57 protein-coding genes and 1 pseudogene (2 of these 58 cut by a window edge) are annotated in these 57671 nt (G+C 40.2%); 33 read left to right on the top strand and 25 right to left on the bottom strand.

The features are described 5' to 3' along the window. Positions 1-94, top strand: the 3' end of a protein-coding gene (locus IAE19_RS02350) for a DUF2059 domain-containing protein (RefSeq protein ID WP_200459321.1). The gene continues 473 nt to the left of window position 1, outside the view; only the last 94 of its 567 coding nucleotides appear in the window; the start codon falls outside the window, past its left edge; its stop codon occupies positions 92-94. Positions 95-168: 74 nt separating this feature from the next. Here IAE19_RS02350 and IAE19_RS02345 read toward each other — a convergent pair whose 3' ends face one another. From IAE19_RS02345 to tig, 4 genes are all read right to left on the bottom strand, one after another. Further along, positions 169-882, bottom strand: coding sequence for a DUF2846 domain-containing protein (locus IAE19_RS02345; RefSeq protein ID WP_200459320.1), 714 nt, complete (start codon positions 880-882; stop codon positions 169-171). A gap of 157 nt (positions 883-1039) precedes the next feature. Continuing rightward, positions 1040-2350 (bottom strand): ATP-dependent Clp protease ATP-binding subunit ClpX, encoded by a 1311-nt coding sequence (clpX, locus tag IAE19_RS02340; RefSeq protein ID WP_200459319.1) that lies wholly within the window; start codon positions 2348-2350, stop codon positions 1040-1042. Between the two features lie 27 nt (positions 2351-2377). Next, positions 2378-2983: an ATP-dependent Clp endopeptidase proteolytic subunit ClpP gene (gene clpP / locus IAE19_RS02335; RefSeq protein ID WP_004991313.1), complete on the bottom strand. Its 606-nt coding sequence runs from the start codon at positions 2981-2983 to the stop codon at positions 2378-2380. 196 nt (positions 2984-3179) lie between these two features. Next, positions 3180-4514, bottom strand: coding sequence for a trigger factor (gene tig / locus IAE19_RS02330; RefSeq protein ID WP_200459318.1), 1335 nt, complete (start codon positions 4512-4514; stop codon positions 3180-3182). Positions 4515-4871: 357 nt separating this feature from the next. On the opposite strand from tig, the gene IAE19_RS02325 reads away from it, so the two are divergent. The 7 genes from IAE19_RS02325 (at position 4872) to rdgB (ending at position 13139) form a co-directional block, all read left to right on the top strand. After that, positions 4872-7082 carry a TonB-dependent receptor gene (locus IAE19_RS02325; RefSeq protein WP_200459317.1) on the top strand — a complete coding sequence of 737 codons (2211 nt, stop codon included), beginning with the start codon at positions 4872-4874 and terminating at the stop codon, positions 7080-7082. Positions 7083-7182: 100 nt separating this feature from the next. Next, positions 7183-7866 (top strand): Fe2+-dependent dioxygenase, encoded by a 684-nt coding sequence (locus IAE19_RS02320; protein ID WP_200459316.1) that lies wholly within the window; start codon positions 7183-7185, stop codon positions 7864-7866. Between the two features lie 448 nt (positions 7867-8314). Further along, on the top strand, positions 8315-10012 hold the full coding sequence (leuA, locus tag IAE19_RS02315; protein ID WP_200459315.1) for a 2-isopropylmalate synthase: 1698 nt from the start codon (positions 8315-8317) through the stop codon (positions 10010-10012). A gap of 84 nt (positions 10013-10096) precedes the next feature. Continuing rightward, the gene (gene metX / locus IAE19_RS02310; RefSeq protein ID WP_200459314.1) at positions 10097-11260 is read left to right on the top strand and encodes a homoserine O-succinyltransferase MetX; all 1164 of its coding nucleotides are present in this window, start codon (positions 10097-10099) and stop codon (positions 11258-11260) included. After that, positions 11260-11853 (top strand): methionine biosynthesis protein MetW, encoded by a 594-nt coding sequence (gene metW, locus IAE19_RS02305; protein WP_200459313.1) that lies wholly within the window; start codon positions 11260-11262, stop codon positions 11851-11853. Before metX ends, metW begins: the two co-directional genes overlap by 1 nt. Next, on the top strand, positions 11850-12437 hold the full coding sequence (locus tag IAE19_RS02300) for a tetratricopeptide repeat protein (protein WP_200459312.1): 588 nt from the start codon (positions 11850-11852) through the stop codon (positions 12435-12437). The genes metW and IAE19_RS02300 overlap by 4 nt, the downstream gene beginning before the upstream one ends. 72 nt (positions 12438-12509) lie before the next feature. Beyond that, positions 12510-13139, top strand: a complete 630-nt coding sequence (rdgB, locus tag IAE19_RS02295) for an RdgB/HAM1 family non-canonical purine NTP pyrophosphatase (RefSeq protein WP_200459311.1) — start codon at positions 12510-12512, stop codon at positions 13137-13139. A 161-nt stretch (positions 13140-13300) separates the two neighbouring features. On the opposite strand, the gene IAE19_RS02290 is transcribed toward rdgB, so the two are convergent. Beyond that, complete coding sequence (locus tag IAE19_RS02290) at positions 13301-13633, bottom strand: ribonuclease E inhibitor RraB (protein ID WP_265092530.1); 333 nt, start codon at positions 13631-13633, stop codon at positions 13301-13303. Between the two features lie 107 nt (positions 13634-13740). Further along, positions 13741-14619, bottom strand: coding sequence for a permease (locus tag IAE19_RS02285; protein WP_200459376.1), 879 nt, complete (start codon positions 14617-14619; stop codon positions 13741-13743). 153 nt (positions 14620-14772) lie between these two features. On the opposite strand from IAE19_RS02285, the gene tatA reads away from it, so the two are divergent. The 4 genes from tatA to IAE19_RS02265 all read left to right on the top strand — a co-directional run bounded on the left by tatA (position 14773) and on the right by IAE19_RS02265 (position 18375). Continuing rightward, entirely contained in the window at positions 14773-14994 is a 222-nt protein-coding gene (gene tatA, locus IAE19_RS02280; RefSeq protein WP_200459310.1) for a Sec-independent protein translocase subunit TatA, read from the top strand. Positions 14995-15006: 12 nt separating this feature from the next. After that, a complete protein-coding gene (tatB, locus tag IAE19_RS02275) occupies positions 15007-15456 on the top strand; it encodes a Sec-independent protein translocase protein TatB (protein WP_200459309.1) in 450 nt (149 codons plus the stop codon). Then, the gene (tatC, locus tag IAE19_RS02270) at positions 15453-16214 is read left to right on the top strand and encodes a twin-arginine translocase subunit TatC (RefSeq protein WP_200459308.1); all 762 of its coding nucleotides are present in this window, start codon (positions 15453-15455) and stop codon (positions 16212-16214) included. The genes tatB and tatC overlap by 4 nt, the downstream gene beginning before the upstream one ends. A gap of 187 nt (positions 16215-16401) precedes the next feature. Continuing rightward, positions 16402-18375: a PhoX family protein gene (locus IAE19_RS02265; protein WP_200459307.1), complete on the top strand. Its 1974-nt coding sequence runs from the start codon at positions 16402-16404 to the stop codon at positions 18373-18375. 31 nt (positions 18376-18406) lie between these two features. On the opposite strand, the gene IAE19_RS02260 is transcribed toward IAE19_RS02265, so the two are convergent. Continuing rightward, entirely contained in the window at positions 18407-19192 is a 786-nt protein-coding gene (locus IAE19_RS02260) for an NRDE family protein (RefSeq protein WP_200459306.1), read from the bottom strand. Positions 19193-19286: 94 nt separating this feature from the next. On the opposite strand from IAE19_RS02260, the gene lgt reads away from it, so the two are divergent. From lgt to msrA, 8 genes are all read left to right on the top strand, one after another. Then, entirely contained in the window at positions 19287-20105 is an 819-nt protein-coding gene (gene lgt, locus IAE19_RS02255; protein WP_200459305.1) for a prolipoprotein diacylglyceryl transferase, read from the top strand. Positions 20106-20263: 158 nt separating this feature from the next. Beyond that, positions 20264-20650 (top strand): hypothetical protein, encoded by a 387-nt coding sequence (locus tag IAE19_RS02250; RefSeq protein ID WP_200459375.1) that lies wholly within the window; start codon positions 20264-20266, stop codon positions 20648-20650. Between the two features lies 1 nt (position 20651). After that, positions 20652-21017, top strand: a complete 366-nt coding sequence (locus IAE19_RS02245; protein ID WP_200459304.1) for a hypothetical protein — start codon at positions 20652-20654, stop codon at positions 21015-21017. Positions 21018-21136: 119 nt separating this feature from the next. Further along, positions 21137-21979: a thymidylate synthase gene (thyA, locus tag IAE19_RS02240; protein WP_200459303.1), complete on the top strand. Its 843-nt coding sequence runs from the start codon at positions 21137-21139 to the stop codon at positions 21977-21979. A gap of 17 nt (positions 21980-21996) precedes the next feature. Then, the gene (locus IAE19_RS02235) at positions 21997-22506 is read left to right on the top strand and encodes a dihydrofolate reductase (RefSeq protein ID WP_200459302.1); all 510 of its coding nucleotides are present in this window, start codon (positions 21997-21999) and stop codon (positions 22504-22506) included. A gap of 21 nt (positions 22507-22527) precedes the next feature. Further along, positions 22528-23592, top strand: coding sequence for a DUF4105 domain-containing protein (locus IAE19_RS02230; protein WP_200459301.1), 1065 nt, complete (start codon positions 22528-22530; stop codon positions 23590-23592). A gap of 131 nt (positions 23593-23723) precedes the next feature. After that, positions 23724-24203, top strand: coding sequence for an META domain-containing protein (locus IAE19_RS02225; RefSeq protein WP_200459300.1), 480 nt, complete (start codon positions 23724-23726; stop codon positions 24201-24203). Between the two features lie 92 nt (positions 24204-24295). Further along, the gene (gene msrA / locus IAE19_RS02220; protein ID WP_200459299.1) at positions 24296-24820 is read left to right on the top strand and encodes a peptide-methionine (S)-S-oxide reductase MsrA; all 525 of its coding nucleotides are present in this window, start codon (positions 24296-24298) and stop codon (positions 24818-24820) included. A 67-nt stretch (positions 24821-24887) separates the two neighbouring features. Here the strand turns inward: msrA and IAE19_RS02215 are convergent, their stop codons facing one another. From IAE19_RS02215 to IAE19_RS02195, 5 genes are all read right to left on the bottom strand, one after another. Beyond that, positions 24888-25292: an ExbD/TolR family protein gene (locus tag IAE19_RS02215; protein ID WP_200459298.1), complete on the bottom strand. Its 405-nt coding sequence runs from the start codon at positions 25290-25292 to the stop codon at positions 24888-24890. Continuing rightward, on the bottom strand, positions 25292-25915 hold the full coding sequence (locus IAE19_RS02210; protein ID WP_200459297.1) for a MotA/TolQ/ExbB proton channel family protein: 624 nt from the start codon (positions 25913-25915) through the stop codon (positions 25292-25294). Before IAE19_RS02210 ends, IAE19_RS02215 begins: the two co-directional genes overlap by 1 nt. 19 nt (positions 25916-25934) lie before the next feature. Continuing rightward, complete coding sequence (locus IAE19_RS02205) at positions 25935-26714, bottom strand: energy transducer TonB (RefSeq protein ID WP_200459296.1); 780 nt, start codon at positions 26712-26714, stop codon at positions 25935-25937. 318 nt (positions 26715-27032) lie between these two features. Then, complete coding sequence (purU, locus tag IAE19_RS02200) at positions 27033-27899, bottom strand: formyltetrahydrofolate deformylase (RefSeq protein ID WP_200459295.1); 867 nt, start codon at positions 27897-27899, stop codon at positions 27033-27035. A 118-nt stretch (positions 27900-28017) separates the two neighbouring features. Then, on the bottom strand, positions 28018-28707 hold the full coding sequence (locus tag IAE19_RS02195; RefSeq protein ID WP_200459294.1) for a TetR/AcrR family transcriptional regulator: 690 nt from the start codon (positions 28705-28707) through the stop codon (positions 28018-28020). 122 nt (positions 28708-28829) lie between these two features. On the opposite strand from IAE19_RS02195, the gene IAE19_RS02190 reads away from it, so the two are divergent. From IAE19_RS02190 to IAE19_RS02175, 4 genes are all read left to right on the top strand, one after another. Beyond that, a complete protein-coding gene (locus IAE19_RS02190; RefSeq protein ID WP_200459293.1) occupies positions 28830-30278 on the top strand; it encodes a coniferyl aldehyde dehydrogenase in 1449 nt (482 codons plus the stop codon). Positions 30279-30444: 166 nt separating this feature from the next. Then, positions 30445-30681: a 50S ribosomal protein L28 gene (rpmB, locus tag IAE19_RS02185; RefSeq protein WP_000048256.1), complete on the top strand. Its 237-nt coding sequence runs from the start codon at positions 30445-30447 to the stop codon at positions 30679-30681. A gap of 12 nt (positions 30682-30693) precedes the next feature. After that, entirely contained in the window at positions 30694-30849 is a 156-nt protein-coding gene (rpmG, locus tag IAE19_RS02180; RefSeq protein ID WP_001205031.1) for a 50S ribosomal protein L33, read from the top strand. 142 nt (positions 30850-30991) lie between these two features. Continuing rightward, the gene (locus IAE19_RS02175) at positions 30992-32713 is read left to right on the top strand and encodes a cation:proton antiporter (protein ID WP_200459292.1); all 1722 of its coding nucleotides are present in this window, start codon (positions 30992-30994) and stop codon (positions 32711-32713) included. Between the two features lie 50 nt (positions 32714-32763). On the opposite strand, the gene IAE19_RS02170 is transcribed toward IAE19_RS02175, so the two are convergent. The 11 genes and pseudogenes from IAE19_RS02170 to IAE19_RS02120 all read right to left on the bottom strand — a co-directional run bounded on the left by IAE19_RS02170 (position 32764) and on the right by IAE19_RS02120 (position 43353). After that, entirely contained in the window at positions 32764-33042 is a 279-nt protein-coding gene (locus IAE19_RS02170; RefSeq protein WP_200459291.1) for a hypothetical protein, read from the bottom strand. Positions 33043-33152: 110 nt separating this feature from the next. Then, complete coding sequence (locus IAE19_RS02165; RefSeq protein WP_200459290.1) at positions 33153-33656, bottom strand: DUF6586 family protein; 504 nt, start codon at positions 33654-33656, stop codon at positions 33153-33155. A 122-nt stretch (positions 33657-33778) separates the two neighbouring features. Next, the gene (locus IAE19_RS02160; protein ID WP_200459289.1) at positions 33779-34018 is read right to left on the bottom strand and encodes an RNA recognition motif domain-containing protein; all 240 of its coding nucleotides are present in this window, start codon (positions 34016-34018) and stop codon (positions 33779-33781) included. 58 nt (positions 34019-34076) lie between these two features. Then, positions 34077-36047, bottom strand: a complete 1971-nt coding sequence (locus tag IAE19_RS02155) for an ATP-dependent helicase (RefSeq protein WP_200459288.1) — start codon at positions 36045-36047, stop codon at positions 34077-34079. Between the two features lie 89 nt (positions 36048-36136). Continuing rightward, positions 36137-36709, bottom strand: a complete 573-nt coding sequence (locus IAE19_RS02150) for an HdeD family acid-resistance protein (protein WP_200459287.1) — start codon at positions 36707-36709, stop codon at positions 36137-36139. A gap of 147 nt (positions 36710-36856) precedes the next feature. Then, complete coding sequence (locus tag IAE19_RS02145) at positions 36857-37783, bottom strand: sensor domain-containing diguanylate cyclase (RefSeq protein ID WP_200459286.1); 927 nt, start codon at positions 37781-37783, stop codon at positions 36857-36859. A 217-nt stretch (positions 37784-38000) separates the two neighbouring features. Beyond that, positions 38001-38754 (bottom strand): annotated as a pseudogene (locus tag IAE19_RS02140) (hypothetical protein). A gap of 66 nt (positions 38755-38820) precedes the next feature. Further along, the gene (topA, locus tag IAE19_RS02135; RefSeq protein WP_200459285.1) at positions 38821-41466 is read right to left on the bottom strand and encodes a type I DNA topoisomerase; all 2646 of its coding nucleotides are present in this window, start codon (positions 41464-41466) and stop codon (positions 38821-38823) included. A gap of 33 nt (positions 41467-41499) precedes the next feature. Next, positions 41500-41949: an ammonium transporter gene (locus tag IAE19_RS02130; RefSeq protein ID WP_200459284.1), complete on the bottom strand. Its 450-nt coding sequence runs from the start codon at positions 41947-41949 to the stop codon at positions 41500-41502. Positions 41950-42041: 92 nt separating this feature from the next. Continuing rightward, complete coding sequence (locus tag IAE19_RS02125) at positions 42042-43061, bottom strand: hypothetical protein (protein WP_200459283.1); 1020 nt, start codon at positions 43059-43061, stop codon at positions 42042-42044. A gap of 46 nt (positions 43062-43107) precedes the next feature. After that, on the bottom strand, positions 43108-43353 hold the full coding sequence (locus IAE19_RS02120) for a SlyX family protein (protein ID WP_200459282.1): 246 nt from the start codon (positions 43351-43353) through the stop codon (positions 43108-43110). 34 nt (positions 43354-43387) lie between these two features. On the opposite strand from IAE19_RS02120, the gene IAE19_RS02115 reads away from it, so the two are divergent. The 4 genes from IAE19_RS02115 (at position 43388) to IAE19_RS02100 (ending at position 48252) form a co-directional block, all read left to right on the top strand. Next, on the top strand, positions 43388-45292 hold the full coding sequence (locus IAE19_RS02115; RefSeq protein ID WP_200459281.1) for an ATP-binding cassette domain-containing protein: 1905 nt from the start codon (positions 43388-43390) through the stop codon (positions 45290-45292). A 137-nt stretch (positions 45293-45429) separates the two neighbouring features. Then, complete coding sequence (locus IAE19_RS02110; RefSeq protein ID WP_200459280.1) at positions 45430-46062, top strand: LysE family translocator; 633 nt, start codon at positions 45430-45432, stop codon at positions 46060-46062. Positions 46063-46168: 106 nt separating this feature from the next. Then, entirely contained in the window at positions 46169-47104 is a 936-nt protein-coding gene (locus IAE19_RS02105; protein WP_200459279.1) for a lauroyl acyltransferase, read from the top strand. A 32-nt stretch (positions 47105-47136) separates the two neighbouring features. Further along, positions 47137-48252 carry a glycosyltransferase family 4 protein gene (locus IAE19_RS02100; protein ID WP_200459278.1) on the top strand — a complete coding sequence of 372 codons (1116 nt, stop codon included), beginning with the start codon at positions 47137-47139 and terminating at the stop codon, positions 48250-48252. Positions 48253-48300: 48 nt separating this feature from the next. On the opposite strand, the gene gltP is transcribed toward IAE19_RS02100, so the two are convergent. After that, positions 48301-49602, bottom strand: a complete 1302-nt coding sequence (gene gltP, locus IAE19_RS02095; RefSeq protein WP_200459277.1) for a glutamate/aspartate:proton symporter GltP — start codon at positions 49600-49602, stop codon at positions 48301-48303. A gap of 845 nt (positions 49603-50447) precedes the next feature. After that, positions 50448-51560: an endonuclease/exonuclease/phosphatase family protein gene (locus tag IAE19_RS02090; RefSeq protein WP_200459374.1), complete on the bottom strand. Its 1113-nt coding sequence runs from the start codon at positions 51558-51560 to the stop codon at positions 50448-50450. Between the two features lie 180 nt (positions 51561-51740). On the opposite strand from IAE19_RS02090, the gene asd reads away from it, so the two are divergent. From asd to truA, 5 genes are all read left to right on the top strand, one after another. Further along, complete coding sequence (gene asd / locus IAE19_RS02085; protein ID WP_200459276.1) at positions 51741-52859, top strand: aspartate-semialdehyde dehydrogenase; 1119 nt, start codon at positions 51741-51743, stop codon at positions 52857-52859. Positions 52860-52991: 132 nt separating this feature from the next. Next, positions 52992-54449: a FimV family protein gene (locus tag IAE19_RS02080; protein WP_200459275.1), complete on the top strand. Its 1458-nt coding sequence runs from the start codon at positions 52992-52994 to the stop codon at positions 54447-54449. A 62-nt stretch (positions 54450-54511) separates the two neighbouring features. Next, complete coding sequence (locus IAE19_RS02075; RefSeq protein WP_200459274.1) at positions 54512-55837, top strand: hypothetical protein; 1326 nt, start codon at positions 54512-54514, stop codon at positions 55835-55837. Positions 55838-55884: 47 nt separating this feature from the next. Beyond that, the gene (locus tag IAE19_RS02070) at positions 55885-56850 is read left to right on the top strand and encodes an asparaginase domain-containing protein (protein ID WP_200459273.1); all 966 of its coding nucleotides are present in this window, start codon (positions 55885-55887) and stop codon (positions 56848-56850) included. 16 nt (positions 56851-56866) lie between these two features. Then, positions 56867-57671: the 5' portion of a tRNA pseudouridine(38-40) synthase TruA gene (truA, locus tag IAE19_RS02065; protein ID WP_200459272.1), read on the top strand. The gene runs 2 nt beyond the window's last position; only the first 805 of its 807 coding nucleotides appear in the window; it begins with the start codon at positions 56867-56869; its stop codon straddles the right edge of the window (only 1 of its three bases is visible, at position 57671).

Below are 57671 nucleotides of genomic sequence, written 5' to 3'. Positions count from 1 at the left end.
TGATCCTAAAACACGAGAGAATTTTCAGGAAAAAATGATGGCAATAATTGCTCCACTTATTGCAGAAAAGAATAAAAATCTAGATCAACCATAATTTACCACTCGGTTTTGAGTAGCTTCTCAGATAAAGTTCGGCTGCAGATAAATAATTTCTTCAGCCGAACAGGTTTACCACGTCATTGGATTCCAGATCTTAAAGGGTTTCACCAACAATACATCTGATTTTTCATCATATTTAGCTGGTTTTAGCTCTTGGGGCTTATGGCGGATTTTGCCTGAAGTGTCCTGTGCTACAAAGTTATAGCTAGAAGATTTCAACCGAGTAAATGCAATTTCATTTCGTCCTATTTTCTCCTGCATCATCAGAAAAGGACCTGAACGCTCTTTACGGGCAGGATTTTCTTCATCATATTTCAAGTAATAGGTCTGCCCCGCATCCACCGTCATATCGATATATTTAGGCTCTTGAAAATGAAATACAGTCAAAGGACGACTAGTTGAAACACGATAAGTACCCGCAGGCAGCTCGAGCCAATAGTAATGATTATTTAATAGACTCGGAATCCGCTTACCATTAATAAAAATATTGGCAGCTGCAATTTCCTGTTGATTCCAGCGTGAGTCTGGACGATACAAATACACGACGGCAGCTTGCGGATTTTGTGGTTGAATCGGCTGAAAGTATTGTCCCAATTTTTGGTTAACCCACCCACCAACTGAAAATCCACCCACATGATATTGATCTAATATGCCCGGTTCTTTGTTGGTATCTACTTTTGGCAAGGTCGATGTTAAAGCTTCAGGCTCAGTTTTTAAATGAGATGCACTATGGCAACCTGTTAACACCCCGACACAACACAGTGATAATAATAAATAACGCATGATATCCCTCAAGGCGTTTTATTTCATTTATTTTCTATGGCGCAAAACTATGCGTATTTCGCCTCAAGATTAACACCTCGCTTCATATTTGCAAATAAAAAAGCATGAAATGCCTGAGCAGATCATGCTTTTTCAGATAAATGTCAGAATACTGAATTTATGCCGACTTAGAATCCACCACTTTTAAATCAACATGATCAACCACATCATGATTTTGTGGCGGTAAGCGCTCCTTTTGATAAATTGGCTGCGCCCCTTGTGTAATCACCGCTTCATTGATAATCACTGTACCCACATCATCACGACTTGGCAGGTCATACATAGTTTCAAGCAAAACATTTTCCAAAATTGAACGCAAGCCACGAGCACCCGTATTGCGTTCTAGTGCTTTTTTCGCAACTGCACGCAATGCTGCATCTTCAAACACCAGATCAACATCTTCCATGTTAAAGAGATATTGATACTGACGAGTCAATGCATTTTTAGGTTCAGTCAAAATCTGCATGAGGGCCGCTTCATCCAACTCCTCAAGTGTTGCAATCACAGGCAAACGACCAATAAACTCTGGAATTAAACCAAATTTCACCAGATCAGTCGGCTCAACCTGACGGAACAATTCAGCTAGTTTTTTGCTTTGGTCTTTATTTTTGACTTCTGCATTAAAACCGATTCCGCCTTTTTCCTGACGTTGCTGTACAATTTTTTCTAAACCAGCAAATGCACCACCACAAATAAACAGAATATTAGAGGTATCAATCTGAATAAATTCTTGTTGTGGATGCTTGCGCCCACCTTGTGGTGGAATCGAAGCCACTGTACCTTCGATCATTTTCAGTAATGCCTGTTGTACCCCTTCCCCTGATACATCGCGGGTAATAGAGGGGTTTTCAGACTTACGGGTAATCTTGTCGATTTCATCGATATAGATAATACCTTTCTGCGCTTTTTCTACATCGTAATCCGCTTTTTGCAGCAATTTTTGCACAATGTTTTCAACATCTTCACCCACATAACCCGCTTCAGTTAGGGTGGTTGCATCTGCCATAGCAAACGGAACATCCAGTAATCGGGCCAATGTCTGTGCAAGCAAGGTTTTACCTGAACCAGTTGGCCCAATTAGCAAGATATTACTTTTAGCAATTTCAATATCCTGATTAGTCTTATGTCCAGACTGCCCCACTTTCAGGCGTTTGTAATGGTTATAAACCGCCACAGATAACGTTTTTTTCGCAATATCCTGACCAATCACATATTGATCCAGAGCTTTACGAATTTCTTGCGGTTTTGGTAGTTCTCGACTTGCCCAATCACCTGCCTCCACTTGCTGGCTGGTCTGAACAAGATCTAAACACACGTCCACACATTCATTACAGATATATGCGTCCTCACCTGCAATCAGTTTCCCGACTTCAGACTGCGTTTTACCGCAAAATGAACAATGCTTTTGTCCTTGAGGATGTTCGGACATAATTACTCCAACTTAAAATCTTAACTTTTAGGGACGTTTAGATAAAACTTGATCCACTAAACCATATTCTTTCGCCGCTTGTGCCGTCATGAAGTTATCACGATCGGTATCACGTGCCACAGTTTCATAGTCTTGACCACTATGCTCTGCCATTAAACGATTCAGACGCTCTTTGATAAATAAAATTTCTCGTGCATGAATCTCAATATCAGATGCCTGACCACGGAAACCACCCAGAGGCTGATGAATCATAACACGTGCATTTTCAAGGCAATAGCGCTTACCCTTCGCCCCTGCATTCAGCAAAAAGGCACCCATAGACGCGGCCTGTCCCATACAGTAAGTCACAACATCTGGCTTGATAAACTGCATGGTATCGTAAATTGCCATACCTGCTGTTACTGAACCGCCAGGTGAATTAATATAAAGGTGTATATCTTTATCTGGGTTCTCTGCTTCCAAAAACAACATCTGGGCTACAATTAAGTTCGCCATGTTGTCTTCAACTTCACCTGTCAGGAAAATTACACGTTCGCGCAACAGTCGTGAAAAAATATCAAAAGAACGCTCACCACGTGAAGACTGTTCAACGACAACAGGAACTAAAGCATTTTCAATTGTTGGAACATACATACGATTATTTATTCCTAAATTTTTGTAACTTAACTCATTCCCACAATATGAGGGATAATGACTGAAATTGCAAAAGCATTCCTTTCAAAATATCGTTTTATTTCTGTATAAAACACGCATTTTTGTCGGAATATCTGAAAAAGAATAGATTCATAAAAAAAGGCGCTTTCGCGCCTTTTCTCAATCTATTTAAAGATTAACGAGCTTGACGCGCTTGTTGTTCTTTCAACAGTTCTTCGTAAGTTACGCCTGTATCAGTCACTTTTGCATTAGCAAGAATGTGATCAACCACTTGATCTTCTAATACAACTGCTTCGATTTGAGCACGTTGTTGCTGGTCATTTTTGAAGTATTCAATGACTTCAGTTGGGTCTTCATAAGAAGATGCCATATCTTCGATATATGCGTCTACACGAGTTTGATCTACTTCAAGTTTAGCATCAGCAAGAACTTTACTTACAAGTACGCCTAGTTTTACAGAGCGTTCAGCTTGTTCTTTAAATAGTTCATCTGGAAGCATACTCTTGTCAAATGATTGTGCACCAGCACCACCAAATTGTTGAGTGAATTGTTGAACCATTTGTTCGCGCTGACGATCAATTTCCTGAGCTACCATTGCAGCAGGGACTTCGATTTCATTTGCAGCAACAAGGGCATCAAATGCTGCTTGTTTAACTTGGTTACGTAAACCATTACGAACTTCACGCTCCATGTTCTTACGAACATCGGCTTTTAACTTCTCAACGCCTTCTTCTTCAGTCAAACCAAAGATTTTAAGGAATTCAGCATCAATTTCAGGAAGTTTCGCTTTTTCAACTTGCTTCACAGTAATTTTGAATTGAGCTTGTTTACCTGCAAGATTTTCAGCTTGGTAGTCTTCAGGGAAAGTTACATCTATTACTTTCTCTTCACCTGCTTTCATGCCAATGATGCCATCTTCAAAACCTGGAATCATACGACCTGAACCAAGTACCAGTTTAAAGTCTTCAGAAGAACCACCTTCAAACTTTTCACCGTCAATTGAACCTTCAAAGTCGAACGTCACTTGCATGTCTTTTTTCGCCATACCTTTGGTTACTGCCCAAGTTTGACGTTGTTTTTGCAAGTTTTCGATCATTTGATCGACGTCTTTGTCGTTGATTTCAGTAGATTTACGTTCAACTTCAAGATCGTTAAACGCTTTTACCTCAACTTCTGGATATATTTCGACAGTCGCTTCATAGACCAAAGCGTCATCTTTGTGTTCCACTTTGTCAATATTTGGCATGCCTACAGCATTGATTTTTTCTTGTTGAATCGCTTCAAAAACAGTATCACGAATAACGTCATTCACCACTTCCTGATAAATACCAGGACCGAAGTCAGAACGTACACGTGACATAGGCACTTTACCCGGACGGAAGCCGTTGATCTTCACAGTTTTGGCAGTGCGTTTTAAACGAGCTTCAAATTGCTCATTAATACGGCTCGTCGGTACAGAAACATTTAAACGACGGGCAACGCCCGAAACCGCTTCAGTCGTTACTTGCATGGCTTCCTCGATAATTAGTTAGAGTAACAATTTTTAAAAGTGCCATATTATATGACAACTTTGCCGATATACAAAACGGATGATGAAAAAGCTAGATTTTAATAGAAAAAAATTCCACATTAGAGAAAATATAAAACTTAAAAAAAACTTAATAAAAATTTTTTTATCTCAGCCCATTTTCTTACACTTCAAAAATTTTACATATTTTTCAAAAACTTAATTCTAAAATTGTAAAATAATGTTTCTTAAAATCCATAATATCTCCTTTTTTTAACAAGAAATTCAATCAACAAAAACTATTTATAAAAATAATAATCATTATTATTCACATACTTTTTATTATTGATATCTGTAACTATGGCTTTTATCAAAACGCGCAAGAAGATTGTCTCATCCGCAATCGCTTCTTCTTTATCCGTTATTGCTGTTTCAGCAATCGCACAAGATGACGTTTCCCATTTACCTACTATTCATGCTGAAGCAAGTACAGACAGCCTGAAAGTAGATAACTCGGCTAATAAAAAATATGTTGCTCCTCTTTTAGATACACCAAAATCTGTTGCCGTTGTTTCGCAAAAACTGTTACAAGACACTGGTTCCAACTCTTTGACACAAGCCTTACAAAACGTACCAGGAATTACGTTTGCAGCCGGTGAAGGTGGAACACCATTTGGTGACACTCCTTATATTCGTGGTTATAGCTCTCAGTCTTCAATTTATGTAGATGGCGTACGCAATGCGACTTTACAAAATCGAGATATGTTTGCGATTGAGCAAGTAGAAGTCACTAAAGGCTCAAGCTCGACCTTATCTGGCGGCGGCGGCGTTGGCGGTAGCATCAACCTGATTACTAAACAAGCTCATCAGGGTGATGTTTATCAAGGAACTGTTGCAGCAGGAACTGATGATTATCGCCATATACAACTTGATGCCAACAAAGACTTTGGTAATGGGGTTGCTGGCCGTGTTGTCGTGATGGGACATCAAAATGATAAGCCAGGTCAAAGTAATGGTGCCGAATACAATCGCGTTGGTATTGCGCCAAGTATTGCATGGGGCTTAGGTACCGCAACTCGCGGGTCACTGAGCTATTATTATTTACAAAGTTATGATGAACCTGATGCAGGTATTCCATTTTTATCTACAGGTGGAAAACCGTACCAAGCAAAACAGGGAATTTACTATGGCTGGAAAAATCGCGACTTTGATAAACGCGAAAACCAGATTGGTACTTTTAAACTAGAACATGATTTTAATGATAATCTGACATTATCTAATGTTATGAATTACACAAAATCAAAAACAGATTATGTCTATACCAACTCGAATGACTCCAAAACAGGCACAAATGGCCTAAATAATGTTTTAAATGGTTATATCTATCGCGGTCATGCCTTAAGCCGTATTTCTGATACTGACGCCTACTCAGATCAACTTGCTTTAACTGGAAAATTCAATACTGGATCAATTAAACACTCGTTTAATACGGGCGTTGAATGGAGTTTGCAGGACACCGATATGGGGTCATACACTTATAGCAAAACTGCAACCAATGCAGATGCGCAATGTAGTGCTGTGACTTATTGGTGTACCAGTGTGACCAATCCAGATAATCCAGCGATTATTGGCACACGAAATGCTGATACTGCGGTCACCACGACTCGAAGCCGCACTGTTGGCCTATATGCACTTGATAGTATTGAATTTAGTCCGCAATGGTTAATGAATCTTGGTTTACGTTGGGATAAATTTGATACTGAAGCTAAATATAATAAAGTATCAGGCACAACTCCTGCTGGAACAAGTATTGAAAGTGATAGCGATTTCTTTAGTTATCAGGCGGGTCTAATCTTTAAACCAACTGAAAATGGCAGCATCTACGCAAGTTATGCGACTTCTGCGAACCCCGTTGGTGTTGGACAAGGGGACAGCAGTGAATCAGCAGTTGCCATCACCATTAATGATTTGAAACCTGAAAAAGCACGTACTTATGAAGTGGGTACTAAATGGGATATCCTAAATAAACGTGCCAATTTAACGGCTGCTGTTTTCCGTACAGAGAAAGAAAATACTCGTATTCAGGATGCCGCAGGTTTTTACTCAAATGTAGGTGAAAGCAAAGTTGATGGTTTTGAACTGGGTATTAATGGTCATATCACCAATAAATGGGAAATTTCGGCAGGTTATAGTTATTTAGACAGCGAGTTAACTGATGGCGGCTATTCACGTGGAACAGCAATTCCAGCGGGTGGCCCAATTCCTTATGTGGCAAAAAACAGTGCAACATTATGGTCAACTTATAAAGTCTTACCACAGTTGACTCTAGGAGCAGGTGCTCAATACAAAGACAATGTCTATGTAAACTCGAGTACTACTGCCGAAAAATATATGCCTGCTTACACCATTTATAATGCCATGGCTAAATATGAAATTAATCCTAATGTGAATTTACAGTTAAATGTTAATAACATTTCGGATAAACGCTATTTCACTAGCGCGCATGCAGCACACTATGCATACGAAGGTGATGGTCGTAATGCAGTATTAGCAATTAATTTTAAATATTAAAACCATCGTTTATTTATGGCTTTATTTAAAACTCATATAAAATAGCCTCATCTTTGAGGCTATTTTTACAACTGACGTTTTCTTGGCAAAGGTATTCGACATGATTCATCATATTCCCAATGTACTTAGCAAAGAACAGGTTGCAGAATTTAGAACATTGATGGAGTCAGCCCATTGGGTTGGAGGAAAAGTCACAGCTGGAACTTTGTCTGCATCTGTCAAACATAATCAGCAATTATCTGAACAAGATCCCTTGACCCACCATTTAAGTGATCTCGTGATTAAGGCCATTTGGAATAATCCCATATTTCAGACAGCTGCCCTTCCCCACCAGGTCATTCCACCCTTATTTAATCGTTATGATGAACATGAGAGTTTTGGTTTCCATGTCGATAATTCTATTCGACTGATTCGTGGCACCACCGAACAAATTCGTACCGACCTATCCTGCACGTTATTTTTAAGTGAACCGGAAGAATATGAAGGTGGTGAACTGGTTATTGAAGATACTTACGGCTACCACGAGGTTAAACTTCCTGCAGGCGATGTCGTACTTTATCCTGCCACAAGTTTGCATGAAGTTAGTAGTATTACGCGTGGTACACGTTTTGCTTCTTTTTTTTGGGTACAAAGTTTAATTCGTGATGATAATAAACGACATTTGTTATTTACTTTAGATGAATCCGTTCGCAACTTACGCATGCAACATGGAGATCGCTATCCAGAAGTAATGAAGTTAACCAATATTTATCATAACCTGATGCGAATGTGGTCGGAGCTTTAAAACAAATCATCACTTTTAACTCCATAAACAAAAAATACCACCAAAATAAAAACATTTAATGAAAAATATTTCCTTATAAATTGCATATTACGCAAAAAACAGGGAAATATTTTCCATTAATTCAAATTAAAATCTACACTATGATTTTGCATATGCGATGTTTTTCACCTACACTCAAACGAGTCGTAAAATCCTTTACTCAGGTGAAACCACTCCGCTTATTGAATGGTATATGGAAATGAAATACATTTTTGCTTTTTCCAAGTCTACAACTGATTTGACCATGCTCCTGATGCTGCGCCAAGCGCGCATACTCTCTTTTTGCCTCTAAACTGGCCTCGAAATTTTTAAGCTCTTTTCTTTAAATCATTTTATTTAGACACCATATATAAAGTAGTAAGCTGCCTAAAAAATATTGAGCAAGCACGCTACGACAAGGAGTTATCTCATGATGTTGGCAGACCCAAGCAAAAAATACCGTCGTATGTACCAGCGTGTCGATTTACTTGACCGCCAATGGCCAAATAACGAAATTACCAAAGCACCGATCTGGATGAGTACCGACTTACGTGACGGTAATCAAGCGATTTTTGAACCAATGGACATCGATCAAAAGTTTAAAATGTTCCAGATGTTGGTCAAAATTGGTTTTAAACACATTGAAATTGGTTTTCCATCTGCATCACAAGTGGACTTTGACTTTACCCGTAAATTGATTGAAGAAAATCACATTCCAGACGATGTATATATTGAAGTCTTGGTACAAGCACGTGATCATTTGATTGAACGCACTTTTGAATCTTTAGTCGGTGCAAAACGTGCAATTGTGCATATTTACAACGCGAACTCACCCACTTTCCGTCAAAAAGTTTTAAATGTCGGGGTGGACGGTGCAAAATCATTAGCAGTCAATGCCGCTAAAAAAATCAAGGAAATTGCAGCACAATACCCTGAAACAGACTGGATTTTCCAATACAGCCCAGAATGTTTTTCTGCAACCGAATTAGAAGTTGCCAAAGATGTCTGTGATGCGGTCACTGAAATTTGGGAAGCATCTCCTGACAATAAAGTAATCTTAAATTTACCAGCAACAGTCGAAGTTTCAACGCCGAACGTCTATGCTGACCAGATCGAATGGATGCACCGCAATATTGCTCGCCGTGATGGCGTGATTATTTCGGTTCATTGTCATAATGATCGTGGTTGTGGTATTGCAGCTTCTGAACTTGCGATTATGGCGGGTGCGGATCGTGTTGAAGGTTGTGTCTTTGGCAATGGCGAACGTACGGGTAATGTTGATGTCGCGGCAATTGCCTTGAATATGTACACTCAGGGCATTGCGCCTGAATTGGATTTCTCCAATATTAATGAAGTAATTGCTACGATTGAAGAATGTACGGGTTTACCTGTACATCCGCGCCATCCATATGCTGGCGACTTGGTGTTCACCGCATTCTCTGGTTCACATCAAGATGCAATCAAAAAAGGTTTTGAATTCCAGAAAAATGAAGAAATCTGGGACATGCCTTATTTACCGATCGATCCGAAAGACTTGGGGCGTGACTATGATGCGGTGATTCGTGTCAATAGTCAGTCGGGTAAAGGCGGAATTGCCTACTTGTTAGAAGCCAACTATAACGTCGTATTGCCGCGTCGTTTACAGATTGAATTTTCGCAAATTGTGCAACAGCATACAGATAGTAATGGTACAGAAATTAGTGCAACGGACATCTGGAACTTGTTCCAAGATACCTATGTCAATGCCAAAGAACGGCATTATACCGCGAAAAACTATCGTCTTTCTGATATTAATGGCACACAAATTATTGAATTAGACGTGGAAATTGATGGTGAAATTCAACAATTACGCGGTGAAGGTAATGGTCCTATTTCAGCCTTTCTAAATGCGCTTCAATTGCCAATTGACGTTTTAAATTACGAAGAGCGTAGCATTAGCTCGGGTGCCAATGCTAAAGCCTTAACCCTGATCGAAATTCAGGTTAAAGGTACAGGTAAAAGTGCCTTTGGTGCTGGTGTACATGACAATACCGTTACTTCATCGATTGAAGCGATTTTGGCCTCGACCAACCGCTTAATTGAACAAGGCGTATTAAGCACTGAACAAGTGGCTGCTGCTGCTGTATAAACTAAGTAAAACACTCTTTTTGAAAGGATACCTATGGTATCCTTTCTTTATTATTGATTTAAAGATAGAAGGCGAATTGCTCCCGTGTCTTTTCCATCTGACTCCGTGGGTTTGGTCACTCCACAAAAGTTTCAATTTGAACAACCTCTGCATTTAGAATGTGGCCGCAGTCTACCGCGTTTCGAGCTGATGGTTGAAACTTATGGTACGTTGAACGCAGATAAATCCAACGCGATTCTCATTTGTCATGCCCTTTCTGGGCATCATCATGCGGCAGGTTATCATCATGAGGATGATAAAAAAGCCGGTTGGTGGGATGCTTGTATTGGACCAGGTAAAGCCATTGATACTAATGAGTTTTTTGTGGTGGCCTTGAATAATATCGGCGGATGTAATGGTTCTACTGGCCCCACTTCTCCAAATCCTGAAAATGAAAATCGTCCTTATGGCCCTGATTTCCCATTGGTTACGGTGCGTGACTGGGTTAAAACTCAAACCATGTTATCAGACCGGTTAGGAGTTGATATTTGGTATGCCATTATTGGGGGGTCTTTGGGTGGAATGCAGGCATTGCAATGGTCTGTGGATTATCCTGATCGTTTAAAAAATTGTGTGATTATTGCCAGTGCACCAAAACTGTCGGCACAGAATATTGCTTTTAACGAAGTCGCGCGACAGTCGATTCTATCTGATCCTGATTTTTATCATGGACGTTATCTGGAAAATGATAGCTATCCAAAACGTGGGCTGATTTTGGCACGTATGGTCGGTCATATTACCTATCTATCTGAAGAGGCAATGAAACAAAAATTTGGCCGTGACTTAAAATCAGGTAAATTTATGTATGGCTTTGATGTTGAATTTCAGGTGGAAAGCTATTTGCGCTATCAAGGTGAACAATTTAGTCGAAACTTTGATGCCAATACGTATTTGATTATGACCAAAGCTCTGGATTATTTCGATCCATCACGTGAGTACGAGCAATCCTTGACTAAAGCCATGGCACAAACGCAGTGTCGCTTTTTAGTGGTTTCATTTACTACGGACTGGCGCTTTGCCCCAGAACGCTCTCAGGAAATCGTCGATGCACTCATTACCAATCATAAACCTGTAACTTATCTGGATATTGATGCTGAACAGGGTCATGATTCGTTTTTATTTCCCATTCCACTTTATGTCAAAACGCTACGGGCTTTTTTAGGGGGTGAAGTGCTTTTAAAATCTACCCCACAAGTGGAGGCGATCTAATGCGTATAGACCAACAACTTGCAGAAAAATGGATTAAACCAGGCTCGAGTGTGCTGGATTTAGGGTGTGGAGATGGCGAATTATTGGCTCATATGAGTAAAAAACACCAAATTCGTGCTTATGGACTAGAAATTGATCAAGAAAAGATTGCAATTGCTGTCAGTCGCGGGTTAAATATTATTCAGCAAGACTTGAATCTTGGCTTGAGCCGTTTCGCAAATCAATCTTTTGATAATGTTGTTATGGCACAAGCTTTGCAAGCTGTAGATGCACCAGATGTTTTATTACGTGATATGGTGCGAGTGGGCAAACAAGCCATCATTACTTTTCCAAACTTTGCGCATTGGAAGACGCGCTCGTTTTTGGCTTTGAAAGGAATGATGCCTGTTTCAGATGCATTACCTTATATGTGGTATAACACGCCCAATATTCATTTATGTACTTTCCGAGATTTTGAAGCACTATGTGCAGAAAATCAGATTCGGATAATTAATCGACTTGCCGTCAATGGGAATCAGCAAGGGAGCTTTTTAAGTAAGCATGTCCCTAATTTGTTTGGTGAAGTCGCAATATATCGAGTGAGCGCTCTATGAAAAAAACATTATTCAGCACACTAGTAGTTGGACTTTTGAGTATTCACGCACATGCTGATTACGTTGCCCAGCCACAGTCTATTGCAGCACAGGCTGCACACTTTTCAACCATGGGTGTGAATGATCTGATGAAAGCTGCTAAAGCTGGACAGGCTGGTGCACAATTTTATTTAGGTTCGCATTACCAATATGGTAAAGATGTTGCCAAAGACGAAAAACAAGCTTTTGCATGGTTTAAAGCAGCCGCAGATCAGGGGCTTTCTCCTGCTCAGTTAAATGTTGGCCGTATGTATGCAGATGGTGTAGGCGTTTCTAAAAATGAAGCCATGGCACGTAAATATTTCGAGAAAGCAGCAAGTAATGGTGATAACCGTGCTAGCTACAACCTTGCGATGATGGAAGAACAAAAGAAAAACTATCAGGGCGCGTATCAATGGTATGAGTTATCCACTCGTGACGGTATGCTGGACAACAAAGTGATCAATATGTCACAAAGCAAGAAAACGGCTTTGGCTGCCAACTTAACCCAAGACCAGATTCGTCAGGCAGTTGACCGTGCGGATAAATGGATTCAAGCACAGTAATTTTTTTAAATTTTAAGGCACCTTCGGGTGCTTTTTCTTTTTTAATTTTCTTTTTTAATTCAGGTTTTGATTATGTCTGCTCCACATTGGCTCTCTCAAGGTACATTGGTTTTAGCCAGTAACAACAAAGGTAAAATTACCGAATTTGAAAGACTCTTCGCAGAGTTAAAACTTCCAGTTGATGTCATTCCCCAAGGCCAACTCAATATTTCAGATGCAATTGAAGATGGGCTGAGCTTCGTTGAAAATGCCATCATTAAAGCGCGCCATGCTTCTAAAATTTCAGGAAAACCTGCGATTGCGGATGATTCGGGAATTTGTATTCCGATATTAGATGGTGCACCCGGAATTTATTCAGCACGTTATGCAGGTGATCACGGCAATGACGCCGCCAATAATGAAAAATTACTTGATGATTTGAAACCTTTCCGTCGCTCAGGACAAGCCATTGAAGGCATGTTTGTCTGCGTACTAGCGCTGGTCGAACATTCAGAAGATCCGCTTCCGCAAATCTTTCAGGGCTTTTGGCACGGCGAAATTTTAGAAGTAGCGCGCGGCGAACATGGTTTTGGTTATGATCCTTTATTCTGGCTACCTGAACTTGGCATCAGTAGTGCTGAAATGAGCAAAGAAGAAAAGAATAAGATTAGCCATCGAGGACAGGCAATGCAACGCTTTCGTGAGAGTTTGTTGCAAAAGTAACTCTATCTGATAAAGTCATACTTGTATGTGTAAGAGAATATACAAATATGACTTTATTACATTTGTTCAAAGAGAGTAAAGCCTCTCTCTTTCTTACTCAAAACAAGTTCCACTTATAAAAAATATCAACTTAATCTTTATTTTAAAATTAAAACTTTACCTCAGATACTCCCACATGACCTAAAACCATCACTATACCCGCCATATTGCTTCCCTATTTTATCAAGCTCATTTTCTGATTTGATAAGCTCTTCATAAGTAGGAATCATCTTTTTTTCACAATAGCAAGTCCACTCCCCTGTGACTCTATCTTTTTCAACACTAACTTCATAACCTAGCTGTTGCGCCTTATTAGCTACTTTCTCGCCGGCTTCTTCAGATGGTACCGCAACAAAAAAATCTATTCTTATTATATGTGACAAATCAAAACCATTTTCCTGAAATTGTCTTAATGCATCACCTGTTTCATCATCAGGGAATTGAGCCATTTTCATATCTTTTAACAATTATAAACTCTAATCACAATATACTAATTATGATCAAGTCCATAGTTTTTATCGCCCCTTAAGAACCCTTATTTAAATGCTCCGTTGAAACCAAACTACTTAAACAAATGTAATAACACGCCATAAATCGCAATCACGACACAACTCACAATTGTACCCGATGCAATATATCTTGCTGAAATTCCAGTTCCCTGATAGTACGTTTCCAGTGCCACAATATTGGCTGCGGGTGGCAAACAGAACAACAAAAACATCACCCCAATATATTGCTGAATATGTGGAATAGGCAAATAAACATAGGCAATACTACACAGTACAAGACCACAAATAATTTTCAAGCCTAAAATACCACTACTGCGTTTTAAATCATTCACATTCACTTTGGTATGACGTAACCACATGCCCAACACACACATCCCCGCAAAGGTCATTCCGATCTTACTGGCACTATAAATGTGATCAAACCAGACTGTATTTTGAATATTTTGTGCACCCATCAGACGAGCAAATCCTGCTAAAACCAGAGCCACAAAAGGTGGAGATTGCATCACTTTTTTCAGGATGACTAACTTAGACTGAGGCGCTGAGGAGACGGCGGTCACAGCCCAAATATTGCCAAAAATAGAACCACCAATATATAAGGCAACCATAGCAGAGCTAATCTGAGGTCCAAATAAAGCAATCGCGAATGGAAAGCCTAGCCATGCCATATTGACGTAGCTAAAACATAATGCCCCTAAACGATCCTTAAAGAGTTGCATAAATAGCGCATAGAGCAAAACTGCGGAGACGAAACTAAAGAGCATCAAGCTTAAACTACCAGCCTGATAAAACACCATATTGTAAATAATTACAATCGGAATAAAAACACGAGCAAGTAAGGTTGCAAGTAGTGGTTTCAGGCGTTCGGAATATTTCGATTGAGCCAGTAATAATCCAGCAATGAACGCAATGAATGGGAGAATAAGATTCACAGAAAAACTCTGAAATACAGTTTCAACAATCGAATTGAATAGTAGCATTTTTCTATCCAAAAAATTGAATTGTCTTAAAAATGAAATATTTTTGTCACTTCCCTGTCATTGCGGGCTGTTGAAATATCCACAAACTTTTGGAGGATATGGGAAATGGCAGGCTTATCAATTTGGCACGTAGTGATTTTCTTGATTGTAGTGGTGCTTTTGTTCGGTACATCAAAACTAAAAAATCTGGGTAAAGACGTGGGCGGTGCTGTTAAGGATTTTAAAAAATCCATTCGTGAAGAAGAGGAAACCGCTGCACTTAATCAACCAAAAACCATTGATGCCGATGTTAAAACCGCTGAACCTGCATCATCTGTAAAAGGTTAAGGAACCCAAGTCATGCTGAATGTTGGAATGACAGAAATTCTGTGTTTTGCCGTCATCGCAATATTGGTTTTAGGGCCTGATAAACTGCCTGAAGCTGCACGTTTTGCGGGACGTTGGTATGCCAGAATTAAGCGTCATATCAGCAATATTCAAAATGAAATTGACCGCGAACTCAAAATTTCTGAATTTCGCAAAGAAATGCAGGATGAACTTGATCGAATTGAAGCACTCGAACGCAAAGTACAATCTCAACTGGAAGAAATACAAAAGAGAAAACTTTCCGAATTAGAACATATTTCTCAAAATCATAAGGAAAAACAAAATATTGTTCGAGTGTATTCATTTATTTCCACTGCAGTTTATATTCCTTTTCAAACATGGCGGCTGCAAGAACATACGGGCGATAGCCCTCAGATGACTTTGCAACAGACAACTCCTATTAAACTGAAGATTGCCGTATGAACCAGCTTCCCTCAAACCTATTAAGTACAGATGAAACACTGGAGCAGATGCCCCTGATGAACCATCTGGTGGTGTTACGTAAACATTTGTTTAAAATCGTTGGGGTGACTCTTTTTTTATTTTTTTGTTTATTGCCTTTTCGCAACTATACGTATCAATGGTTATCTGAACCATTACGCATGCAATTGCCCGCCTCATCCTCCATGATTGCAACCGATGTAACTGCAACATTTATGGCGCCATTTAAACTCAATTTGTTCGTGGCAATTGTACTGGCTATGCCTTTTATTTTGTTTCAATTATGGTCATTTGTTAAGCCAGCGTTATATGCTAGAGAACGTCATTTGGCGTTGCCTTTGTTGGTTGGCAGTATTATTTTATTTTTTGCTGGCATCGCTTTTGCCTACTTTATTACCCTGCCCGCGATTTTGCATTTTTTCATTAGTGTATCTCCAGAAACTGTAGCACCAATGACTGATATTAATAGCTATCTTGAGTTTTGTCTTAAACTTTTCTTAGTCTTTGGTTTTACCTTTGAAATTCCAATTGTAACTTTGCTTCTGATTTTAATTGGTGTGGTCAGTACCCAGAGTCTAGCCGAAAAACGACGTTTTATTATTGTCGGTTGTTTCTTTATCTCGATGTTTATTACACCACCAGATGCTATTTCAATGGTCATGCTCGCGCTGCCAATGTGGTTGTTATTTGAGATGGGTTTATTTTTTGGAAAATTCCTCGAACGACGCTCTGCATCCTAGAACAACGCTTCATCACCCCCTTTAAAGCTTGAATATTCATATATTCAGGCCTGTATTTTCTCACATTAGTTATTTGATTTTTAAAAATAATATTGTCTTTAAACTGACTTTAAACCGTAAAAAAAATGTCATCAAAATTGCCTAAAATCAGTGCCACAAATATACCCACAAACGTTATGGATTTATTATGACATCGGCAAGCACTCAACCTACCCGTCGTGATTTACTAAAGTGGTTTGGCGGCATTCCTTTTTTACCATTAGGGGCAATGGCAACAGCAGCAACGTTGGCAGGATGTAATGATAGCGACAATGACAGTGTTGTCGTGACGCCACCAGTTGAAGCTAGCAATCTTAAAAATGCAAAATTTACCGCGATGTCTGCTCCTTCGTTGGCGAATCCCGCAGAAATGGCAACGACGTCAGTTCAATCAAAACTTAAAATTGACTGGGACAATTCAACCAGTACTGAATACCAACTTGCGTATAAAAACTTCTTTAAAACAGGTGAACAAGTTCCTAACCTCAAAGGCGGAACAATTGTGGCAGGCGGTTATTTCAATGTAAATGGCGATCCTATTATGGATAACTCCGTTGCCGGTAAAGAGCGCCAGTTCTTTTCTGACTGTCCAGATGGTTCTTCACTTATTCATTTAGAAAATGCCAAAGTTGATGGGGTTAGCAATCCTGTATTCCATGTGGTGCAATTTGAATACACCTCAAAAAATCAGGCTGGAGCAAGTGAATATGGTGAACTTCCATCACCTATTGCCATTTTGACACTCGATCAAGACCAAAAAACCGGTCATCTTGAACTCAAAAAATATTTTAATGTGGATACAGCCCCAGTTCATGGTTTATGGATTACTTGTGGCGCGAGTTTATCACCATGGAACACTCACCTCTCCAGTGAAGAATATGAACCTGATGCATTTGAACAAGGTATTGGCGGTTCAGCAGTAACTGGCATAGGCAAAAACTTCTTTGGGGATGCAAGCAAAGCCAAAGCCTATAACTATGGGCATTTACCAGAAGTGACCGTTAATCTGGATGGGACAGGCACAATTAAAAAACATTTTTGTATGGGTCGTATCTCACACGAGCTCGTACATGTTATGCCAGACAATCGTACTGTAATTATGGGCGATGACTATACCAATGGCGGTTTCTTTATGTTTGTCGCAGATAAAGAAAAAGACTTATCTGCTGGAACTCTCTATGTTGCAAAATATCTAGATGTCTTAACTGAATCTAGCACGGCTCGTATTCAATGGATCAACCTTGGTCATGCCACAAGTCAAGAAATTGAAAATCTGGTAAATGTGCAGAATATTCAACCAACCGAGATTATGGAAAGCTTAACGGTTAATCCAAACGATGCCAGTTACACGGAAATTACCTTAGCCAAGAAAAAACTTTGGGTAAAAGTTAAACCAGGTATGGAAAAAGCGGCTGCCTTTTTGGAAACACATCGCTATGCAGCCCTAAAAGGCGGCAGTATGGCCTTTACCAAAATGGAAGGAACCACTATTAATATCAAGGACAAAGTGGCATATTCAGCATTAGCCAATATTCAGGATTCCATGATTACCAATGGTTCTGGCTGGGTAGCTTCGAACAATGTCAGCTTTTCCAAAAAAATCACGGCGGGTGGTATTCTTGAGCATAAATTAGGTACAGCCTATCCTGCAACGGATGGTTCACTGATTAATAGTGAGTGGGTTCCTTTATACTCGCACCTCATGTTATCTGGTGTTGATATTAGCGCAGACAGTCTGGGTAATACTGCAGATCCAGAAAAAATCGCCAGCCCTGATAATCTTAAATATTCTGAAACCTTACGTACTCTGTTTATTGGTGAGGACAGTGGTAACCACGTTAATAACTTCTTGTGGGCATATAATGTCGACAGCAAAGAGTTGGTCCGTCTTTTATCCACACCAGCAGGGGCGGAATCCACTGGCTTACATGCTGTAGATTCGGTCAATGGCTGGACCTATATCATGAGTAATTTCCAGCATCCGGGTGACTGGGGCAGCATTCATGCAGGGGTGAAAGGCCAATTACAAAGTTATATCGACAGTAACTATAGCGATGGTTTTAGCGCTAGTGTAGGCTATATCACTGCTGATCCAATTGCACCGTCTGTTGTTAAAAAATAAGATAAGCAAAATAAAACAAAGCTGACTTCGGTCAGCTTTGTTGTTTTAAATCAATATTCAAATGCATAATTTGATCTTTTAAATCGCCCCACTGTGTCTTTTCCAACCACGTCCATTGTTGATTTTTCATGGTTAAAAAATTAGAACAACGTGTGCCGTATATAGGGCTTTGAATAAAAGTAGAAGAGAGAAGTTCTTCCATTTCTGGGCTTATACCAGTTCTAGGCAATAAATCAGGGATAACTTTGCGCTCATCCTCCAGAATGTCCCATGCGGCATACTCAAGCTCATCTTCTTTAATCCCCATTTGCAGCATCGGTAAAAATTCCTGAGTGAAACGGATACGCAAATGTTTAGTTTTCTCCCAATGTTCTGACATTAAACCATTGGAAACCACGTATACACCTTTAGCCAATACTTGAGGTGCTTCACCACGATTACTCATATAAACCGCCTGAGTCTGGTCACCTAGAAACAGATTAAATCCAGCATATTGTTGTTGGACACGTTCAAGCTGTTGCGCAAACCGAATAGGTGTTTGCTCAGACAACAAAAAATCTTCAATTAATGTACCCCTGGAAGTGTGGTATGTCTTTTTATCTTGACCATCACGGAAATTGGTCACAATTGCCCAGCGTCCTGAAGCCGTTACGCCCATCCATGTTCCACCCGATTGTAGGTCCTGCCCTGCAATAATCGAACTATTTGACCATACATGTAATTGAGAGGTGGGACGTGCATAAAATTCATCACGATTCGACAATAAGCAGATCGGTGTCTGTTCTAGAACTTGCCAAGCCAATGCTACAATACACATGAAATTTTTCTCGTTATCTTTACACATTGAATGTACAACATTTTTCGCTCATTCCGTTAAAATCTGTGCCAATGATAAAAATCAAGGAATAGGAATGCTGACCTACCCCAATATTGATCCTGTTGCACTGTCACTCGGGCCACTGAAAGTTCATTGGTATGGGCTGATGTACCTTTTGGCTTTTCTATGCGCTTGGGGACTTGCCTCGTATCGAGCCAAGCAACGTGATGGCTGGACAGCCGATATGGTTTCAGACCTTGTGTTCTATGGAGCAATGGGTGTTGTACTGGGTGGACGTATTGGTTATGTGCTTTTTTATGAATTAGGCAAGTTTTTAACTGATCCACTCTGGTTATTTCAAGTCTGGACAGGCGGCATGAGTTTTCATGGTGGATTTATCGGGGTTATGCTTGCCATGATTCTCTGGTGCCGAAAATATCAAAAAACCTGGTTTGAAACTCTCGATTTTATTGCCCCTTGTGTTCCTACTGGCCTGATGTTTGGTCGTATTGGTAATTTTATCGGTGGGGAGCTTTATGGTCGCGCGGTTCAAAACCCTAACTATCCATTTGGGATGATCTTTCCAACAGATCCTTTGCATTTAGTACGTCACCCCTCACAGATTTATCAGGCCGTTTGCGAAGGACTTATTCTATTTTTAGTATTATGGTGGTTTAGTCGTAAACCTCGTCCACGTATGGCAGTTTCTGCATTATTTCTAATTGGTTACGGAATTGCGCGTTTTAGCATGGAGTTTTTCCGTGAACCCGATGCAGACCAAGGCTTCATTTTATTAGGCTGGATGACCAAAGGTCAGATATTAACTGTTCCTATGATTTTGATTGGCCTATGGATGTTTTGGTACGCGTATCAACGTAAAATCTACGATTGGGGTCCATTAAAAAATCGCTAACCCTTATTCTTCCTCTTCATGTTTTCGGTTTGACACATCTCAGACCGAAAACAATCTGTAAAAATAATCTCTTTGTTTTAAAGGATGTATTTGATTCAATATCTTGATTCCCAATTTGTATGTTACATTTTCAGGGTTTCCATAATGATCCAATCAACATGCTTGAATTCTGGTTTAACTCTGACACGTCACGTACACAAAAATTTCTGATTTTGATCGTTACTTTGCTCATCGCACTGGGTTTATATCGCTATCACCCACTGCCTTTAGACCTGATTTTAATGTTTGCTGGAACAGGCGTCATTTTTTTAATCTGTCGTTATTTAAAACAACATTTTGCTCAACGTAATCCAACAGGACCACTGTATCGTTTATTGACATGGATTCCGATTGCGTTGTTACTCACTTTGCTGTTTATGAAAACCCTAAACAATCTGATGGGATGGGGTATTCAAGGTATTGCTTTTATGGCATTGGCGGTTTTTATTTTTTCACCCCAATTTCTGTTTAAATCAAACGCCATCATGCCACCTAAAGACCATTAATATGTTAGATTTTTGGTACTCTGAGCGCTGCACCCGTGGTATGAAACTTGGTAGCTGTATCGCCATATGTGCCATCATTTATTTTTTATCCCAGATTCAGAAATTAACCCCAGAATTTACCACAAGTTGCTTAGGCATAGGCGTAATCACACATTTCATTCGATATTCTTTTCAACGCATTGATCCGAACAATCCTTATCGTAACGGCTTTAAGATTTTGGAAACCGTATTCCCAGTCATGGGGCTAATCTTAATCATTTTATTATTACCGAAAACGCAAAAAATAGTATTAGCTCTACAAGCCCTCAGCTTTAGTGCATTGGGTTTATTTGTCGTTAGCATTTATCAAAATCGTGCACAACGTTAGGTTTGTATTACATCTACTACGCTGTTCATTCTGAGTAAAAGCAGTTAAGATTTGATATCGATTTTTAATGTTTTATTGGTTTTTTAATTGACCAATATCCATCCAGATTAGAGAGAATCATGCGCGCGTATTTAGACCTTTTACAACATATCCTCGACAACGGCGGCGACAAAGGTGACCGTACAGGAACAGGAACACGTTCGGTATTCGGTCATCAAATGCGTTTTGATTTATCCAAAGGTTTTCCTTTACTAACCACTAAAAAAGTTCATTTTCGCTCGATTGTGATTGAACTGTTGTGGTTTTTAAAAGGTGATACCAATGTTCAATATCTCAAAGACAATAAAGTCACCATCTGGGATGAATGGGCAACTGCCGAGCAAACTGCTCGTTTTGGTCGTCCTGAAGGAGAGCTTGGCCCCGTTTATGGCCACCAATGGCGTAATTTTGGCGCCTCTAAAAAAACTGGTGGCAGTTACAACACAGATGGTTTTGATCAAATTCAGTGGCTGATCAATGAAATAAAAACGAACCCAAATTCACGTCGTTTGATCGTGTCGGGCTGGAATCCAAATGAAGCAGGACAAGTTGCATTACCGCCTTGCCACACCTTGTTCCAGTTTTTTGTTCAGGATGGCAAACTTTCCTGTCAGCTTTACCAGCGTAGTGCCGATGTATTTCTAGGTGTGCCATTTAATATTGCCAGTTATGCCCTACTCACTCATATGATTGCGCAAGTTTGTGGCTTGGATGTTGGTGATTTTGTCTGGACAGGCGGAGATACTCATTTATATGCCAATCATTTTGAACAAGCACAATTACAACTTACTCGCGAACCTCTTCCGTTGTGCCAATTAAAATTAAATCCAGAGATTGACGATATTTTTGATTTTAAATTTGAAGATATTGAAATCGTAGATTATCAATCCCACCCCGCAATTAAAGCCCCTGTTGCAGTTTAAGGTTAAGGAACATCAAAATGGCATTTCAAGACCTCGAAGTGGTACATGTGGTGGCAATGGACCAAAAGCAATGCATTGGTAAAGCGAATGCGTTACCGTGGCATATTTCAGCGGATCTAAAACATTTTAAGCAACTCACCCAAGCTGGTGTGGTGATTATGGGACGTAAGACTCTGGAGTCGATGGGACGCACTTTGCCCAATCGCATTAACTGGGTGATTACCCGTGATCCAGCCTGGCATTTTGAAGGTGCTAAAGTTGCACCCACTATAGAAGCTGCCTTGCAGGGAGCCGCGCAGGATGTTCAACATACTGATAAAAAAACGTTGTTTATTATTGGTGGTGGAGAAATCTTTAAACAAACGCTTGATATCGCTGACCGTTTAGAACTCACGCACGTCGAATTGGATGTTCAGGGAGACACTTTTTATCCTGATATTCCCGATACATTTAACAAAGTAAGCAGTGAACAACATACCGATGACCAAACTGGCATTGTCTTTGAGTTTGCAAGCTATCAAAAATAAAACTAATCGATTAAATAAATTATGCAGAATATTGGAAAAAAAGAATTTTTAACTGCACTGGGCAAAGGAATTGCTCTGACCGCTTTTTCAATATTTGTGATTTTTTCTAGTCTTTGGGTTTGTCTGGCACTCTGGATTCAACAGCCATTTGGATGGCTGATGAGCAGAATGTTGATTGGTATATGGATCGTTTTTGCCCTAAGTATTTTGGGTATTTACATCACCCAGCATTTGATCAGTCGGCGTATTGATATGCTGATTTATATTGTGGGCTTTATTGGCGTATTGATCTGGTATTTTAATATCGCACCGCTACAAAATCGCGAGTGGGATCCCGAAGTCGAAAAGATCCTTTCCTATGAGCGCGACGGTGACGTCATCACACTTCACAACATCCGAAATTTTGACTGGAAACCTGATGGCAGCTATACCCCGCGCTGGGAAACTCGTCGTCTGGATTTAAATAAAATTGAAGGTGTACATATTGTGACCTCCTATTGGATGGGGCCTCAAATTGCACATACATTAGTGAGTTTTAATTTCAGCGATCAGCAACCTCTGACTTTTTCTATTGAAATCCGCAAAGAAAAGAATGAAAGTTTTTCTGCAATTGGAGGTTTTTTCCGACAGTTTGAATTGAGTCTAGTCGCAGCAGATGAAAAAGATATTATTTATACGCGCAGTAACGTCCGTAAAGAACAAGTTTATCTTTTCCCTATTAAAATGCCCAATATTCAGGCAAAAGCCCTGTTTAATGAATATTTAAAAACCGTTGATGAACTTCAACAAGAACCGCGTTGGTATAACACTTTGACGAGTAATTGTACAACGCTGGTTTTTGATATGGTGCAAGCGATCAATCCAGATGAATTACCCAAAGATTATCGTTTAATTGCCTCAGGTTATTTACCTAACTATCTCTATGATTTGAACGTGCTGAGCCATCATTATACTGTGCCTGAATGGTATCAAATGGCCTATATCAATGAACGCGCAGCCGAGTATGAAACATTCAAACATAAAACCAGCGCCAATTTTTCTGCTGTAATCCGCGAAGGTCTGCCACAACCAAACCAGCAACCTTAGTAGATTATGAAGATAATGTGGGACTATACTAAAAATTAACTACACAATTTCACGCTTTTTCACCACCTACACTGCTTTTTTTTGCTCTTATATCTAACAATTTGAATCAGTTTTATTTAAGGGTTATTTTCATGTTAAAGCAGTGGATGATTTCAACAGGTCTTATTTCTTGTCTTTCTATCACAGGCTGCGCAAACATGGCATCAGCGCCTGTTCAATCTCAACCAAAGCCGAAACCCACTACGCCATCTCAACCAGAAAGTCCTAACCTTTTATATACGCAACGTTGGGTAGCCACTGAGATTAATGGTTTTCAGGTTCAATCTTCTGAAAAAATGCCTCAAATCCAATTTGATCCTTCTTCTAAACGGTTTAGCGGTTCAGATGGCTGCAATCAAATTATGGGCAGTTTTAACACGACAGATGAAAACTTAAGCCTAGGCCAAATAGCCAGCACAAAAATGATGTGTACGGATGCCAATAGCCTGACTGCAACACAATATCAACAAGCACTTGAAAAAGTTGCTCGTTATCGTGCCAGCTCACAATTACTGGTGTTATTTGACCAAAATGGCCAGACACTTATCGCATTTAAAAAAACAAACCAATAAATGCGTTATTCTGACTAGAAACTTTAACCTTATAAATAAATTGTGGTAACACTATAGCGTTAAATTAAGCAATGAAATGGAGGGATAAACATATGCAACAGGCACTATTTGGTGGAGGTTGTTTCTGGTGCACAGAAGCCGTCTTCCTACAGATTCAGGGTGTAACCAAGGTAGTCAGCGGTTACGCTGGTGGAGATATTCCCAACCCCACCTATGAAGCTGTATGTACAGGTCAAACCAGGCATGCAGAAGTGATTTTAATTGACTTTGATGAACAACAAGTTAGTTATATACAATTGCTTAATGTTTTCTTTGCGACACATGATCCGACCACACTCAACCGCCAAGGTAATGATGTCGGGACACAATATCGTTCAGTCATTTATTCTTATGACGAAACCCAGAAACAGCAAGCCGAACAGTTGATTTCAGAATTAAAACTGGAAGGTTTAAACATCGTTACTGAGCTCAGTCCTGTACCAACCTTTTATCCAGCAGAAGATTATCATCAAAATTTTTATGCCAAGAACCCTTCACAAGGTTATTGTAACTTCGCGATTCCACCTAAATTATCCAAGCTAAGAGGGAAATTTCAGGATTTAGTGAAAATAGATTAATCCAAATTTTGATATAAAAAAAAGCAACTCATTTGAGTTGCTTTTTATTTAGCTCATCGCGGAGTATTTAGTTTTCACTCACGAAAGCAATATCACTGAGTCCGGCTTCACTCGCACGTGACATCACTTGAGCCACTGTATCATAACGTGATTCTTTATCTGCACGTAATTGTACAGTTGGCTTCTGAGCTGATTGACCCGCTTCTTGAAAACGTTTCTGAAGTTCATCCAGTGTAATATTTTCCTGACCCCAAGCAATATCACCATTAGCATTGATACTAATCGTAATTGGCTTATCGGGTGGCGGCTGAATTTCAGCAGTTGTTTTTGGCAAAGTTAATGGCACTGATGGGTTGGCGACCGTCGCTGTGACAAGGAAGATGATCATCAATACCAACATAATGTCAATTAACGGAATGAGGTTCATCTCATTCATGCCACTGTCGTGGTCTTCACCCAATTGAAAAGCCATTAAGCCTGACCTCCAACATAACTTTGTGAAGTAGCTTTCACATCTACTTTTGCTTCTACAGAGTCTTGCAACAACATCGTGTCAATCAACAAGCTATGGGCTTGATCTTGTAAATCATGCGCTAAACCACGATTAAAGCGTACACAAATGTTGTAGGCCAATACCGCTGGAATAGCAACAGCCAAACCCAAACCTGTCATGATCAGTGCTTCACCCACTGGCGTTGCAACCTGAACCAGACCTGCCTGACCACTTTTGCCAACGGCCACCAAGGCATGGAAAATACCCCACACTGTCCCAAATAAACCCACAAAAGGTGCAATTGATGCAATGGTACCTAATACTGCAACGCCTTTTTCAGCATGGGATTTTTCGGCAGAAATCTGACGAAGCAAAGCTTGTTCAGCTACAGCTTTACGTTGATCAAATGGAAGATGTACAAACTTTGCTTTTAAGCTGGATAATGCTTTAGACAGTTGAGCATAAGCTTGTTGTTTTAATTGGCGTGTTCCCATCAAACGGAGGATGAAAATCGTCCAAGTTGCAATCGACATGACCAAAAGCACAAAATACAGTGTTTTGCTGACTGCATCGGCATGTTGCCAATAAACTGAAAAGTTCATACTCGAACTCCTGAAAATGTTAGCCGTTAGGATTCAATGTTAATTCAAATGGTTGTTCAGCCCGAATCGGGTAAGCCACACCATTTTCTTTATACGGTTTGAATTTTGCACTACGCACAGCGCGTAAAATCTTGTCATCCAATGCAGCAACGCCACTACTACGTGTGACACGTGCATTAGTAATCTTGCCACTCTCATCCGCCTCAATCATCACCACAACAGTACGAGTTTCACCCTGTAGATCGCGATTGGTATAAGATGGACGCGGAGAACGACTCCACTGCACACCTGAACCACCGATAGATACGTTTTTAGGAGATGGATCGCGTTGTGGTTCTGCTGCAGGTTGTGGAGCAGGTTTCGCTTTTTCAACCACTTTTTCAGTGGTTGTAGTGGTCGTCAAAGGCTTCATATCCACCTGAGGCTCCGCTTTGACCACCTCTTTTGGTGTTTCCGCCTTTTTCACCTGCTGCACTTTTTCCACTTTCTTTGGCGGTGGTGCAACTTTTTCTACAACCTTAACCTCTTTTACCTCTTTTTTAGGTTTAGGCTCTTCTTTCTTCGGTTCTGCCTTAGGCTTTGGTGGAAGAGGTGGTGGAGCCTGAATTTTTACGAAACGAACGTTTAATGGTTGTTTCTCAATAGGTCTGAGCTCAGGGCTTTTAATGTGACTTACCGCCCATAACACTCCCGCATGACCAACCACAACCGCAATAAGTGCAGTGATGATCTTCTTTTTCATCGGATGAGGAGAATTCGGAGGAGTAGAATTCAAAGTTATTGCAGGAGATTGACTCATGTGAATCTAATTACCTTATTGAAAACCAAATGTCCGTAACTATGTATCGGAACGATTTAGTTCATCGGTTCAAACAATTAAAGTAACGCAATAATAAATGAGAAGTGTTTTCATTTGCAACCATTATTTTATCAATCTGTAACTGATATAAATAAATTTATATATATTTCAATATGATAAAATCAAAGTTTGGATATAGAAAATTCCTTAAAATAAGTGTTCTATTATCGGAAACATTAATTATGTTATATCATAACATTAAACGCGCAAAAAAAAAGCATGCGCTAAGGCATACTTTTTTCGATTGCGGTTCGGCTGTTACTGGAAAACGACCGTCTTGTTCCCATCGACGATAATACGATCTTCAAGATGCCATTTTACAGCCCGGGCCAATACATTACGTTCCACATCTTGACCCAATTCTCTTAACTGTTCGACCGTAAAGTCATGGTTGACACGCTCTACATCCTGCTCAATGATTGGTCCCTGATCCAGATCAGCTGTCACATAATGTGCAGTTGCCCCAATCAATTTCACGCCTTTTTCATAGGCTTGTTTATAAGGATTGGCCCCCACAAAAGCGGGTAAAAATGAATGATGGATATTAATCACTTTCATTTCCCAATGTCGTACAAATTCCTCATCCAGAATTTGCATATAACGGGCTAATACCAACAAATCATTTCCCTGCATAAGGTCGTCAATTTTGGCATAGGCTTCACGTTTGTTTTCTTTATTAACAGGTACTACTTCAAAAGGAATACCAAAGTTTTCAACGGCTTCACGTAAATCTTCGTGATTTGACACAACTTTAGTAATCTCACACGGCAAGCCGCCACGTGCATGACGCCATAATAGCTCTAAAAGTGCATGATCCACTTTAGAAACCAAAATACCCACTTTTTTCAGTTCATTTACAAAAGCCAGTCGCCACTGCATGTTATAACGTTCAGCAACATTTGCCGCAAAAGTCTGGATCAAAGTATCTTTACGGCTTTGTAAATGCTCTAACTCAAACTCAACACGCATAAAATAGCGCCCACCCTGAGCTTCTGTCGCGTATTGATCAAGTGCGGTAATATTTGCTCCCTGATGATACAAAAAGCTCGATACAGCTTGCACGATGCCCGGCTTGTCTTCACAAGTGATGAGTAAACGTGCTGTATTGGCGGTGGTCGTGTTCATTTGATTAATATCACTTATAGGTCAATTTAAAAACAAGCCAAGTATTCTAGCGCTTTTTCCGCAGAGACAGAATAGTTTCCTTAAATGGATCAATCGCAGAAACCAAACTGACTAAAAATCACTCTACTTTTGAAGACAAGCTAGCAAAAAGTTCCGAGCTTCCAAAACTTTCCAACAAACTTTCATAAGTTTGACGGCTTTCACCCATCAAATATGGCCCTTCCAGAAAAACCATCTGACGCAAAGCCTGCCAAATCCATTTCTCTTCAAGATGACTGCAATCACTGATATGCCCAGACATGTACAGGAAATTAGTCCAGTTCGTTAATACAATCCATAAGTTGATGACCAAAGCCTCAATTTCTGAATTGGTCATTTTCATAAGACCAGCGTCAACAAAAGCCTGATAAATTTTTTGCCCCTGTTGCATCACCTTCCCGGCAAAACGAGGGTAAATCTTTTTAAAGTCATCATTACTTTCAATTAAATGATAGACATCGCGATGCAAAAAACGATAAGCCCAAAGCTGATTACTGAGTACCTGAAAATAACGAATTTTATCATTGGCATTGACTAGACGGTCATCTGGTAATGCCAGCATCTCTAGTGTTTCATGTTGGTATTGCTCCGCCAGCTCTTTAATAATTTCCTGTTTATTGCGAAAGTGATAATACAAATTACCAGGACTAATGCCCAGTTCAGCCGCAATATGATTCGTTGTGACTGAACGCTCTCCACGCTCATTAAACAATTGCAAGCTGATTTGCAAAATACGATCTTTGGTTTTGACTGTTTTACTGAGAGACATTATTTAATAACCGTATGTAAATTCAAAGAGTTAAAACGCTGACACATAAACCAGCTTGACTATTTAGAGTATTTACTCTAAAAAATATCATATAGAGCAAATTTTAGTTATGGAAGCGTGTCATGAACAGTCAAACAAAAACAATGTCGATGACTCCTCATTCATTCGATACCCAACAGTTAAAGGACTTACTGGAACATCAAAAGTTAGCATATCAACGCTACCCTGTGCCAACCGCAAAAGATCGTATTGATCGTTTAGCTCGGCTTAAACGTGTTTTAGTCAAATATCAGGATCAAATTGCAGATGCAATTAATCGTGATTATGGTAACCGTTCTATCGGTGAAACCAAAATCGGCGAGTTGCTCACCTGTATTGAACAGATTGGTTATTATAGCAAGCATTTAACCGAATGGATGAAGCCATCCAAGCGTCATGTCAGTTTGATTCATCAACCCGCCAAAGCTTGGGTTCAATATCAGCCATTGGGCGTGGTGGGAATTATTACACCGTGGAACTATCCATTGTTACTATCTGTTGGGCCACTGATTTGTGCGCTGGCTGCTGGCAATCATGCCATGATCAAAATTTCAAGCGCTTCGGCATACTTTGGTCAAGTGCTAGAAAATGCCCTTTCAGAAGCCTTCCCACAAGAACTCGTGACTGTTGTAAATGGCGGTGGTGCGATTTCAGATGCATTTAGTCATTTACCTTTCGACAAAATGATTTTTACTGGCTCAACCAACGTCGGTAAAACCGTAATGGCTGCTGCGGCTGAAAATTTGGTTCCTGTCATCTTAGAGCTCGGTGGTAAATCCCCTGCGGTTGTACATCCGTCTATGGATATGAAAGATGCTGCACAGCGCTTAGCGGTAGGTAAGCTTTGGAATGCAGGTCAAACTTGTGTAGCCCCGGATTATTTATTCTTACCTAAAGGTCGTACTGCTGAGTTTATTGAAAACTTTAAAATCATTGTGAAAGGTATGTATCCAGCTTTCCGTGATAATCAAGATTACACCTCTATTATCAATGATAAACAATACAATCGCTTACAAGGTTATTTAGAAGATGCCCGCTCACAAGGCGCCCGTATTATTGAACTCAATCCAGCTCAAGAACAGTTGGATGATATCCGTAAAATTGCACCCACATTACTAACAGGTGTGACCACAGAAATGGAAATTATGAAGAATGAGATCTTCGGTCCAATTCTTCCAATCTTTGAATATGATCAAATTGAAGATGTCATTGAGTTTATTAATCGCCGTCCACGTCCACTTGCGTTATACTACTTCGACTTTGATCAAGCACGTGCCGAGTATCTTGCTGAACGCACACATTCGGGACATTTTGGTCAAAATACCGTATTAACCCATGTTGCACAGGATGACCTTCCATTTGGGGGCGTTGGTGCTTCAGGAATGGGTAAATATCACGGGCCTGAAGGTTTTTTCAATCTATCGCATGAACGTTCCATGATGTCAAATCCTAAGCTATATAGCTTAAAATACATCCTGCCACCATTTAATAAGCCGATTCATCGATTGCTTTATAAAACACTTCTACGCTAGGGTGATCAAGGCATGATCTATCACACCGAATCATGCCGTGTTTTTACCAAATTCGCTTGTCTTTTAATCGTATTTTTGGTATAAAACGCCCCTTGAATAAATTCAATCCGTTTATTTGTATGACTGGCCACAGATTTGCTGTTGGCTAAATCAATGGAGTTCCACCATGTCTAAGGTTTGCCAAGTTACCGGCAAGCGTCCAGTCGTTGGTAACAACGTCTCACACGCCAACAACAAAACCAAGCGCCGGTTCGAGCCGAACCTGCATCACCACCGTTTTTGGTTAGAAAGCGAAAAACGTTTTGTACGTCTTCGTTTAACCACTAAAGGTATGCGTATTATCGACAAATTGGGCATTGAAAAGGTTGTTGCTGATCTTCGTGCTCAAGGTCAAAAGATCTAAGGAGTCCTTGCAATGCGTGACAAGATTCGCCTAGTTTCTTCTGCTGGTACTGGTTATTTCTACACTACCACGAAGAACAAACGTACTATGCCGGAAAAAATGGAAATCAAAAAATTTGATCCAAAAATCCGTCAACACGTCATTTTCAAAGAAGCTAAAATCAAATAATTTTAGATTCTTAAAAAAACGGCTTCAGTTGAAGTCGTTTTTTTTTGCATTTTTTTTACTCAGCTTGTTAAACTTTTCATAATTTTAATATTGGCATTTTTTATGCTTAATGATTAAACCCAATCACTTAAAGGAGTGTTGAGTGCCACATGACGTAGATTTGATTATTTTACTGGCAGTTGGGTTCGGTATAGCCCTCATATTTGGCTATATTGCCGCACGTCTACGCCTACCTCCGCTAATCGGTTATCTTATTGCGGGCATTATTATTAGCCCCAATACACCGGGTGTTGTTGCAGATATGCAATTGGCCAATCAGCTTGCTGAACTTGGTGTCATGTTCCTGATGTTTGGCGTGGGAATGCATTTTTCCCTGAGTGATTTACTTCAAGTACGCCGCATTGCCCTGCCAGGTGCAATTTTACAGATCGCTGTGGCGACCTTGCTTGGAGTTGGAGTTTCAATGTGGTGGGGCTGGAGTTTTGGTTCAGCACTAGTCTTTGGTTTAAGCCTTTCCTGTGCCAGTACTGTGGTCTTACTCAAAGCTTTAGGTGATCGTGGTTTATTAGATTCAGTCAATGGTAAAATTGCAGTAGGCTGGTTGTTGGTCGAAGATCTGGTCATGGTATTGGTGCTGGTTTTGCTTCCTGCTACCGCAGTATTACTTGGTGGAAAAGCATTAGCACATACCACAACTGATCATAATATCTGGATTACCTTAGGCATTACCCTACTAAAGGTTGCGGGTTTTATTGCCTTTATGCTGATTATTGGTAAACGTCTTGTACCAATGATCATGCAATTCGTAGCACGTCTAGGATCACGTGAATTATTTACTCTTACTGTCGTTGCTGCTGCTGTTTCAATTGCCTATGGTTCATATGCCATTTTTGGTGTTTCCATGGCACTAGGTGCTTTCTTTGCAGGCATGGTCGTGAAGGAATCGGACTTTAGCCATCGTGCAGAAGAAGAAACTCTGCCGTTACGTGAAATTTTTTCGATTTTGTTTTTCGTTTCAGTCGGCATGCTATTTGACCCGCATATTCTGGTTGAGCAGCCTTTACATATTTTGGCAGTGATCGCGATTATTATGATCGGAAAAACCTTGGCTGCCATGGCACTAGTTTTATTCTTCCGTTATCCCATTAATACGGCTCTCACTGTAGGTGCCAGTTTGGCACAAATTGGCGAGTTTTCTTTTATCTTAGCAACACTAGGTGTGTCCCTAGGACTATTGACCTTAGATGCACAAAATCTAATTTTAGCAGGTGCGTTATTTTCCATTACCCTCAATTCATTTGTCTTTTCAGCAATTGAACCTCTTCAGCGTTGGATCCGTGAACGTTCACATTTAGCACGTTTGCTGGAACGTAGTGGTGATCCATTGGCAATGTTGCCAGATGAAGTCGACCAAGACTACTTACGTGATCAAGTGGTCATGGTGGGTTATGGTGAGGTTGGACGACGAATTGCCAAGACCTTGATGGAACAAGATATCCGTGTGGTTATTGCAGAAGAAAATCGTGAGATTGTCGAAAATCTGCGTAAGAAAGGCATTCCAGCTGTTAGTGGTGAAGCCACCGAGCCAAGTGTACTGATTCAGGCACATATCATGCATGCGCGGTTATTGGTGTTGTCACCGATGGATATTATTGATATTCATCGTATTGTTGATATTGCCAAACAGCTTAATCCACGCATCGAAGTACTTTGCTGTGCTGAAAGTCATGAAGAAGCTGAAGTCATTCGTCAGGATAATGTCGGTTTAGTGTTTTATGCTAAAGAGGAAATGGCGAAGAATATGAGTCAACATATTTTGCATCAGATTGAAGTGGCGCATCATCCAATAACAAATGGCCATTAAAATCTAATCAAGAAAACAATAAAAAAAAGCGTACTCAGGGTACGCTTTTTTTAGCTTAGATGTTGTGGTTGCTCATCTAACACTTCAGCCTGCCATTGATTCATCTGCTTTTCCAGCAAACCAAATAATGCAGCTTGAATCATATGTTGGGCGACCATTGGGGTTTGATCTCCAAGAAGTGCTTTGACTTCATCATTAAACTGGATTTTTACCAAAGGTTCTTGTTCTGAATCAGCATTTCGCAGTGCCAACTCACCACCTTCAAGTTGAACCAGTTCCAGAATGGCTTCCTGGCTACCAAATAATTCTTTCAACTGTTGAATAGACATAAATCCTCCATGTTCAACATGGTGGCAAAGAGCAACTGCACTTTGCACTGTATGAGATTTATATATAGGAACTCTTGTAGCAGATTTCAAGTTCTCTATAGGAATTGGAGTTAAAATTCGACCATTTCGTTACGAAAGCCATCAATCAAATGGCTTAATTCACGATGCCATTCACGTAGGATCTTGACATCGGGTAACCACGACTGGGGGCCTTGTGTAACCTTAATAATAAGATGAGAAGACGTTTCTTCTTCAGGCGTTGGCTCAGTAGGTTCTGGGGCATATTGACACATACGATATGCACGTTTAAGTTCAGCAATAAAACCGTCTTTAGCTAATTGTTGTAAAACAATCACCTCAGGTGAAACTTGCCCTTTCTCAGCCATTTTATCTTCAATCGATTTAAGTGTCGGTTGCAGATCTGTTAAGCGGTAATAACGTACCAATTCCTGTAAAAAAGCCAGAACCGCACCATGCAAATGAAATACTGCGGTTTCCCGATAAGCCTGTACCTGCTGTACATGTTCAATTTGCTCCGCCTGTTGGCACGCCAAACGCGCAAAATACAACTTTTGATTAGTACGATCGGCATGATAACGAGCAACACGGGACATGATTTTTCCTTAAATGAACTCAAAGAATACTATGACATTAGCTTAACTGGATATGGGGTGACTAAACAACTTTTTCAAATTTATCCCCCTCATTTTAAACAACAATAATCGTTGCAATATAATCAATTTTCAGCCGCTTTCACCCGAATACCGTAGCCTTTCATTTTAAATGTATTTAAACCTTTGATCGCTTTAATTGCCTCACGTGCATGTGGCATTTCTACGAAGCCAAAGCCCTTGGATTTACCTGTGGCTGTATCCATAACCAATACACAGGACTCCACCTGTCCAAAAGGCTGAAACAACTCGAGTAAGTCCTGTTCAGTAATGGAACGTTCGAGATTACGGACTAGGATTTTCATGATTTAACCTTTTATACAGCGTGAAATACGCATTTAACATTTAAATATCAGACACAGTTTAATCGAGATCGATTCCAAAACTAAATCGTTTCTGTCGAACTTGTGTTTTTTGTGGAAATCTGGGCACCATTTGATGAATTTCTGTCTCTACTAATGCTTGCGGCAAATCATTAAGAAAATAGCTTTCGATTTTACGGCCCTGTTCATCATATTGATCCTGCGCCCAAGTATTATAATTTTGCTTGGTGATAATCAACTCATTTTCAGCACGAGTCAATGCAACATAGAGTACACGTCGTTCCTCTTCTACTTCATCAAAATCGCCCTGCGCGCGGGCGTGTGGATAAGAATTAGGGGAAACATGTGGCACATAACAAACTTTTTGTTCAGCCCCTTTGGCAGAGTGAATCGTGATTAGCGTGACTAGATCCTGATCACCTGATCGCTCAATTTCCGAAACAGAAATTGGTTCAAGCACATACTCTTCTAAAAACTCGGATAATGCACCATGTTTACGACCCAATTGCTTGACCAGATCAAAATCCTTGACCCGTCGTGACCAGTCCTGTGTTTTATAATTTTGCTCTAATTGTTCCGACAAAGCTTCTAGTGCTAAAGCAATTGAAGCTTCAACATGCTGCTGCAATACATCAAGCTGTTTTAAAATTAAAATCGCTTGGGTTGCTACTTTACCGTGGCGCTCGAGACGTTCACAACGCGCCTCGATATCTGGTAAAGCAATCAACTCGTGTGCCAGTTTACTTGCGCCTACATCGCCTACTCCATTCCAGAGAGTTAAGAATCGCATCCATGCAATATCATCCTGTGGGTTAATGACCACTCGCAACATACTCAGTACATCTTTCACATGGGCAGATTCGAGTAACTTCACCCCCCCAATAAAACGATAGGGAATATTGCTTGAGATAAAAGCACCCTCTAGATAACGTGCCGAAAATCCAGAGCGAACCAATAGCATGTGCTCACTCCAGTTCGCCCCCTGTTGCTGACGTGCCATCAAATCCTGAGCAATCCAATTGGCTTCTTCAAATTCATTATTGAAAATATGCAATTGAGGTTGTAAACCTTGTCCCCGATGAGCTTTAAGCTGCTTATTATATTGAATGGGACTATGGGCCAAAAGCCAGTTAGAAATATCCAGAATTTCCTGTGTAGAACGATAATTCTCTTCAAGAGTCAGCACTTTGGCATCTGGAATTCGTTCCTTGAAATGATGAATATTCTCAAAATCGGCGCCCCGAAATCCATAAATTGATTGGGCATCATCTCCGACACAGAACAGGCTAACATGCTCAATTAAAGGCTGCAAAATTGCCCATTGCAGTGGGTTTGTATCCTGCATTTCATCCACCAAAAGCACTTTACAAAATTTAGTCACCCAATGCACCAGCTCAGGCGAATTTTGCAAATTGACAGCAACAATGGCCAAAATATCGTCATAATCCAGAAAATGGCGTTCCTGTTTCCGAGCTTCATAGGTTTGCATAAGTTCAGCAATCTGAGCTTTATATTGCATTGCATCGGGCAATTGTTTGATCAAGGCATCGGATAATTTTGACTGCGTATTACGCGCATAAGAATACACATCACAAAGCTGGGCAGCTTTGGGCAAAACATTGTCTTTATCTTTACCGCGCAATAATCGGAACATCAACATTTGATCATCCCGATCAATAATCGTGAACTGTCCAAGACCAAAGGCTTGAGGATTGCGACGCAATAAATACATGCAGAAAGTGTGAAATGTTGAAGCGCGCAAACCTTTTGCAGGGGCTCCCAAATGTTGCTCAACCCGAGTCACGATTTCACTGGCAGCACGACGCGTAAATGTCAAAATCTGAATCTGATCAGCTAAAGTCCCTGTATGAATTAAATAAGCAGCACGTGCAACGATGGTTTTAGTTTTACCACAGCCAGCGCCTGCCAATACCAGACAATGCTGTGCATCCGTCGTAGCAGCATGATGTTGCTGTGGATTTAATTCACCAATTAACTGCTCAAAACTCATAAGGCCAAATATATAAGGGAATAGACGTTAGTGTAGCAGAGTCTATTCCCTTACAGTTAAATCTGAATTTTACCTTGTTCTGATAAAATTTAAGATGCCGTTGAGGAACTATTTGGTAAATGCTTGATAGCAGAGGCTAGAGTCAAATAATTCACACCCTGAAATAGGATATCCACTGCCAGAAATAGGCCAAGTACCCAAAATGGCGCATCGGGAGACATCAAAATTAGTATACCCGTGATAAAAGTCAGAATTCCTGAAAATAATGTCCAGCCCCAGCCCGGAATCGGCTTTAAAATAAAGGCATTTACAGTACGAAAAATGCCTGCAATAACCAGAAAAATGGCCAAAAGATTGGTCAGCACGATCGCCGTAGTAATCGGAGTTTTAAATGCATAATAGCCTGCCAATAAATAGAGTATCCCAAACAACGCCCATAGCCAGCGACTGCCTCCCTCAAAAAATTTAAAAGCAGCAATAAGATGCAATACGCCCCCCACCATCATCAAGGCACCAAAAACTAAAATCACTGAATAGGTGGCGATAGAAAGAGAACCCAGCAAAATAATGCCAAAAATGACCAATAAAATGCCAAATAACAGATACCATTTTCGCTGTTGATGTAGCTCATTTCTTATTAAGTCATTGCCCACTGTTTTCATAATTAGTCTCGTTATAATGAACACTGGTTTATATTGAGCAAATTATGTGCATATGTCTGTATAAAAACTGCGTCCGAATAACCTTTTATTTTGTGGATATGGCTGAACTTATCCACAGACGCTCCAACATGTGCTTTCGATCAGGGTTTAATGCAGATACTGAACCTGATTACGACCCTGAGATTTCGCGACATAAAGTAATTCATCTGCCGATTTTAAAAATGTCATTGCATCCAAATAAGACTGCCCCGTATCCAGTGTGTTGACGCCAATACTCACCGTCACTTTGGAGAAAATATTTTCTGCTTTACTTGGAATATTGAGTTCAAAAATCAGACAGCGACATTTTTCTGCCATTTGAATAGCATCCTGTAAACCGGTTTCAGGCAAAAGCACCACAAATTCTTCTCCACCAAAACGTGCTACAAAATCAGAGGCACGGCTGAACATATCTCTCAACTGCGCAGCAATGGTCATCAAACATACATCTCCCTGCAAATGGCCATAGCGATCATTGTAATCTTTAAAAAAATCGACATCGATAAACAATACTGATAAGGGACGTTGATAACGCAATGAGCGATTAAATTCATATTCAATACGTTCACTCAAAGCTTTATGATTTGCAACACCTGTCAATGAATCCAGTAATAATAATTCCTGGTTTTTTTGATTAAGTGATTCCAACTCTAATTCCAGTTTTTTGCGTTCTGAAATATCGAACATAAAACCTGTAATGGCGACCGTTTCTCCTTGTTCTATTTGTGCATAGACCACATCACGAATCCAGATGTAATCACCATTTGGTCGTAAGGCCCGATAATCAGCCTCATGGTCAGTACCTAAATTGGATAAATTTACACAATAAGACACCGTTTTTTCGCGGTCTTCTTCATGAATACGATCAATCCAGTCTTGTGCTGTTTTCCAACTTTCCTGTGGCCATCCCAACACTGATTCAATTTGAGGGCCAATATAACTAAACTCTTTGGTTCGCCAGTCAATTTTCCACGGAATAGCGCGTGTAGATTCCAGTAGCGTTTTATAAAATTGATAATCTTGACAATCGATCATATCTGCCCCCGATGTCTGTTTTAATACTATGAATAATTGATGAAGTCGTATGGCGGTTTATATTGTTTTTAAATGTGATTTAAATCACGTTTAACTTATATGTTTAAATTAGCAGTCTTCACTCGAAAAAGTCAATATCTATTTAAAAACATCAATTTATATACAAATAAAATGAAAAATAATGTTTTTAATCTTTTAATTCAGCAAAGACTTTAATTTATTTTGCCCAACCTATTTCCTGCGCGGTTAAGGTATTTATTATGGTTTGGTTTAAGTATTCTGGCATTTTATTTTCATGATCTGAAACAGGAATTTTCCCTGCCATCAATTCCGCCTGTTTTTGTGGATAACGGGGTTGTTGCTCAGGACTGGCATAACCAATCGGATAGAGCGGCTGACCTGTATGTAAGTCATATTTATCTGTAGCACCAAAAGCATGCAATAATTCATGCGTCAGCACAATATTATTCTGTGAATTTTGCTTGTTTGAGGCAAATAAATTTACCGATCCAATTCGACCCTTTTCTAAAGCAGTGGAATGTTTAAGCTCATTTACATAGTGAGGATCATAATAATTTAAATATAAAGTCACAGACGCTGAATGATCTTCTGATTGACGCTGTTGCCAGGCATAAAACCGAAATTTAAGACTCCACCACATGACTTTTAAAATGGAAGGATCAGTAGGGACTTTGGGGGGGGTTATCTAACGACCGTCCAAGTTTGATAATGACCGCTATCGGTTGCCTATAAGCCGCAGACTGTTGTTCTAAATATGTTTTTACTTCCTCAAACTGTGAAAGTTGTAAATGTTGAATATACTGCCCTGTGGAGAGTTGGCCATCTGCATTAATCGGATGTAACAGCACCACAATAGGTCGATTCCAGTTTTGATTTTGGTCACGCCAATTGTTGACAAGCACCACCAATAGAATCAGCAATAAGATAGAGATACGAATCTTTTTCCACATTTTGCCGTTCCTCTCAATAGTTGCCATAGAATGAAAAATGCGAGCTATGCTCGCATTTTTACTCTATTAAACTTCAGCCCACTTGCCATTTTGATAAACCAAACTCCATTTTGTTTGTTTACCTTCAGCTGTTTCAGAACCAATATACTGTGACTGATTTTTACGGCTAAACTTGATCAGAGTCGGATTACCCTCTGGATCAACATCAGGAGCCTGAAGCAAATACTGATACTTTGGATCGAGTTGATCTGCGACAGTACGAAGTTCTGCGACTTTCGGCGCACGAGTTTCGCGAATTTTCGGAAACTTACTGGCGGCCAAAAATAAACCCGCTGCACCATCACGTAATACAAAATAGTCGTCATGTTTGGTAGAACGTAAGTGTTCCATTTTAATTGGATCAACACGCGGTGGCGCAGGTTGTCCATTTTTCAGAACTTTACGGGTATTGTCACAACTGGTACAAGCAAAGTAAGGCCCAAAACGGCCCGTTTTCAATTGCATTTCACCATCGCATTTGTCACATGGGATAGTAGGGCCATCGTAACCCTTGATCTTAAACTCGCCTTCTTCGACCTCATAGCCATCACAGTCAGGGTTATTACCACAGACATGTAATTTGCGACCACCATCAATCACATAGCTGTCCATTGCAGTACCACATTTTGAACAACGATGTTTCGCCATCAAATCTGCTGTTTCTGCTGAATCATCATCAGAAAAAGCCGCCAAAGATTCGACTGGAGTAAGGTTCAATGTTCCTTTGCAACGCTCTTTTGGTGGCAAGTTATACCCAGAACAACCTAAAAATACACCTGTAGTACCTGTACGAATCTGCATTGGACGGCCACACAACTGACATGCCACATCTGGCACTTCAATAGGTTGATTTCGACGCATGCCCTCAGCACTGGCGGCAGTATTCAAACGATTTTTAAAATCACCATAGAAACTGTCCAGCAATTCTTTCCAGTTACGATCACCTGTGGCCACTCGGTCTAATTGACCTTCCAAATCAGCCGTAAAAGCATAATTCATCAGGTTATTAAAACTTTCATCCAGACGATCGGTAACAATTTCTCCCATCTTCTCTGCAAATAAACGCCGATTTTCCAGTTTCACGTAACCGCGATCTTGAATCGTAGAAATAATAGCGGCATAGGTAGACGGACGACCAATCCCACGTTTTTCCAGTTCTTTAACTAATGAGGCTTCAGTAAAACGTGCAGGAGGTTTGGTAAAATGTTGACTTGGGTCAAGTTTTTCTAGTTTAAGGAGCTCACCTACTTTCACAGCAGGTAATAAGACATCATCATCTGATTTGTTAGCACCACGCACTTTGGTGAAACCATCAAATACCAAGGTACGACCTTTAGCACGTAACTCCACATTGTTGGCTTCAACAGTAAGCGTAGAGGATAAATATTCCGCAGGCGTCATTTGACATGCAACAAACTGACGCCAAATTAAGTCGTATAAGCGCTGTGCATCACGTTCCATGCCCGCAAGCTGATCACCAGTCAGTGCTACATTCGACGGACGAATCGCTTCATGCGCTTCTTGCGCACCTGCTTTATTTCCATAACGATTTGGTTTGGCAGGCACATATTTATGACCATAATTTTGCTGAATATGATCACGAACCATATTGACCGCATCATCACTTAAAAAAGTGGAGTCGGTACGCATATAGGTAATAAAACCGCCTTCATATAAACGCTGTGCTAACATCATGGTTTTTTTCACAGAAAAACCAAGACGTGTACTTGCCGCCTGTTGTAAAGTCGAAGTAATGTACGGCGCACTTGGATTGACCTTGGTAGGCTTATCCTCACGTTGTGCGACTTTATATTCTGCATCTTTAAGAATATTCAGGACCGCATCAGTTTCGTCTTTATTACGCAGCTTTAAGGTTTTACCCGCTTGCTTAAATGCTTCCAGACGAATGTCTTCTTTTTTAGAGCGGGTATCTGCAAAAATCTGCCAATATTCTTCTGGAATAAAAGCACGAATCTCACGTTCACGCTCAACAACTAGCTTAACAGCTACCGATTGAACTCGTCCTGCGGATAAACCACGCGCAATTTTTTCCCAAAGTAGAGGCGAAATCATAAAGCCCACAACACGATCAAGAAAACGACGTGCCTGTTGTGCATTAACCTTATTCGTATCTAAACGCGCAGGATGCTTAAAAGCCTCCTGAATTGCATTTTTGGTAATTTCATTAAATACCACACGTTGATAGCGACTCTCGTCCCCGCCAATCACTTCTTTTAAATGCCAAGCAATTGCTTCTCCTTCGCGGTCCAAGTCCGTTGCGAGATAAACTTCATCCACCTGAGAAGCCAGTTTTTTAAGCTCTGCAACGACATGTTCCTTGCCTGGTAACACTTCATAGTGTGCTTTCCAGTCATGTTCAGGATCTACACCCATACGGTTAATGAGCGCCGTTTGCGCTTTTTGCTCTTTTTCTTCGGCACTCAATTTGGCACGGGTTGCTGGTTTCCTTTCACTAGATTTAGCTGAACCACCTGTTGGTAAATCACGCACGTGACCTACTGAAGACTTTACAATATATTGTGAGCCTAAATATTTGTTGATGGTTTTCGCTTTTGCAGGCGACTCCACAATCACTAAGGCACGTTTGTTTGCAGCAGACTCTGAAGTTGCTGAAGTGCTTTTTTTGTTTGTGGATCGAGGGGCATTCGCCATAATAAACCGTTATTCCTGTTGATAAATAAAGAGTTAGACAGTAGCAAGCTTTAGTAAATATGCTTTCATGTCTTCAAGTTGTGTTGCTTTGAGATCCATTTCTTCATCCCAATACAAACCCACACAGTTTGCCTGCATATCAATAGCATAAATCCCTTTTAATGCAATGGGAGAATCATTAAATTTCTGATTACCCTCAATAACATTCAACTGACCATCTGCCACGCGAGCTCGCATTAAAGGAAGTCGTGCCTCTGGAATCAATACACTATAATAGGCGACCATACTGGCACGATTCTCGGTTGCTTTTGGAATTTTTGTCCATTCAGGTGCAACGACCAAGCGAGGATGCAAACCCATTTTACGTGCTTTGTCTCGCATCAATCCCAAAGCTTTTTCGCGTGGACTGATACGCAAGCCAAAAATTGAGCCTAAAACAAAAACGACGATAATGATCGCCACCCATAAACCTAAATGTTCCATACCTAACCCTGTCGTGTTCTATTATTAGATTTGCATAAGCACAACATAAAACGCAAGTTTTTCATTATTAATGGTGCTTTTATTCTCTAAAATCAATGAATCACCATTTGCGCCGTATAATGTAACTGGTCGTCATCGAGTTGAATATAGCCTTTATCCAGTAATGATTTCATGAGCATTTGAATATCAGCTTTAGGAAACCAATCGTGTAAGCAATCCCTTAAACTAAAAATATCTTTGGGCCGATTGTGTTGAAGTTCATCAAGTTTTTGTAACACCTGCCATTGCAATTCATCCAGTTCAGGGGGAAATGGGCCATCTGTAACAGGTTGCTGTTGTTGTAAAAATTGCATGATGGTATCGACATCGCCCACTACAACTTGTGGCATTGCTACAGCAGATTTTTTTCCTATTGTGGCTGTTTGAACGATTTCATTAGAAGACCTCGGCTCACGCTTTTCATGCTGATTTAAATCAAGATTGATCCATTGTTTTAAAATTTTCTTACGGAAACTCAATTGTGAAGTATCACGTCTAATAATTTTTAAATTGATCAACATGGCAACCATCTGTGAAACTTGTTCGCCTGAAATTTTCAAACTATTGCCAATAGAGTTTTGTAAGCCGTCAAGGGTTGCTGGCAAACCTTTCATGGTTGCTAGAGCATCACAATATTTTTTGATCTGTTGCAATATGGGCTGAGCCTGAAAACTTGCGAATGTCGGTAAACAATATTCGGATTCAATTTTGTTGTGCTTGTTCACGCGATGCAGATGAACTTGACGACCTGAATTTTGCAATATTTCAATAAATAACTGAATCTCTTTATTTTTTGAAATTAATTCAATTTCAATATTTTCTTCTGTGAGTGCCAACAATTGTCCAGCAATCATGGCATATTCAAATTCTTTTCTGGAAATCACGGGTACATCCAGAATTATGACCACGCCTGAAGTGATCCAGCCCGCAAGCTCAGTCACATCTTCTAGAGCATAGTCAAATTGACCAGTTAAATTAAATAGGTAAACCAACTGATCATTTTCAACATAAGTGCGTAGCGTTTTAGCGTGCAGTGGATTTCTTTCAAGATCAATTAAAACAACATTTTTCATGGTGCAAATCACTTTGGTTCAACATTTAATGAAAACGAAATACAAATTAGTAATGGGGTGGTTTGTTACTTAAAGGGTCAAACGGTGCAATACCCTCTGACAAATCAGTTGCCTCAACCCGTTGATACAATAATTGCATTTGTTTTTTTAAATCAACAATTTCCTTAGATTGAAACGCCAACTGAGTATTTAATTGTTCAACTAAATCATCTAAAAATGCAATTCGGACTTGCAAATCTTCAATGGGTGCGGAAAATGACGCATGATCATCATAATCTGTTGGTTTAGTCATTTAACTCTCCTCATTTGGGATTTTGGAAAACATTATGGCCTATATTACTTTAAGGGATGTCCAACTGGCATTTGGTGGACCCGCCCTCCTCGACGGCGCGAACTTTGTATTGGAGCGTGGCGAACGAGTGTGTTTGATCGGCCGTAATGGTGAAGGCAAGTCTACTTTACTTAAGTTAATTGAGGGAAGTTTATTGCCCGATCGTGGCGAAGTTTCTATTCAAAATGGCTTAACCGTGTCCATGCTCGCGCAGGATGTTCCAATGGATTCGGGTAAAGTTGCCGATATCGTCGCCGATGGCGCAGGTGAAGCTGCAACAGTGCTTAAAGAATACCATGAAGCCAGTGATGCATGTGTACTCGGCAATATGGAAGCCTGTGACCGTATGGGCCATTTACAGCATAAACTTGATCAACTTGATGGCTGGGCATTGGAAAACAAGGTCAATACCATCTTAGGAAAAATGGGACTGGATCCCAATGCAGACCTTGCTGATTTGTCTGGCGGACGTAAACGCCGTGTATTGCTAGCACGTGCCCTGTTAACCCAACCAGATATTTTACTTCTTGATGAACCAACTAACCATTTGGATGTTGAAAGTATCGAATGGTTAGAAAAATTCTTACTTGAACAAAATAATTTAACGTTATTATTTATCTCGCATGACCGCTCATTTGTTGATCGTCTTGCAACTCGTATCGTAGAACTGGATCGAGGCATCTTGCGTAGTTATGAAGGTAATTATTCACGTTATCTTGATTTAAAAGCGCAACAGCTTGAAGCAGAAGAAAAGCAAAATGCTTTGTTTGAGAAAAAACTGGCTGAAGAAGAAGCATGGATTCGTCAGGGCATCAAAGCACGCCGTACTCGTAATGAAGGACGAGTTCGTGCTTTAAAAACCTTACGTGAAGAATCTAAAGCACGTCGCTTTCAGCAAGGCAAAGTTAATATGGGTGTGCAGGATGCGCAACGCTCTGGCAAACTGGTCTTTGATATTGAACATTTAAGTGTGAGCTATGGTGATCAGCCTCTAATCCATGACTTTTCTGCGGTGGTATTGCGCGGTGACCGTATTGGTTTGGTCGGCGATAATGGTGTCGGTAAAACCACGCTCATTAAAGCCATTTTAGGTGACATTGCCCATGAAGGAACGGTCAAAACGGGAACTCAGCTAGAAGTGGCTTATTTCGACCAATTGCGCAATCAATTGGATCTGGAAAAATCAGTGATGGCCAATGTTTCCGAAGGTTCAGACTTTGTCGATGTAAATGGTCAGCGCCGTCATATTTATAGTTATTTGCAAGATTTCCTGTTTTCACCTGAGCGCTCACGTACTCCAGTTAAAGCACTTTCTGGCGGTGAACGCAATCGTGTATTACTTGCTAAACTCTTGCTCAAACCATCGAACTTGATCGTAATGGATGAACCCACCAACGATCTGGATATGGTCACTTTAGAATTACTCGAAGAAATGCTGGCTGACTATAAAGGCACCTTACTGTTAATTAGCCATGACCGTGCTTTCATGGATAATGTCGTGACCTCAACGTGGGTATTCGATGGCAAAGGTGGCATTGAAGAATATGTCGGTGGTTATCAGGACTACCTACTCCAGCGCCCAAATCAGACTGTGGTTGATCAAAAATCTGAGGTAAAAAAGGCTCAAGCAAAAGCCGAAGCTGCAAACTCAGTTGCTCCTGCAAAAAAAGTAAAACTCAGCTACAAAGACCAGCGTGAACTTGAACAACTGCCTTCTGAAATGGAAAAACTGGAAACAGAACAAGCAGATCTTTCAAACAAACTGGCCGATGGTTCATGGTTCATCAAAGATGCGGCGGCGGCGACTCAAGCCAGTCAGCGTCTGGCTGAAATTGAAGAACTTTTACTTGAAAAATTGGAACGTTGGGACGAACTAGAAAATTTAAGTAAAGGAATTTAATCCTTCCCTTGAAAACCTCCCATGTCTTAACATTGGGAGGTTTTGCTCATTTATTTAAAAATAATATTTGCAGGCTTGTTCTCTTCAATCTATAACTATCAAATTATTTACAAGTATAAAGCGTGAGTAAAATAAACATGCTAAGCCTTTCTCAAACGATCGCTTTTGCCTTGATCAGTCTGGCTATGGTACTAACGCCTGGCCCTAATATGATTTATTTAATCTCACGTTCAATTTGTCAGGGAAAAACTGCGGGCTTTATTTCGCTTGCTGGTGTTGCACTTGGTTTTGTATTTTATATGTTATGCGCTTCACTCGGCATCACGGCGCTGATTGTTGCTGTGCCTTATGCTTATGACACGATTCGCATCGCTGGCGCACTTTATTTGTTCTGGTTAGCATGGAAAGCGTTGAAACCCAATGCTGCACCGATTTTTGACATCAAAGATTTATCAATTGATTCTCCAGTCAAATTATTTGTAATGGGTTTCGTCACCAACTTACTGAATCCTAAAATTGCCATCATGTATTTATCATTATTGCCGCAGTTTATTCATCCACACCAAGGCAGTATTCTGTTTCAGTCTATTCAGCTCGGGATGATCCAGATTTTTGTCAGTGTTACTGTGAATGCTCTCATCGTTTTTTCAGCAGGGACCATTGCGCTTTTCTTACAAAGGAAACCGCTTTGGGCACAGTTACAAAGGTGGTTGATGGGAACAGTTCTAGCCTCGCTTGCTGTGCGTATCCTTCTAGAGCAGCGGCGTTAATAGGAAACTCACTCTACGATATTTTCTCCAATACCTTATAAGTTAAAAAATAAGTTCATGTTACACTGCTGTCATATTAAATTACTTTTTTCACTCCTAAAGAAGCATGAGTCAGCAACACACTTATACGCCCGGTGAATTTCAGTGGTCTTTTCTATTGCCCAAGTATTGGGGCATCTGGGTTACAATTGTTTTTTTAATGCTATTGGCGATTTTGCCTTGGGCGATTCAATGGCGTCTGGCACATGCTATGGGAAATCTGGCATGGAAATACTTAAAATCCAGACGTAAAACTACGATTCGAAATCTGGAAGTCTGTTTTCCAGAATGGTCTCCACAAGAAGTTGAACAGCACGCCAGACAAGTGTTTGTCGACATGATGGTCGGCGTGTTTGAAACACTCAATGCTTGGTACTCACCGCAGTGGTTTAAAGGCCGTTCTAGTATTGAAGGTCTTGAACATATCACCCATGCAAAAGCCAACGGTCAGGGGATTTTATTGCTCGGCACTCATAGCACCTTGCTAGATGCTGGGGGGTATATCTGCTCCCAATATTTTGAACCCGATGTGGTTTATCGACCACAAAATAACCCCCTACTCGATATGTTGATTTACCGTTGTCGTGCCACGATTTATAAGCATCAGATTGATCATGATGATATGCGTGGACTGATTCGTAAACTAAAAGATACCGATGCCATTTGGTACAGCCCCGATCAGGATTTTGGGCTCAAACAAGGAGTGATGGCACCTTTTTTTGGTATCCCCGCTGCGACAGTAACCGCACATCGGCGTTTGCTAAAAATTTCGAAAGCAGCAGCAGTCCCTTTGTATTTTTATCGTCACGGCGATATTCGTAATCCCCAATATCATGTTTTAATTGAACCAGCAGTTGAAAATATGCCGAGTGATGATGAAATTGATGATGCAACGCGAGTAAATAAAATTATTGAAAATCAACTGCGTATTGCGCCAACTCAATATATGTGGTTTCATCGCCGCTTTAAAACTCGTCCAGATGGTTACGAGAACATTTATTAATATTCCAGAATGAAAACAGTTGAGATCTGAGCATGAAAGTGATGCAGCTTCTTCCCGAACTGAACAGTGGTGGCGTTGAACGTGGCACACTTGAAATTGCACGTGCTCTGGTTGCAGGAGGTCATCAATCTCTGGTGATATCCAATGGTGGACGCCTAGTTGCACAGTTAGAAGCTGAAGGCTCTACTCACCGACAATTGGCAATTCATAAAAAATCATTATCCAGTCTTTGGCAAATTCGGCCATTACGTAAAATAATTGAGCAATATCAGCCAGATATTGTACATGTGCGTTCACGCGTCCCCGCATGGTTGACACACTTTGCATTACGCGGCATTCCGGTAGAGAAGCGCCCACATCTCATTAGCACCGTACATGGTTTTTATTCGGTCAACCGCTATAGTGCGATTATGACCCAAGCCGAAAAAGTGATTGCAGTCTCAGACAGTGTGGTCAAATATATTACCGACCATTATAAAAACTGTCCCGCAAAAGATATTGTTCGCATCTATCGTGGCATTGATCCCAAAGCCTTTCCGCATGGTTATCAGCCTTCTGGTCAATGGATCAATCATCAATATACGTTATTTCCACAACTGGAAAATAAGTTTTTGATTTGCTTACCAGGACGAATTACACGGCTCAAAGGACATGAAACCCTGATTGAGTTGATTGAACGATTACAAGCAGATTATCCAGATGTACACGCCATTGTGGTGGGTGGCGCAGATCCCAAAAAGAAAGCCTATCTAGATGAACTTGAAGCAACGATTCAAAATCGTGGACTACGCAATAAAATTACCTTTGTGGGGCACACATCAGAAATTCGTGAATGGCTAGCATTAAGTCATATTGTGCTGTCTCTATCCAATCAGGCTGAAACATTTGGGCGGACTGCACTTGAAGCATTATCAGTTGGAACGCCTGTCATTGGCTGGAATAGAGGTGGTGTTGCTGAAATTTTATCAAACCTCTATCCGCAAGGCTTGATCGAGGTAGATGATCGTGAAGCTTTATTTGATGCCGTTAAACAGCATATTAATCATCCACAACATGTTGAACCTGTAACTAAGTTTAGTCTGGATGAGATGTGTCATGAGACGATTAAACTGTATCAGTTCGTATTGGATCAGAACAAACTCAAATAAAAAAAGGAAGCACTTATGCTTCCTTTTTTTATATCCATGCACAGATGCCTAACTGGCTTCTGGCTGATTTAAACTGGCTTCATAGGCTTTGGCTTTATCTACATCGTAGACTTTTTCCCATTTACTAATCACCAATACGGCCAATGCATTACCTACCACATTGAGCGCCGTACGTGCCATATCCAGAATCCGGTCAACACCCGCAATAAAGGCCAAACCTTCAAGTGGAATGCCTACGCTGCCCAAAGTCGCCAATAACACGACAAAAGAAACGCCTGGCACACCTGCAATTCCCTTAGAGGTAATCATCAAGGTAATGACTAAAATTACCTGTTGATATAATGAAAGATCAATCCCATACAGCTGTGCGATAAAGATCGCAGCAATACTTTGGTAAAGGGTTGAACCGTCCAGATTAAATGAATAACCTGTTGGAATCACAAAGCTAGTAATGGCTTTGGGCGCACCATAGGCTTCCATTTTTTGCATAATACGCGGTAGAACCGTTTCTGAACTGGCAGTTGAATAAGCCAGAATCAATTCATCTTTGAGAATTTTCATTAACGTTAAGATATTAATACCGCATAATTTTGCAGTAATCCCTAACACAACAAAAGCAAAGAAAAAGATAGTGGCATACACCAGAACAACCAACTTACCGAGTGGGATCAACGAGGTAAAACCAAAATTCGCGACGGTCACTGCGATTAAACCAAATACCCCGATTGGTGCATATTTCATAATAATATGCGTGACACGGAACATCGTTTCAGACACCGCATGAAATACATGCAACAGTGGCTCTTTGGTCGTCGTTGGTAGTGAGGACAAACCAATACCGAACAATACCGCAAAGAAAATCACAGGCAACATTTCACCATGTGCCATTGAACTAATAATATTCGTTGGAATCAACGATAAAATGGTTTGGATAATGCCATGTGAATGCGATTCAACTTCTTGAGTGGTATGCTGATATTGCGAAATATCTGTTTTCACCAAAGCGGACATATCTACGCCAGCACCTGGTTGGAAGATATTTGCTGCAACTAAACCGACAATAATCGCAATCGTGGTAATGATTTCAAAATATAGAATTGTTTTAAAACCAAGTCTTCCCAGACTTTTGGTTGTACCAACACCAGCAATACCCAAAATAAGCGTAGAAAAAACGATTGGAATTACAATCATTTTAATCAAGCTAATAAAAATCTGACCCAAAGGTTTTAAAATATTATTAACCGCAGCGTCTTTTATTTCTGGTTGGTTGTGTAAAATAGCCCCGACAACCACACCAAGGATCAAAGCAATTAAAATTTGCCATGCAAGGCTAATTTTAAAGTTCTTCATAAGACAATCCTTTGTGCTCAAAAAGCACGATATAAGAACAGGAGAGTAGATGCGCTCTATAACAAACAATGAGTTCGTAAAATTCCTTTTTGATCCGAGATGAGCTCTAACCCTTAACCCATCAGCTCAATTTTCAGGTTCTACGGACAACGAGCGATAAATGATCGGCACATTCTAGAGAGATTTTATTATTTAACAATACTAAACCAGTAGAAAGTCAAACAAAGCGCCTCCTATTAAAAATATATTTATATTTTTTATATATTTAAAAACTTTTAATTGTTCAAAAATAAAACAAGGCTGAATTAGTAATATGAAAAAAAGAGCAACTCTGTAGTTTTATTAATCAAAACTTGCTTATTTAGAAACCATTACTGTAATAAAAAAACGAATAAATGAATAAATAACAGACATTAAGCCCTAAAATTCATACCATTTTATTAGGTTAAAATTCTGAATTTCGCACTCAATTTCAGTATATAAGGCCAAAATTATGCAAAGCATTTCGTGCTAAATCAGTCAAATTGGCCCTATAGATCTTAAATTTTTGAATGATATATAAAGGGAGAAAATTGTTCATTGTCGATCTTAAAAAATCATAACCCGAGTTCTGCATCCTGCAAAACTCGGGCAAATGAGGTTGTGCTTTCAGTAATTTTTGTTATTTTAAAAGTTGCTTCCCTAGCGTCATCAAATCCTTGATGTTCATCCTTCGGCTTAGTCTTCCATAGTGGGGATATTCCATTCCCAATTCCTGTGCCGATGAAGATAGAATACCTTCTGGGAACTTGACTGGCTATTCGCTCAAGACCGCATTTAATGTAAGCAATTGCTTACAACAGTATTTAGGTTTTATAAGCCTGCGCAATGTCATCCGTCACGATTTTTTCCTCTTTCTCCGCCTTACTAATCCCTTCCTTAATCGCCTCCTGAGCTTCTTCATGGTCGTCTTGAGTCTCTGTCAACTCCTCTTGTATCTGTTCAAAAATCCGTCCCGTTTGTAATACCACATAAACGGGAAAATGATCAGACCCCACATTCGGTAAACGCTTCATTTTGACCAAGGCAAAATCGGTACTATGAAAGATATGATCCAGTGACCAGCGTAATAAAGGATAATCAGCATGAAAAGTGTTGATAAAATGACGCCCTACTCGAGGATCAAGCAAACCGCTAATTCTTTGAAATAAGCGTGTGGTGCGTGACCATGCAACATCATTGAGATCCCCCATTACAATACAGCTTTGATCCAGATCCTTGATTTGATCGCCCACCAACAAGAGTTCAGCATCACGTAAGGTCGAATCTTTTGCTTCGGTTGGACTTGGTGGTTTTGGATGCAAGCAATAAAGCTGAACGGCTAAACCGCTTGGTAAAATCACCGTAGTATGAATCGATGGAATCTCATCACTTAAGATAAATTTAACTTCAGTATCTTGCAGTTTCAATCGACTATATAAATGCATGCCATACAAATTATCTAATGGAACCGGAACCCGATAAGGATAATCTGCCTCTATAATCGTTAACTCATTTTGCCATGTTTGATCAGTTTCCAGAGTCAATACCAGATCGGGTTTTAACTGTTGAATCTGCTCAATCAATAAATGATATTGATCATTTGGAGTCAAAACATTGCAAACTAATAAAGAGATTTGCTGATCTGGATTGAATTGTTCAGGCTTAATCTGCTTAACTTGCTTTTTCCAGATAAAGGTATAAGGCAATACCATTTTTAACTGATAAGCAAGCGCTGCAATCAAACCTAATACAATCAGCTCTCGTATAAGATTCCACGGAGCATCCCAAAATAATAAAAACAGCAGTGCGATCACTCCCACAGCCAATATTTGCAAGCGAGGAAAATCAGCACCCCGAATCCACCATTCATCACGTGGGATGAGCGACCAGAAAGTCAGCCAAATGACAAGTACGGCGCACACTTCAATAAATAGTATCAAGGACTGACTCCAGCATGGGTTTTACCAATTTTTCAATTTTATTGTTCTTATGTAGCACATTCATAAATTTACTCACAATAAACAGAATGTTTTAATTGGATAATACTTGCAGTTGCGGTCGCTTTTGATACACTCAAGCCCCCTTTTACATTTTTTAACGCACCGAGGCAAAGTGACATGAAAGTAGGTCTGGTCGGTTGGCGCGGGATGGTTGGTTCCGTCCTTATGCAACGTATGGTTGAAGAAAATGATTTTGCTCATTTTGAGCCATTTTACTTCTCTACCAGTAATGCAGGTGGTGAAGCCCCTTCATTTGGTGGTAAAACTGCCCCAGCACTTATGGATGCGACAGACATTAAGAGTCTGAAGCAAATGGATGTCATTATTACCTGTCAAGGTGGTGATTATACGTCAGAGGTATTTCCAAAGCTCAAAGCTGAAGGTTGGAATGGCTACTGGATTGACGCTGCATCGACATTGCGTATGGCAGATGATGCCATCATTGTACTTGATCCAGTCAATGCTCAAGTCATCAAAGAAGGTTTAGTTAAAGGTACTAAAACTTTTGTAGGCGGTAACTGTACAGTTTCCCTGATGCTAATGGGCTTAGGTTCACTCTTCCAAAACAATTTGGTGGAATGGATGAGCGCCATGACCTATCAAGCTGCATCAGGTGCAGGCGCACAAAATATGCGTGAACTACTCACAGGTATGGGTTATTTATATAACAATACTAAAGAATTGTTAGATGATCCTAAGTCAGCCATTCTAGATATTGATAGTCGTGTTGCAGATTTACAGCGCGGCGAAGGCTTTCCTAAAGTAAACTTCGGTGTACCGCTTGCAGGTTCTTTAATTCCGTATATCGACAAACAGCTCGAAAATGGTCAGTCCAAAGAAGAATGGAAAGGTCAGGCGGAAACCAACAAAATTTTAGGTAATTCGCAAATTGTTCCTATTGATGGTCACTGTGTGCGTATTGGTGCAATGCGTTGTCACTCACAAGCACTCACTATCAAGCTCAGAAAAGACGCTCCACTGGATGAAATCGAAGATATGATTCGTCAGTCCAACGAATGGGCAAAAGTTGTACCAAACACACGCGAAGCCTCGATGACTGATTTAACCCCTGTGGCAGTTACCGGCACTCTTTCTGTTCCTGTAGGTCGTCTGCGCAAGCTTAATATGGGTAAAGAATATTTAGGCGCATTCACTGTCGGTGATCAGCTTCTTTGGGGCGCAGCAGAACCGCTACGTCGCATGCTACGTATTTTGATTGAATATAAAAATGCTTAAGATCACTATTTAAGTGAAAAAGCCGATCGCATGATCGGCTTTTTTATGTACTTCTTCTGTAAAAGTTTTACATTCGGATAACATCTGGGTATTGTATTACCTGACCGCTTTACTCTTGCTTCATGGAACGAGATGACTGTCTATAACAAATTAAAAATTGCGATTCTGACCATTCTTGCGACGCAGACTTTACATGCGATAACGCTTGAGCCCCTACAAATCATGTCCGCTCCTGGAGATTTGCTGTATGCTGAAATGAATTTCAGTCAGGCCGATGTGTCCTCAAATTTACAGGTCAGTCTGGCAACACCTGAGGATTTGATGGGTATAGGAATTGCTCATCAGCCACCCGCTCAATTGAATTTTTTTGCACGGCGCAATGGACAAGGTACAGGTGTTATTGTCATTACTTCTTCTCGACCCTTTACCCAACCTGAACTCGATATTGTACTTAAAATTCGGGAAGGCAATGGCGCGCGATTACAGCATATTAAACAATCAATTAATCGCAAAGCGGTCCCTGCACTACAAACGGCAAATGAAAAACCACTCACTCCCAAATTTATTGTGAGTGAAAAAGATATTGCTCTTAATTTACCTGAGAGTACGCGTTATTCTGGTGTAAATACGACTCCAGCCGTTGAAACACCTAAAACGACTTACACTTCGAATACTGGGTTAGTCGCAGATCGTTCTCAAGCACTAGCCATTAATACAACTCCACCACCAACATTACAAACAGCGATAGTTAGTGCACCAGAAAAACAAGTAAAAGCACAAGCCACTGAGCTTTCTCCACCCGCACATTTAAAAATAAAAGAAACTTTGCAACCCAATGGCGCAAGCGTATCTAATGTCGCCCCACAAAGTAGTGTACAAGCTCCGCCTCTCTCTACTCAGCCTGTAAAACAGGATACTGAAACAGCCAAAGAAAAAACAAACGCTCCTTTACCCAAGAAAGTACCAGAGTCTCGTCCAGAAAAAGCGCTAGCAAAGAATAATGCTTCCAAAATAAATGACAAAACGACTGAAGACGTAAAAGCTTCTGCTGAAAAGCAGCATATCGTGCAACGTAATGAGTCGTTATGGAGTATCGCGAATCGAATTGCGACGCAAACAAATCAACCTATTTCACAAGTTATGCAGCAAATTAAAGCACAAAACAGCCATGCGTTTATTCAGGGTGACGTCAATCGTTTAAGACAAGGTGTTGCCCTCAACCTTTCTGCAGCCGTGCATCAAAATTCACAAAAAACAGCTGAAATCAAAGCTCCATCCAGCTCAACACAAGCATCAGGACGTGCAAAGTATCGACTCAATCAGGCAGAAATGAGCTTAGTTGCAGACAATGAACAAGATTCTACTCAAGGAAGCGCGAAACACAGCACAAAACAGGATCAAAGCACTGCTGAGTTGTCATTAAAAGTTATGACAGCACGAGAAAAAACCGTTAAATTACAGCAAAGCGTCACTGAAATGGAACTGGCTCTCAATCAAAAGGATCAAAGAATCCAGCTTTTAAATGCTCGTCTGGCACAATTACAGCAACAGTTAAAAGAGCGAGAAAATGCTAAAAAGCCACTACATTAAAGTTATTCGCATATAGATATTTGATTGAGTCAAAAAAGACTTATGCTTGAAGGGGTAGAAGCATGTTGTATGTGATTCCGTTTATTATTTTATTAGTGATTGCGGTTGTTTTAAAAAAACGGGAAGCCAGTAAAGAAGAGCAAAAACCGGCAAATAAAGTCAGTGCAAAGAAAAAGGGCAAAAAAACTGCTGGAAAAACGGCAAGTCGCCCTCGTAGCGAGTCTCGTGAAGTTACGCCAACCATTATTGCTGAGCAGACAAAGACTACTCCTGTCGCTGAGGATTTGCATAAAAAAATTGTCTCTTTGATACAAACTGGTAATTATTCCACCGCAGAAGCACAAATTAATCAGGCTTTAAATCGGGATAATTCACAACACGGTCTCTACTTACATCTTCTCGATATTCATATTCTACAAAAAGATGAGTTTGCGATTGATCAACTGATCACCCATCTGCGCGCACTTGATTTACAAGATATTGTCATGCAGGCAGAAGCAAAAAAACGCGAGTATGAACAACAAAAACAACCAGATTCGATTGAGTTTTCTTCAAATAGTTTTGACTTTAATGCATCCCAATCAGCTCAGGAAACATCTACTGCTCGCAAAGTGGTCAGTGATGCGGATTTTGATGCATTGGTTCAGCCTTCAGAACAAAATAGTGAAACAACTACTTTAGTCGCTGATTCTACTGAAATTAAAAAAGACCATCCTGCTGAAATTGAAGCATTAGAATTTAATTTTGCTTTTGATCAAACAGCAAAAGTAGTAGAACAAACACCAGCTTCTCCAGAACCACTTTCTGAAAGTCAAAGCCCTCATACGGAGTTTTCTTTAACTCTGGAGCCTAGAGAAGTTTCAAATAGTCATATTGAAACTATACAAAATATTGAGATTACTCCTCCTCAGACATCTCCAGCTGAAACTGAATCGACTGAAGTAAGCTTAGATTTCTCCAATCTGGATTTTGTTACACAACCGTCATTAGAACCTGCAAATGAACTTACTGAAAGCCAAACAAAAGATACAGCAGACGGTTTACCTGAATTTAAATTTGACCAGTTAGGGCTAGAATCCACTCCAGCACAGTTAGAAACAACCGTAACACCTACTTTATCTTTTGATCAAGCAAGTGAACCACTCACAGAAGCAAACTCACAACTCTCTACAACATCGTCTTCATTTGATTTAAATGATCCACTGGTTCAGTCCTTTCCTGAACTTGCACAGATCAACGAAGCTCAATTAGATTTAAATCTGGCGAACCAATATATTGAATTAGGTGCTTATGATTCAGCACGAATATTATTGGCTAAAAACGAAGCAGTCTTTAACGCCGAACAACGTGAGCTTTCAAAAAACTTACTAAATCGAATAGCATCTTAAAAAAGATCGTTCTACCATAAGCAGTCTGTTTAGACTGCTTTTTTATTATGAACAAAATAGCATTAATATATATGGGTGGCACATTTGGTTGTGTAGGTGAACCTCTCGCACCCATGCCTTATGCCCAATTCAAAACTCAATTACAACGAACTATCCCTTTAGAATTCAATGTAGATTGTTTCTCTGCGCCTGTTATTAAAGACAGTAGTGCCTGTAGTGCTGCAGATTGGCTGGTTTTAATCCAACAAATACAAGCTTTACAGTTACAAGGCTATATCCATTTCGTCGTGATTCACGGAACTGACACGCTCAGTTATGCTGCCGCAACCTTGGCACGTTTTTTAGGTCAATCTTGTCATTTGGTCGTTACAGGAAGCCAGTATCCCCTTCTCAATAAAACAGGTACAGATACACGTGAATTTACTGATGCACTGGACAACTTATATTATGCGCTTGATCAAGTCGTAAAATTACCTGCTGGTAGTTATCTTGCTTTTCATCACCAGATCTTTCATGCACAAACTGTTTTAAAAACACATACAACTGAGCTGGATGCATTTACAGGAATCTTGGCAAATCACGATTGTAGGACTGTAGTGCCATCTTATTTGGTAAATGATGAAGATTTATTGCATAGTGAGGATTTATCTATTTTAAATGTGATGGCACAGCCAATCGGTTTAAATGCCTTCAAGCAACAATTACAAAATTTACTACCGCTTCCCCCTCATTTTTTAATTCTTCAGGGTTTTGGAACCGGTAACCTGGCAGTTGATGAAGATATAATTGCGCTCTTACAACAGCTTAGACAGGTAGGTTGCCTAACTATTTTAACAACACAGGTCTGTTTTGGTCAGATCGATCAACGTTATGCAGTCAGCGAATGGATACACACAGCTAAAATATTGATCAATAATACACATAGTCATGCTGATTTATATGCCAAAGCATTACAACTTTATTTACAATTCGACTCACCAGAATTGCGTGAGCAACACTGGGCACTGTCTTAATCCTTGAGGTCTAAATATGCAGCGTTTTGCAATCGGTATTGAATTTTGCGGTATTCGTTATCGGGGCTGGCAAACGCAACAAGCGGGCGTTCCAAGTGTACAAGAAGCTTTAGAACGTGTACTAAGTACTATTGCCGATGAGCCTATTATTTTGCACGGTGCCGGACGTACTGATGCCGGTGTACATGCCACCAATATGGTTGCACATTTTGATACTCGTGCTATACGTCCCGAACGTGGCTGGATGATGGGTGCAAATAGCCAGCTTCCCAAAGACATTTCGATCCAGTGGATCAAGGAAGTGGATACTGATTTTCATGCGCGTTTTAAAGCGATTGCGCGTCGCTATCGTTACGTGGTCTATAACACCGCATATCGTCCAGCATTACTTTATAAACAGGTAACGCATATTTATCAGCCGCTGGACATCGAAAAAATGAAGTTGGCAGCAGCCAAATTTGAGGGTACGCACAATTTTGAAAGTTTTAGGGCGGCCGCATGCCAATCGAATCAGCCAGTACGTCATGTCAGTCATTGCCAATTAATTGAACATGGTCGTTATTTGGTACTTGATATTCAAGCCGATGGTTTTTTACATCATATGGTGCGTAATATCATGGGTTGTCTGCTTGAAATTGGACAGGGACTTTATGGCATAGATCATATTGATACCATGTTTGCAGCACAAGATCGTAAGGCTGCAGGTATTACAGCACCTGCACACGGCTTATATTTTGTTCAGGCCTATTATCCTGACCAATTTGAACTGCCCCAGCCTCCGCTTGGACCACATTGGCTCAATCTATCTGACGCATTTGCTT

Source organism: Acinetobacter sp. S40, from assembly GCF_016624705.1.
Classification (GTDB): Bacteria; Pseudomonadota; Gammaproteobacteria; order Pseudomonadales; family Moraxellaceae; genus Acinetobacter.
Note: the sequence above shows the minus strand (reverse complement) of the source record. Positions and strands in the feature narration are given on the sequence as shown.

Excerpts from the sequence above, each read along its gene's own strand:
- IAE19_RS02345 (WP_200459320.1), bottom strand. The coding sequence starts at position 882 with ATGCGTTATTTATTATTATCACTGTGTTGTGTCGGGGTGTTAACAGGT.
- clpX (WP_200459319.1), bottom strand. The coding sequence starts at position 2,350 with ATGTCCGAACATCCTCAAGGACAAAAGCATTGTTCATTTTGCGGTAAA.
- clpP (WP_004991313.1), bottom strand. The coding sequence starts at position 2,983 with ATGTATGTTCCAACAATTGAAAATGCTTTAGTTCCTGTTGTCGTTGAA.
- tig (WP_200459318.1), bottom strand. The coding sequence starts at position 4,514 with ATGCAAGTAACGACTGAAGCGGTTTCGGGCGTTGCCCGTCGTTTAAAT.
- IAE19_RS02325 (WP_200459317.1), top strand. The coding sequence starts at position 4,872 with ATGGCTTTTATCAAAACGCGCAAGAAGATTGTCTCATCCGCAATCGCT.
- IAE19_RS02320 (WP_200459316.1), top strand. The coding sequence starts at position 7,183 with ATGATTCATCATATTCCCAATGTACTTAGCAAAGAACAGGTTGCAGAA.
- leuA (WP_200459315.1), top strand. The coding sequence starts at position 8,315 with ATGATGTTGGCAGACCCAAGCAAAAAATACCGTCGTATGTACCAGCGT.
- metW (WP_200459313.1), top strand. The coding sequence starts at position 11,260 with ATGCGTATAGACCAACAACTTGCAGAAAAATGGATTAAACCAGGCTCG.
- IAE19_RS02300 (WP_200459312.1), top strand. The coding sequence starts at position 11,850 with ATGAAAAAAACATTATTCAGCACACTAGTAGTTGGACTTTTGAGTATT.
- rdgB (WP_200459311.1), top strand. The coding sequence starts at position 12,510 with ATGTCTGCTCCACATTGGCTCTCTCAAGGTACATTGGTTTTAGCCAGT.
- IAE19_RS02290 (WP_265092530.1), bottom strand. The coding sequence starts at position 13,633 with ATGAAAATGGCTCAATTCCCTGATGATGAAACAGGTGATGCATTAAGA.
- tatA (WP_200459310.1), top strand. The coding sequence starts at position 14,773 with ATGGCAGGCTTATCAATTTGGCACGTAGTGATTTTCTTGATTGTAGTG.
- tatB (WP_200459309.1), top strand. The coding sequence starts at position 15,007 with ATGCTGAATGTTGGAATGACAGAAATTCTGTGTTTTGCCGTCATCGCA.
- tatC (WP_200459308.1), top strand. The coding sequence starts at position 15,453 with ATGAACCAGCTTCCCTCAAACCTATTAAGTACAGATGAAACACTGGAG.
- IAE19_RS02265 (WP_200459307.1), top strand. The coding sequence starts at position 16,402 with ATGACATCGGCAAGCACTCAACCTACCCGTCGTGATTTACTAAAGTGG.
- IAE19_RS02260 (WP_200459306.1), bottom strand. The coding sequence starts at position 19,192 with ATGTGTATTGTAGCATTGGCTTGGCAAGTTCTAGAACAGACACCGATC.
- lgt (WP_200459305.1), top strand. The coding sequence starts at position 19,287 with ATGCTGACCTACCCCAATATTGATCCTGTTGCACTGTCACTCGGGCCA.
- IAE19_RS02250 (WP_200459375.1), top strand. The coding sequence starts at position 20,264 with ATGCTTGAATTCTGGTTTAACTCTGACACGTCACGTACACAAAAATTT.
- IAE19_RS02245 (WP_200459304.1), top strand. The coding sequence starts at position 20,652 with ATGTTAGATTTTTGGTACTCTGAGCGCTGCACCCGTGGTATGAAACTT.
- thyA (WP_200459303.1), top strand. The coding sequence starts at position 21,137 with ATGCGCGCGTATTTAGACCTTTTACAACATATCCTCGACAACGGCGGC.
- IAE19_RS02235 (WP_200459302.1), top strand. The coding sequence starts at position 21,997 with ATGGCATTTCAAGACCTCGAAGTGGTACATGTGGTGGCAATGGACCAA.
- IAE19_RS02230 (WP_200459301.1), top strand. The coding sequence starts at position 22,528 with ATGCAGAATATTGGAAAAAAAGAATTTTTAACTGCACTGGGCAAAGGA.
- IAE19_RS02225 (WP_200459300.1), top strand. The coding sequence starts at position 23,724 with ATGTTAAAGCAGTGGATGATTTCAACAGGTCTTATTTCTTGTCTTTCT.
- msrA (WP_200459299.1), top strand. The coding sequence starts at position 24,296 with ATGCAACAGGCACTATTTGGTGGAGGTTGTTTCTGGTGCACAGAAGCC.
- IAE19_RS02215 (WP_200459298.1), bottom strand. The coding sequence starts at position 25,292 with ATGGCTTTTCAATTGGGTGAAGACCACGACAGTGGCATGAATGAGATG.
- IAE19_RS02210 (WP_200459297.1), bottom strand. The coding sequence starts at position 25,915 with ATGAACTTTTCAGTTTATTGGCAACATGCCGATGCAGTCAGCAAAACA.
- IAE19_RS02205 (WP_200459296.1), bottom strand. The coding sequence starts at position 26,714 with ATGAGTCAATCTCCTGCAATAACTTTGAATTCTACTCCTCCGAATTCT.
- purU (WP_200459295.1), bottom strand. The coding sequence starts at position 27,899 with ATGAACACGACCACCGCCAATACAGCACGTTTACTCATCACTTGTGAA.
- IAE19_RS02195 (WP_200459294.1), bottom strand. The coding sequence starts at position 28,707 with ATGTCTCTCAGTAAAACAGTCAAAACCAAAGATCGTATTTTGCAAATC.
- IAE19_RS02190 (WP_200459293.1), top strand. The coding sequence starts at position 28,830 with ATGAACAGTCAAACAAAAACAATGTCGATGACTCCTCATTCATTCGAT.
- rpmB (WP_000048256.1), top strand. The coding sequence starts at position 30,445 with ATGTCTAAGGTTTGCCAAGTTACCGGCAAGCGTCCAGTCGTTGGTAAC.
- rpmG (WP_001205031.1), top strand. The coding sequence starts at position 30,694 with ATGCGTGACAAGATTCGCCTAGTTTCTTCTGCTGGTACTGGTTATTTC.
- IAE19_RS02170 (WP_200459291.1), bottom strand. The coding sequence starts at position 33,042 with ATGTCTATTCAACAGTTGAAAGAATTATTTGGTAGCCAGGAAGCCATT.
- IAE19_RS02165 (WP_200459290.1), bottom strand. The coding sequence starts at position 33,656 with ATGTCCCGTGTTGCTCGTTATCATGCCGATCGTACTAATCAAAAGTTG.
- IAE19_RS02160 (WP_200459289.1), bottom strand. The coding sequence starts at position 34,018 with ATGAAAATCCTAGTCCGTAATCTCGAACGTTCCATTACTGAACAGGAC.
- IAE19_RS02155 (WP_200459288.1), bottom strand. The coding sequence starts at position 36,047 with ATGAGTTTTGAGCAGTTAATTGGTGAATTAAATCCACAGCAACATCAT.
- IAE19_RS02150 (WP_200459287.1), bottom strand. The coding sequence starts at position 36,709 with ATGAAAACAGTGGGCAATGACTTAATAAGAAATGAGCTACATCAACAG.
- IAE19_RS02145 (WP_200459286.1), bottom strand. The coding sequence starts at position 37,783 with ATGATCGATTGTCAAGATTATCAATTTTATAAAACGCTACTGGAATCT.
- topA (WP_200459285.1), bottom strand. The coding sequence starts at position 41,466 with ATGGCGAATGCCCCTCGATCCACAAACAAAAAAAGCACTTCAGCAACT.
- IAE19_RS02130 (WP_200459284.1), bottom strand. The coding sequence starts at position 41,949 with ATGGAACATTTAGGTTTATGGGTGGCGATCATTATCGTCGTTTTTGTT.
- IAE19_RS02125 (WP_200459283.1), bottom strand. The coding sequence starts at position 43,061 with ATGAAAAATGTTGTTTTAATTGATCTTGAAAGAAATCCACTGCACGCT.
- IAE19_RS02120 (WP_200459282.1), bottom strand. The coding sequence starts at position 43,353 with ATGACTAAACCAACAGATTATGATGATCATGCGTCATTTTCCGCACCC.
- IAE19_RS02115 (WP_200459281.1), top strand. The coding sequence starts at position 43,388 with ATGGCCTATATTACTTTAAGGGATGTCCAACTGGCATTTGGTGGACCC.
- IAE19_RS02110 (WP_200459280.1), top strand. The coding sequence starts at position 45,430 with ATGCTAAGCCTTTCTCAAACGATCGCTTTTGCCTTGATCAGTCTGGCT.
- IAE19_RS02105 (WP_200459279.1), top strand. The coding sequence starts at position 46,169 with ATGAGTCAGCAACACACTTATACGCCCGGTGAATTTCAGTGGTCTTTT.
- IAE19_RS02100 (WP_200459278.1), top strand. The coding sequence starts at position 47,137 with ATGAAAGTGATGCAGCTTCTTCCCGAACTGAACAGTGGTGGCGTTGAA.
- gltP (WP_200459277.1), bottom strand. The coding sequence starts at position 49,602 with ATGAAGAACTTTAAAATTAGCCTTGCATGGCAAATTTTAATTGCTTTG.
- asd (WP_200459276.1), top strand. The coding sequence starts at position 51,741 with ATGAAAGTAGGTCTGGTCGGTTGGCGCGGGATGGTTGGTTCCGTCCTT.
- IAE19_RS02080 (WP_200459275.1), top strand. The coding sequence starts at position 52,992 with ATGACTGTCTATAACAAATTAAAAATTGCGATTCTGACCATTCTTGCG.
- IAE19_RS02075 (WP_200459274.1), top strand. The coding sequence starts at position 54,512 with ATGTTGTATGTGATTCCGTTTATTATTTTATTAGTGATTGCGGTTGTT.
- IAE19_RS02070 (WP_200459273.1), top strand. The coding sequence starts at position 55,885 with ATGAACAAAATAGCATTAATATATATGGGTGGCACATTTGGTTGTGTA.